This is a genomic window from Streptomyces californicus (assembly GCF_000717645.1).
GTDB classification, from domain to species: domain Bacteria; phylum Actinomycetota; class Actinomycetes; order Streptomycetales; family Streptomycetaceae; genus Streptomyces; species Streptomyces californicus.
Genome location: NZ_JNZZ01000022.1, coordinates 1 through 57,671, shown reverse-complemented (window position 1 = coordinate 57,671; position 57,671 = coordinate 1). Strand labels below are relative to the sequence as shown.

General features: G+C 72.3%; 45 protein-coding genes, 1 tRNA gene and 1 pseudogene (1 of these 47 running past the window's edge). 17 read left to right on the top strand and 30 right to left on the bottom strand.

What is annotated here, in order from left to right:
- Positions 1–296 carry the start of a diaminobutyrate--2-oxoglutarate transaminase family protein gene (locus IF19_RS0126890; RefSeq protein WP_030117474.1) on the bottom strand. Its footprint begins 1,102 nt before the window's first position, so only the first 296 of its 1,398 coding nucleotides appear in the window; the start codon lies at positions 294–296; its stop codon lies beyond the left edge, outside the window.
- Positions 297–598: 302 nt separating this feature from the next.
- Between IF19_RS0126890 and IF19_RS0126885 the strand changes: the two genes are divergently transcribed.
- On the top strand, positions 599–1,834 hold the full coding sequence (locus IF19_RS0126885; RefSeq protein ID WP_030119777.1) for a trypsin-like serine peptidase: 1,236 nt from the start codon (positions 599–601) through the stop codon (positions 1,832–1,834).
- A gap of 256 nt (positions 1,835–2,090) precedes the next feature.
- Here the strand turns inward: IF19_RS0126885 and hflX are convergent, their stop codons facing one another.
- From hflX to miaA, 6 genes are all read right to left on the bottom strand, one after another.
- Positions 2,091–3,611, bottom strand: a complete 1,521-nt coding sequence (gene hflX / locus IF19_RS0126880; RefSeq protein WP_030117476.1) for a GTPase HflX — start codon at positions 3,609–3,611, stop codon at positions 2,091–2,093.
- A 131-nt stretch (positions 3,612–3,742) separates the two neighbouring features.
- Positions 3,743–5,188 carry a M1 family metallopeptidase gene (locus IF19_RS0126875; protein ID WP_030117477.1) on the bottom strand — a complete coding sequence of 482 codons (1,446 nt, stop codon included), beginning with the start codon at positions 5,186–5,188 and terminating at the stop codon, positions 3,743–3,745.
- A gap of 84 nt (positions 5,189–5,272) precedes the next feature.
- Positions 5,273–7,444, bottom strand: a complete 2,172-nt coding sequence (locus tag IF19_RS0126870; RefSeq protein ID WP_030277253.1) for a RelA/SpoT family protein — start codon at positions 7,442–7,444, stop codon at positions 5,273–5,275.
- 171 nt (positions 7,445–7,615) lie between these two features.
- Complete coding sequence (dapF, locus tag IF19_RS0126865; RefSeq protein ID WP_030117480.1) at positions 7,616–8,482, bottom strand: diaminopimelate epimerase; 867 nt, start codon at positions 8,480–8,482, stop codon at positions 7,616–7,618.
- A 237-nt stretch (positions 8,483–8,719) separates the two neighbouring features.
- Entirely contained in the window at positions 8,720–9,172 is a 453-nt protein-coding gene (locus IF19_RS0126860; protein WP_030117481.1) for a hypothetical protein, read from the bottom strand.
- Between the two features lie 107 nt (positions 9,173–9,279).
- On the bottom strand, positions 9,280–10,218 hold the full coding sequence (miaA, locus tag IF19_RS0126855; protein ID WP_030117482.1) for a tRNA (adenosine(37)-N6)-dimethylallyltransferase MiaA: 939 nt from the start codon (positions 10,216–10,218) through the stop codon (positions 9,280–9,282).
- A gap of 207 nt (positions 10,219–10,425) precedes the next feature.
- Between miaA and IF19_RS0126850 the strand changes: the two genes are divergently transcribed.
- Positions 10,426–10,827 carry an antitoxin gene (locus tag IF19_RS0126850; protein ID WP_030117483.1) on the top strand — a complete coding sequence of 134 codons (402 nt, stop codon included), beginning with the start codon at positions 10,426–10,428 and terminating at the stop codon, positions 10,825–10,827.
- A 63-nt stretch (positions 10,828–10,890) separates the two neighbouring features.
- Here IF19_RS0126850 and IF19_RS0126845 read toward each other — a convergent pair whose 3' ends face one another.
- Together IF19_RS0126845 and miaB are read right to left on the bottom strand one after the other, a co-directional pair.
- Positions 10,891–11,631, bottom strand: a complete 741-nt coding sequence (locus IF19_RS0126845) for a class III extradiol dioxygenase subunit B-like domain-containing protein (protein ID WP_030277252.1) — start codon at positions 11,629–11,631, stop codon at positions 10,891–10,893.
- Positions 11,632–11,676: 45 nt separating this feature from the next.
- Entirely contained in the window at positions 11,677–13,197 is a 1,521-nt protein-coding gene (miaB, locus tag IF19_RS0126840; protein ID WP_050493939.1) for a tRNA (N6-isopentenyl adenosine(37)-C2)-methylthiotransferase MiaB, read from the bottom strand.
- Between the two features lie 237 nt (positions 13,198–13,434).
- On the opposite strand from miaB, the gene IF19_RS0126835 reads away from it, so the two are divergent.
- A complete protein-coding gene (locus IF19_RS0126835; protein WP_030117487.1) occupies positions 13,435–14,436 on the top strand; it encodes a TAXI family TRAP transporter solute-binding subunit in 1,002 nt (333 codons plus the stop codon).
- Between the two features lie 206 nt (positions 14,437–14,642).
- Here IF19_RS0126835 and IF19_RS0126830 read toward each other — a convergent pair whose 3' ends face one another.
- Positions 14,643–16,040, bottom strand: coding sequence for a sensor histidine kinase (locus IF19_RS0126830; RefSeq protein WP_030117488.1), 1,398 nt, complete (start codon positions 16,038–16,040; stop codon positions 14,643–14,645).
- Positions 16,041–16,058: 18 nt separating this feature from the next.
- Positions 16,059–16,751, bottom strand: a complete 693-nt coding sequence (locus IF19_RS0126825; RefSeq protein ID WP_030117489.1) for a response regulator transcription factor — start codon at positions 16,749–16,751, stop codon at positions 16,059–16,061.
- A gap of 428 nt (positions 16,752–17,179) precedes the next feature.
- On the opposite strand from IF19_RS0126825, the gene IF19_RS0126820 reads away from it, so the two are divergent.
- The 9 genes from IF19_RS0126820 to IF19_RS0126785 all read left to right on the top strand — a co-directional run bounded on the left by IF19_RS0126820 (position 17,180) and on the right by IF19_RS0126785 (position 24,934).
- The gene (locus IF19_RS0126820) at positions 17,180–17,965 is read left to right on the top strand and encodes an amino acid ABC transporter ATP-binding protein (protein WP_030117490.1); all 786 of its coding nucleotides are present in this window, start codon (positions 17,180–17,182) and stop codon (positions 17,963–17,965) included.
- 33 nt (positions 17,966–17,998) lie between these two features.
- The gene (locus tag IF19_RS0126815; protein ID WP_030117491.1) at positions 17,999–18,922 is read left to right on the top strand and encodes a glutamate ABC transporter substrate-binding protein; all 924 of its coding nucleotides are present in this window, start codon (positions 17,999–18,001) and stop codon (positions 18,920–18,922) included.
- Positions 18,923–19,136: 214 nt separating this feature from the next.
- On the top strand, positions 19,137–19,784 hold the full coding sequence (locus tag IF19_RS0126810; RefSeq protein WP_030117492.1) for an amino acid ABC transporter permease: 648 nt from the start codon (positions 19,137–19,139) through the stop codon (positions 19,782–19,784).
- Complete coding sequence (locus IF19_RS0126805; protein ID WP_030117493.1) at positions 19,781–20,722, top strand: amino acid ABC transporter permease; 942 nt, start codon at positions 19,781–19,783, stop codon at positions 20,720–20,722. The genes IF19_RS0126810 and IF19_RS0126805 overlap by 4 nt, the downstream gene beginning before the upstream one ends.
- Positions 20,723–20,888: 166 nt before the next feature.
- Positions 20,889–22,634 (top strand): FAD-dependent monooxygenase, encoded by a 1,746-nt coding sequence (locus IF19_RS0126800; protein ID WP_030117494.1) that lies wholly within the window; start codon positions 20,889–20,891, stop codon positions 22,632–22,634.
- Between the two features lie 88 nt (positions 22,635–22,722).
- Positions 22,723–22,809: a putative leader peptide gene (locus tag IF19_RS1000000138950; protein ID WP_311605579.1), complete on the top strand. Its 87-nt coding sequence runs from the start codon at positions 22,723–22,725 to the stop codon at positions 22,807–22,809.
- 209 nt (positions 22,810–23,018) lie between these two features.
- Positions 23,019–23,558, top strand: a complete 540-nt coding sequence (locus tag IF19_RS0126795) for a cupin domain-containing protein (protein ID WP_030117495.1) — start codon at positions 23,019–23,021, stop codon at positions 23,556–23,558.
- Positions 23,559–23,764: 206 nt separating this feature from the next.
- Positions 23,765–24,151: a rhodanese-like domain-containing protein gene (locus IF19_RS0126790; RefSeq protein WP_030704568.1), complete on the top strand. Its 387-nt coding sequence runs from the start codon at positions 23,765–23,767 to the stop codon at positions 24,149–24,151.
- Between the two features lie 186 nt (positions 24,152–24,337).
- Positions 24,338–24,934: a DUF6197 family protein gene (locus IF19_RS0126785; protein WP_030277249.1), complete on the top strand. Its 597-nt coding sequence runs from the start codon at positions 24,338–24,340 to the stop codon at positions 24,932–24,934.
- 77 nt (positions 24,935–25,011) lie between these two features.
- Here IF19_RS0126785 and recX read toward each other — a convergent pair whose 3' ends face one another.
- The 4 genes from recX to IF19_RS0126765 all read right to left on the bottom strand — a co-directional run bounded on the left by recX (position 25,012) and on the right by IF19_RS0126765 (position 28,789).
- Complete coding sequence (gene recX / locus IF19_RS0126780) at positions 25,012–25,776, bottom strand: recombination regulator RecX (protein WP_030277247.1); 765 nt, start codon at positions 25,774–25,776, stop codon at positions 25,012–25,014.
- 2 nt (positions 25,777–25,778) lie between these two features.
- On the bottom strand, positions 25,779–26,900 hold the full coding sequence (recA, locus tag IF19_RS0126775; RefSeq protein WP_030197311.1) for a recombinase RecA: 1,122 nt from the start codon (positions 26,898–26,900) through the stop codon (positions 25,779–25,781).
- 242 nt (positions 26,901–27,142) lie between these two features.
- Positions 27,143–28,309 carry an AI-2E family transporter gene (locus tag IF19_RS0126770; RefSeq protein WP_050493938.1) on the bottom strand — a complete coding sequence of 389 codons (1,167 nt, stop codon included), beginning with the start codon at positions 28,307–28,309 and terminating at the stop codon, positions 27,143–27,145.
- Positions 28,310–28,594: 285 nt separating this feature from the next.
- Positions 28,595–28,789, bottom strand: coding sequence for a DUF3046 domain-containing protein (locus tag IF19_RS0126765; protein ID WP_030117500.1), 195 nt, complete (start codon positions 28,787–28,789; stop codon positions 28,595–28,597).
- Between the two features lie 79 nt (positions 28,790–28,868).
- Between IF19_RS0126765 and IF19_RS0126760 the strand changes: the two genes are divergently transcribed.
- Positions 28,869–29,783: a hypothetical protein gene (locus IF19_RS0126760; protein WP_030117501.1), complete on the top strand. Its 915-nt coding sequence runs from the start codon at positions 28,869–28,871 to the stop codon at positions 29,781–29,783.
- A gap of 40 nt (positions 29,784–29,823) precedes the next feature.
- On the opposite strand, the gene IF19_RS0126755 is transcribed toward IF19_RS0126760, so the two are convergent.
- From IF19_RS0126755 to IF19_RS0126745, 3 genes are all read right to left on the bottom strand, one after another.
- A complete protein-coding gene (locus IF19_RS0126755; RefSeq protein WP_030117502.1) occupies positions 29,824–30,129 on the bottom strand; it encodes an AzlD domain-containing protein in 306 nt (101 codons plus the stop codon).
- On the bottom strand, positions 30,126–31,049 hold the full coding sequence (locus tag IF19_RS0126750) for an AzlC family ABC transporter permease (RefSeq protein WP_234310583.1): 924 nt from the start codon (positions 31,047–31,049) through the stop codon (positions 30,126–30,128). Before IF19_RS0126750 ends, IF19_RS0126755 begins: the two co-directional genes overlap by 4 nt.
- A gap of 148 nt (positions 31,050–31,197) precedes the next feature.
- Positions 31,198–32,046 (bottom strand): AraC family transcriptional regulator, encoded by an 849-nt coding sequence (locus IF19_RS0126745; RefSeq protein ID WP_030116208.1) that lies wholly within the window; start codon positions 32,044–32,046, stop codon positions 31,198–31,200.
- 148 nt (positions 32,047–32,194) lie between these two features.
- Between IF19_RS0126745 and IF19_RS0126740 the strand changes: the two genes are divergently transcribed.
- From IF19_RS0126740 to IF19_RS0126730, 3 genes are all read left to right on the top strand, one after another.
- On the top strand, positions 32,195–36,868 hold the full coding sequence (locus IF19_RS0126740; RefSeq protein WP_030277245.1) for an Lhr family ATP-dependent helicase: 4,674 nt from the start codon (positions 32,195–32,197) through the stop codon (positions 36,866–36,868).
- A 151-nt stretch (positions 36,869–37,019) separates the two neighbouring features.
- Complete coding sequence (locus tag IF19_RS0126735) at positions 37,020–37,922, top strand: Fpg/Nei family DNA glycosylase (protein ID WP_030277243.1); 903 nt, start codon at positions 37,020–37,022, stop codon at positions 37,920–37,922.
- Positions 37,923–38,016: 94 nt separating this feature from the next.
- On the top strand, positions 38,017–38,781 hold the full coding sequence (locus IF19_RS0126730) for an SDR family NAD(P)-dependent oxidoreductase (protein WP_030116204.1): 765 nt from the start codon (positions 38,017–38,019) through the stop codon (positions 38,779–38,781).
- On the opposite strand, the gene IF19_RS1000000138470 is transcribed toward IF19_RS0126730, so the two are convergent.
- The 11 genes and pseudogenes from IF19_RS1000000138470 to IF19_RS0126680 all read right to left on the bottom strand — a co-directional run bounded on the left by IF19_RS1000000138470 (position 38,729) and on the right by IF19_RS0126680 (position 54,170).
- Positions 38,729–38,980 carry a hypothetical protein gene (locus IF19_RS1000000138470; protein ID WP_078580922.1) on the bottom strand — a complete coding sequence of 84 codons (252 nt, stop codon included), beginning with the start codon at positions 38,978–38,980 and terminating at the stop codon, positions 38,729–38,731. The two genes, IF19_RS0126730 and IF19_RS1000000138470, sit on opposite strands and share 53 nt — an antisense overlap.
- Before the next feature lie 186 nt (positions 38,981–39,166).
- Positions 39,167–39,358 carry a CsbD family protein gene (locus tag IF19_RS0126725; RefSeq protein WP_030116203.1) on the bottom strand — a complete coding sequence of 64 codons (192 nt, stop codon included), beginning with the start codon at positions 39,356–39,358 and terminating at the stop codon, positions 39,167–39,169.
- Positions 39,359–39,439: 81 nt separating this feature from the next.
- On the bottom strand, positions 39,440–39,910 hold the full coding sequence (locus tag IF19_RS0126720; protein WP_030116202.1) for a Dps family protein: 471 nt from the start codon (positions 39,908–39,910) through the stop codon (positions 39,440–39,442).
- Between the two features lie 242 nt (positions 39,911–40,152).
- Entirely contained in the window at positions 40,153–40,536 is a 384-nt protein-coding gene (locus IF19_RS0126715) for a helix-turn-helix domain-containing protein (RefSeq protein WP_030116201.1), read from the bottom strand.
- 109 nt (positions 40,537–40,645) lie between these two features.
- Positions 40,646–41,155, bottom strand: coding sequence for a CinA family protein (locus tag IF19_RS0126710; protein WP_030116200.1), 510 nt, complete (start codon positions 41,153–41,155; stop codon positions 40,646–40,648).
- Entirely contained in the window at positions 41,152–42,015 is an 864-nt protein-coding gene (pgsA, locus tag IF19_RS0126705; RefSeq protein WP_030197292.1) for a CDP-diacylglycerol--glycerol-3-phosphate 3-phosphatidyltransferase, read from the bottom strand. The genes IF19_RS0126710 and pgsA overlap by 4 nt, the downstream gene beginning before the upstream one ends.
- Positions 42,012–43,493: a 30S ribosomal protein S12 methylthiotransferase RimO gene (gene rimO / locus IF19_RS0126700; protein WP_030116198.1), complete on the bottom strand. Its 1,482-nt coding sequence runs from the start codon at positions 43,491–43,493 to the stop codon at positions 42,012–42,014. Before rimO ends, pgsA begins: the two co-directional genes overlap by 4 nt.
- Before the next feature lie 174 nt (positions 43,494–43,667).
- Positions 43,668–44,471 (bottom strand): helix-turn-helix domain-containing protein, encoded by an 804-nt coding sequence (locus IF19_RS0126695; RefSeq protein WP_030116197.1) that lies wholly within the window; start codon positions 44,469–44,471, stop codon positions 43,668–43,670.
- 320 nt (positions 44,472–44,791) lie between these two features.
- On the bottom strand, positions 44,792–47,563 hold the full coding sequence (locus IF19_RS0126690) for a DNA translocase FtsK (RefSeq protein WP_030116196.1): 2,772 nt from the start codon (positions 47,561–47,563) through the stop codon (positions 44,792–44,794).
- A gap of 228 nt (positions 47,564–47,791) precedes the next feature.
- Positions 47,792–48,475, bottom strand: a pseudogene (locus IF19_RS01000000135010) (response regulator).
- 244 nt (positions 48,476–48,719) lie between these two features.
- On the bottom strand, positions 48,720–54,170 hold the full coding sequence (locus IF19_RS0126680; protein WP_030116195.1) for a HAMP domain-containing protein: 5,451 nt from the start codon (positions 54,168–54,170) through the stop codon (positions 48,720–48,722).
- 400 nt (positions 54,171–54,570) lie between these two features.
- On the opposite strand from IF19_RS0126680, the gene IF19_RS0126675 reads away from it, so the two are divergent.
- Complete coding sequence (locus IF19_RS0126675) at positions 54,571–57,204, top strand: SpoIIE family protein phosphatase (protein ID WP_030277239.1); 2,634 nt, start codon at positions 54,571–54,573, stop codon at positions 57,202–57,204.
- Between the two features lie 76 nt (positions 57,205–57,280).
- Here the strand turns inward: IF19_RS0126675 and IF19_RS0126670 are convergent.
- Positions 57,281–57,353 (bottom strand) — tRNA-Thr (locus tag IF19_RS0126670).
- Positions 57,354–57,671: the final 318 nt, after the last annotated feature.

Below are 57,671 nucleotides of genomic sequence, written 5' to 3'. Positions count from 1 at the left end.
ACCGGGGTGGCCAGGTCGAGCACGTGCAGGGGCGCGCCGGAGTCGATGACCTTGCGGATCGCTTCGAGGACGACCGGGTGGTTGTGGCCGAGGGCCAGGGTGCCGGCGCCGGAGAGGCAGTCGAGGTAGCGCCGTCCGTCGGCGCCCTCGATGGTGAGCCCGCGGGCGCGCACCGGGACGATCGGCAGGGACCGGGCGTAGGTGCGGGCCGCCGACTCGCGCAGGGTCTGGCGGCGGAGGATGCCTTCGTGCGCGGTCGTCGGCGGCGCCACCGGCGCGGGTTCGGTCACGGACACGGCTCTTGATCCTCCTGCGGTAACAGTTGCGTTGCACGTCGGTACGTTTTCGCGCGGACGCACCGCGGCAGTGAACGCTGTCCTGGTGTCCCCCGTCCGTACCAACGACGCCGTCCGCGATGGATCACGGGTGCACCGGAAGATCCTCGCGGCGACGGAACCGCGGACCTGCCGCGCACCGTCACCATCGGCACCGGCATAGTGGGGGCCGCACATCGGCGGCGGAAGCGTCTGCTCCGGCGCCGGTGGCATCCGCAAGGCAGCACGAGTACCGAGTGACGAAGTCCCAGGGGGATCACCAGATGCGACCCATTCGCCCGACCGATACCGCCCGCGGCGGCAGGCGCGTACGCCGCACGCGCTCCTCCGCGCTGGCGGCGACGGCCGTCGCCGCCGTGCTGGCGCTCACCGCCACCGCGTGCGGTCCGGAGGAGGACGACGCGGGCGGTACGACGCCCAGTGCCTCGGCCGACCAGTCGTCCGGTGGCAGCGGTGGCAAGGTCACCATCCCGGACGATCTGAAGAACCGGCTCAAGGAGCGCGGGATCGACCCGGACAAGTGGCGGGACGGCGAGTGGAAGAACTGGGACAGGGACAAGTGGCTGCGCGAGGCCAAGGACTTCGTCAACCCGATCATCGAGGACCTGTGGAACCCGGACCGGATGCGGGAGGCCGACAAGCCCCCGGCGGGCGAGGTCGACAACGACATCTCCGGTGACGACGGCGTGACGGACCCGACCCCGGCGCCGGTCCGGGCCGCGGGTGTCGCGACGCCGTACCACGACAACGCCCCGGAGTCCGGGAAGCTGCTCTTCGACGGCCCGAAGGGCTCGATGGTCTGCTCCGCGACCGTGGTGAAGGACCCGGCGAACCCGGGCAGGTCCAACATGGTGTGGACCGCCGGGCACTGTGTGCACGCGGGCAAGAAGGGCGGCTGGTACCGCAACATCGCCTTCGTCCCGGGCTACAACAACGACGGTCTGTCCATGGCGGAGCTGGAGAACGCGCCCAAGGAGAAGATCGCTCCCTACGGTGTGTGGTGGGGCCAGTGGGCCCAGACCTCGGAGCAGTGGATCGCCGAGGGCGCGGCGGCCGGCGGCCAGGGCGCGCCGTACGACTTCGCCGTGCTGCGCGTGACGCCGGAGAAGGGCTCGGGCGGCAAGTCGCTGGAGGAGACGGTCGGTTCGGCGCTGCCGGTCGAGTTCAACGCCCCGGCGGTGCCGAAGATCGCGGAGATGACGGCGACGGGCTACCCGGCCGCACCGCCGTACGACGGCCAGAAGCTGCTCCAGTGCGAGGACAGGCCGGGCCGGCTGTCCGTCTTCCGGGACCAGCCGACGATGTACCGCATCGGCTGCACGATGACCGGCGGCTCCTCCGGCGGCGGCTGGGTCGCGGCCGGTCAGGACGGCAAGCCCGCGCTGGTGTCGAACACCTCGATCGGCCCGGTCACGGCGGGCTGGCTGGCCGGTCCGCGGCTCGGCAAGGAGGCCGAGGGCGTCTACCGCGCGGTGAGCGAGAAGTACGCGGGCCAGTAGGCGGCGGGTCCGGCGGTGCGGCCTGTCGTCACCGCCGGACCTGGCAGTAGACCTGACCTGGCAGTCGACCTGACCGGGTCGGCGGCCGGGTCGGGTCGAACCGGGTCGGGTCGGGTCGGGTCGGGTCGGGTCGGGCGACTGAACCGGTCCTCGTGCCGATGACCGGCAAGTACGCCCCGGGGCGCGTGCGCGAAGGGCCCGGCCCCGACTCCGTGGAGGAGTCGGGGCCGGGCCCTTCGCTGTCGTCCGGGCGCCGTCAGTGCGCGGCGAGGACGAAGGTCTCCAGCTCGGCGGCCAGCTCCTCGTGGACCTGGGCCTTGAGCAGGGTGCCCTCGGCGGTGTGCTCCTCGGAGAGCACCTCGCCCTCGGCGTGCACCCGGGAGACCAGCGCCCCCTGGATGTACGGCACGAGCGCCTCGATCTCGACGGACGGCCGGGGCAGCTCGGAGTCGATGAGCGCCAGCAGCTCGTCGATGCCCTCGCCGGTCCTCGCCGAGACCACGATGGCGTGCTTCTCGTTGCGCAGGAGCCGCTGGATGACCAGCGGATCCGCCGCGTCCGCCTTGTTGATCACGACGATCTCCGGCACGTCCACCGCGCCGACGTCCCGGATCACCTCGCGCACCGCGGCGAGCTGCTCCTCCGGCACCGGGTGCGAGCCGTCCACCACGTGCAGGATGAGATCGGAGTCGCCGACCTCCTCCATCGTGGAGCGGAACGCCTCGACGAGGTGGTGCGGCAGATGCCGGACGAACCCGACGGTGTCGGCCAGCGTGTAGATGCGGCCGCTCGGCGTCTCGGCCCGGCGGACGGTCGGGTCCAGAGTGGCGAACAGGGCGTTCTCCACCAGGACACCGGCCCCGGTCAGGCGGTTGAGCAGCGAGGACTTGCCCGCGTTGGTGTATCCGGCGATGGCGACGGAGGGCACCTTGTTGCGCTTGCGCTCCTGCCGCTTGATCTCGCGGCCGGTCTTCATCTCCGCGATCTCCCGGCGCATCTTCGCCATCTTCTCGCGGATCCGCCGCCGGTCCGTCTCGATCTTGGTCTCACCGGGACCACGGGTGGCCATGCCGCCACCGCCGCTGGAACCGCCGCCGCCCATCTGGCGGGAGAGCGACTGACCCCAGCCGCGCAGCCGCGGCAGCATGTACTGCATCTGTGCCAGCGACACCTGCGCCTTGCCCTCGCGGGACTTGGCGTGCTGGGCGAAGATGTCGAGGATCAGGGCGGTCCGGTCGACCACCTTCACCTTGACGACGTCTTCCAGGTGGATCAGCTGGCCGGGGCTCAGCTCACCGTCGCAGACGACGGTGTCGGCACCGGATTCGAGCACGATGTCCCGCAGCTCCAGCGCCTTGCCCGAACCGATGTAGGTGGCCGGGTCCGGCTTGTCGCGCCGCTGGTACACCGCGTCCAGCACCTGCGCGCCCGCCGTCTCGGCGAGTGCGGCGAGCTCCGCGAGGGAGATCTCCGCGTCGTGCACCGTCCCCGAGGTCCAGACGCCCACCAGCACGACGCGCTCCAGGCGCAGCTGGCGGTACTCGACCTCGGTGACGTCCTCGAGCTCCGTGGAGAGACCGGCGACGCGCCTCAGGGCCGCGCGCTCGGAGCGGTCGAGCTGGTCGCCGTCCCGGGCTCCGTCGATCTCGTGGCTCCAGGCGACGTCCTCTTCCATCAGGGCGTCGGCCCGGCGGGCCTCGGTGAGGCTCTCGGTGGTGTTCTCCGTGGCGCTCTGCGCGTCCTGCGCGTCCTGGGGAAGGGAAGAAGAGGAGGTCATTGGATCCTTACGTCGAGAGAAGTCTTTACGTACGTCACAACGCGTGACCCTCCCGGAAGATTCCCTGCCGGGAACTCCGGGGCGGTCCGCCGCGCCGACGCGTCGATAGTGGCACGGTCCCACCGGGCCCGTCACGCGGGTTTCGCGCTGCTCCAGTCCGGGTGTCCGGGCATCGGCGGGGTCTTCCTCCCGTACAGCCAGCCGTCGAAGAACGCGGTCAGGTCCCGTCCGGCGACGCGGGAGGCCAGCCGGGTGAAGTCCGCGGTGGTCGCCGCGGTGTCCCGGTGCGCCCGGACCCAGGCACGCTCCAGCCGGCCGAAGGCGGCCTCCCCGATCTCCTGGCGCAGGGCGTAGAGGACGAGCGCGCTGCCGTCGTACACGACCGGGCGGAACAGACTCAGCTTCTGCCCCGGGGACGGGCCGTCGGGGTGCGCCGGAGGGCCGCCGTCCGCGCGCCAGCCGTCGGAGAGCCGGTACGCCTCGCGCATCCGCCGCTCCAGGGCCGGGCCTCCGTGCTCCTCGGCGTACCGGGCCTCGTACCAGCTGGCGTGGCCCTCGTTGAGCCACAGGTCGGACCAGCTCGCGGGCGAGACGCTGTTGCCGAACCACTGGTGGGCGAGCTCGTGGACCATCACCGAGTCGACGTACCACTCCGGGTAGGCGGGCTCGGTGAAGAACGACTTGCCGAACAGCGAGAGCGTCTGGGTCTCCAGGGCGAACCCGATGCGGCTGTCGGCGACGAGCACCCCGTACGCCTCGAAGGGGTAGCGGCCGACCTGCCGCTCCATCCACTCCAGTTGGGCCGGGGTCTTCCTCAGCCAGGGTTCCAGCTTCTTCCGGTCGGCGGCGGGGACGACGTCGCGCACCGGCAGTCCGTGCGGCCCGGTGCGGTGGGCGACGGCGGAGGTCCCGATGGAGACCTGGGCCAGCTCGGTGGCCATGGGGTGCTCGGTGCGGTAGGTCCAGGTGGTGGTGGCTCCGTGCCGGGTCCTCCCCGCGGGCAGGCCGCCCGCGACCGCCGTCAGCTTCTCGGGGGCGGTGATCCGGAAGGTGAAGTACGCCTTGTCGGAGGGGTGGTCGTTGCTCGGGAAGACGCGGTGGGCGGCGTCGGCCTGGTTGGCCATGGCGAGCCCGTCGGCGGTGCGCACCCAGCCGCCGTCGTCCCCGGAGCCGCGCGGGTCGCTGGTGTGCCGGACGGTGATCTCCACCGGTACGCCCGCGGGGAGGCGGCGCGGGGCCCGGACGACCAGGTCCTCGTTCTTGCTGCCGAACTCGGCGGGGCGTCCGTCGACCTCGACGCCCCGGACGGCGCCCCGGGCGAAGTCGAGGTTGATCCGGTCCAGCGGTGCGGTGGTACGGGCCCTGATCTTCGTGACGGCGTCCAGGGGCTTGGTGTTGCTGCCGTGGTAGGTGAGGGCGATGTCGTACGCGAGGACGTCGTAGCCGGGGTTGCCCAGTTCGGGGAAGAGCCGGTCTCCGATGCCCAGGGGCTCGGGGGCGGGCAGGGCGGCGGCGACGAGCGTGGCCGAGGCGGTCGCCAGGAGGGCGGCGCGCAGGCGGCGGGTCAGGAGCGGCATGGACTACGGCTATCAGCGCCGGGCCGCCCGGCCGGGGAGCCGCGCGCCGCACCACTCGAACGAGGAGGGCCGGTGCGCGGCGGCTCAGCCCGCCGGGGCCGGGTGCTGCGCGCGGCTGACGTCGTAGACCCCGGCCACGTCGCGCATGGCGCGCATCAGGGCGGGCAGGCCCGCGGCGTCGGGCAGCCGCAGGGTGTAGGTGTGGCGCACCCGCTGCTCGCTGGGCGGTTCCACGGTGGCGGAGACGATCGCCGCGTCGGCGGTGGCGATGGCCTCGGTCAGGTCGGCGAGGAGGTGGGGGCGGCCGAAGGACTCGGCGACGAGGGTGACCCGGCAGCCGGCTTCGGGCTCCCGGCCCTCGGCGTCCTCCCAGCGGGCCTCGACCGGGGCGCGGCCGATCTCGCGCATGGCGGCGACCGCGCGGCACGCGCGGCGGTGGACGGTGACCGCGCCGCCCCGGACGACGAAGCCGGTCAGCTCGTCGGGGGGCACCGGCGTGCAGCAGCCGGCCAGCCGCACCGACGCCTCCGGGTCCTCGACGACGACGCCCGCGGCGCGGGGCCCGGACCGGGTGCGGGCCGGTGCGGCGGCGCTCGGCGCCCCGCCGTCCGGAGCGGCGGGCGCGGGCCGCTCGGACCCGGGAAGACCGGGTCCCGCCGGGGCCGCGCTCTCCGGACCGGGTTTCGCCTCGTCGGGGTGGTCGGCGAGCCAGCCGGTGATCGCGATCCGGGCGGCGGGGGTGCGGGCGTGGTCGAGCCAGTCGGGCGAAGGTCCGGAGGCGGCGTCGTGGGCGAGCAGCACCTGCACGGTGTCGCCGTCGCCGAGGACGGTGCTCAGGGTGGCGAGGCGGCCGTTGACCCGGGCCCCGATGGCGGTGTGGGCCCGGTCGCCGTACTGCGCGTAGGCGGCGTCCACGCAGCTGGCCCCGGCGGGCAGGCCGAGCGTGCCGCCGTCGGTACGGAAGACCGTGATCTCGCGGTCCTGGGCGAGATCGTCGCGGAGGGTGGTCCAGAAGGTGTCGGAGTCGGTGGCGGACTCCTGCCAGTCCAGCAGCCGCGAGAGCCAGCCGGGCCGGGTCGGGTCGGCGCGCTCGTCGGACGGCTCGGCCGGCGGGGAGGCGGCGTCGTGGGCGTACGGGTTGCCCAGGGCGACGACGCCCGCCTCGGCGACCTTGTGCATCCGGTGCGTACGGATGAGGACCTCCGCGACCGCGCCCTCGGGGCCGACGACGGCGGTGTGCAGCGACTGGTACAGGTTGAACTTCGGGGCGGCGATGAAGTCCTTGAACTCGGAGATCACCGGGGTGAAGCAGGTGTGCAGTTCGCCGAGGACCGCGTAGCAGTCGGCGTCCTCACCGACGAGGACGAGGAGCCGGCCGAAGTCGGTGCCGCGCAGTTCGCCGCGTTTTCCGCGGACCCGGTGCACGGAGACGAAGTGGCGTGGCCTGATGAGGACTTCGCCGCTGATGCCCGCCTCGCGCAGGGTGTGCCGTACGTCGTCGGCGATGGTGTCGAGCGCGGCCTCCCGGTCCGCCGCGGCGATCAGCGCGCGGGTCTCCTCGTACTCCTCGGGGTGCAGGATCGCGAAGACCAGGTCCTCCAGCTCGGTCTTGAGCGCCTGTACGCCGAGCCGCTCCGCGAGCGGGATCAGGACGTCCCGGGTGACCTTGGCGATCCTGGCCTGCTTCTCGGGGCGCATCACGCCGAGGGTGCGCATGTTGTGCAGCCGGTCCGCGAGCTTGATCGACATGACCCGGACGTCGTTGCCGGTGGCGACGAGCATCTTGCGGAAGGTCTCCGGCTCGGCGGCGGCCCCGTAGTCGACCTTCTCCAGCTTGGTGACGCCGTCGACGAGATAGCGGACCTCGTCCCCGAACTGCTGCTCCACCTGGTCGAGCGTCACCTCGGTGTCCTCGACGGTGTCGTGGAGCAGGGACGCGGTGAGGGTGGTCGTCTCCGCGCCGAGCTCGGCGAGGATCAGGGTGACGGCGAGCGGGTGCGTGATGAAGGGCTCGCCGCTCTTGCGCTTCTGGCCCCGGTGCGAGGACTCGGCGAGGAGGTAGGCGCTGCGCAGGACGGCCAGGTCGGCGTCGGGATGGTGGGCGCGGTGCGCCTCCGCGACGTGGCTGATGGCGTCGGGCAGCCGGTCGCGGGAGACCGGGCCGCGCAGCGCCACCCGGCCCAGTCTGCGCAGATCGATCCGGGGGCGGCTCCGCCTGCGAAGGGGGGCGCCCGGATCGGCGGCCTCTGCACTCATGGGCACCTCCGGCGACGTCGACCGGCGCGGGGCGGGGGCGGATGCCCCTCGGGGCCGGTGCTTGATGCTACCGACCCCACCACGCGGGACCCCCCGCCTCTCGCCCAGCGTGAAACGGATCACCCATTCGAGCGAAGCGCCGCGCGGTCATCGTTTCGACTGAGCCAGTCCTCAGAAGGTTTCGAGCCACGCCGGGTCGATGACGCCCTCGGCGACGATCACGGCGGGTCCGGTCATGTCGATCGCGCCGTCGGGGTGCTCGGTGATGACGAGGGTGCCGCCGGGCAGGTCCACCCGGTAGGTGACGGGGAGGCCGGTCCGGGCGGGGTCGGCGCCGTCCCGGCGGGCGGCGGCCACGGCGACGGCGCAGGCGCCGGTGCCGCAGGAGCGGGTCTCGCCGGAGCCCCGCTCGTGGACGCGCATGGCGACGTGGCGCGGGGCCCGGTCGACGACGAACTCGACGTTGACCCCGTCGGGATAGACGGTGTCGGGGCTGACGGGCGGGGCGGCGAGCAGATCGCCCGCGTGGTCCAGGTCGTCGACGAAGGCGACCGCGTGCGGATTGCCCATGTTGACGTTGCGCGTGGGCCAACTGCGGTCGCCCACACGGACGGTGGCGTTCTCCTCGGGCAGCAGGGCGCGCCCCATGGAGACGGTGATGTCGCCGTTCTTGGCGAGGTGGACACGCTTGGCGCCGCCCCGGGTGGCGATGGTGAGGTCGCCCTCCTCGACGAGCCCGGCGCGCTGGAGGTGGTGGGCGAAGACGCGGACGCCGTTGCCGCACATCTCGGCGATCGATCCGTCCGCGTTGCGGTAGTCCATGAACCACTCGGCCTCGTCCGCCAGGTGCCGCGCCTCGGGGTGCGCGGCGGACCGCACGACGTGCAGCAGACCGTCGCCGCCGATGCCGGCCCGGCGGTCGCAGAGCCGGGCGACCACGTCGGCGGGCAGCGTGAGGGCGTTGTCCGGGTCCGGGACGATCACGAAGTCGTTCTCGGTGCCGTGACCCTTGAGGAAGGCGATCTGCGAGGTGCTCACGGATCCACTGTACGAGGCGGCTCCGACAACCGGCGCGAGCGGGCCGGGGGACGGTACGCGGGCGGGCCCGAGGGCCGGTGGTACGGGGCGGGCGCGCATACCGTACGCGCGGGGCGGCATCGGCGGAGCCTCGGCCGTAGGTGCGTGGGGTGGTCGCGGGGCCTCGGTCGTACGCGCCTGGCGCCGCAGCCGGACCGGCGGACACCGGCACCGGGCGGACGTCACCCCGGGACGGCGTCAGCGCAGGCGGGCGACGCGCCAGACGGCGAGGGCCACAAGGGCGACGCCGGTCGCCGCGTACAGGGCGATCACGCGCCAGTCGGGGCGGGCGCCGGAGCTCCGGGAGGGCAGTCCGGGCCAGGTGTGGCCGACGCGGCGGGCCGCCATCATGCCCCAGCCGGCGGCGCAGCAGCTGATCAGGAGACCCAGCATGGCCACGATGGCTCCGCCGTCGCCGAACTCGAAGGCGAGGGGGAAGGCGAACATCAGCGAGCCGACGGCGGCCAGCACCAGGATGGGGGCGAGCTGCCAGATCCGCAGTTTGCGGGTGGGCCGCAGCTCGACCTCGACCTCGGGGGCGACGTCCTGCTCGTCGGGTCCGTCGGAGCTCAGCCGTCCCGCGGTCTCCCGCGGCGGCGGCACATCGTGCTCCGTGTCGCGCTGCTCCGTGTCGCGAGGGCCGGCCTCCATCGCCACGCGCCCTCCCTACTCGGACTCCATCTGTGGATCGATGTTTGATGATGGCACGATCACGGGCGCCGAAATGACGGCCGGGGCTTCCCGATGCCATCACGTGATCAGGCTGTGACCGCCCGTTCGACCAACGCCAGCGCCCGGAGCGGGAGTTCCCGCCGGTCACGGTCTCCTCCGCCGAGCCAGACGACCCGCGTGTCACGGCGGAACCAGGAGTCCTGGCGGCGGGCGAAGCGTTTGGTGGCGCGCACGGTCTCGGCCCGCGCGTCGTCCTCGGTGCACTCCCCCGCGAGCGCCGCGAGCACCTGCTGGTAGCCGAGCGCCCGGGACGCCGTGAGGCCCTCGCGCAGCCCGGACCCCTCCAGGGCGCGGACCTCGTCCACCAGCCCCGCCTCCCACATCCGGTCGACGCGCCGGGCGATGCGGTCGTCGAGTTCGGGGCGGTCCACGTCGACGCCGATCTGCACGGCCTCGTAGACGGGCTTCTCGCCGGGCAGGTTCGCGGTGAAGGGCTTGCCGGTGATCTCGATCACTTCGAGGGCGCGGACGATCCGGCGGCCGTTGCCCGGCAGGATGGCGCGGGCGGCGGCGGGGTCGGCGGCGACGAGCCGGGCGTGCAGGGCGCCGGGGCCGTCCCCGGCCAGTTCGGCTTCGAGGCGGGCGCGGATCGCGGGGTCGGTGCCGGGGAACTCCAGGGCGTCGATGGCGCCCTTCACGTACAGCCCGGAGCCGCCGACCAGGATGGGCGTGCGCCCCTCGGCGAGCAGCCGGTCGATCTCCCGGCGGGCGAGGCGCTGGTACTCGGCGACGCTGGCCGCCTCGGTGACGTCCCAGATGTCCAGCAGGCGGTGCGGCACGCCGTCGCGCTCGGGGAGCGTCAGCTTGGCGGTCCCGATGTCCATGCCCCGGTAGAGCTGCATCGAGTCGGCGTTGATCACCTCGCCGTCGAGCCGCTGGGCGAGGAAGACCCCCAGATCCGACTTTCCGGCGGCCGTGGGGCCGACGACGGTGATGACGCGAGGGGCGGGGGTGCGAGGGGTCACCGGACCAGTCTCCCAAACACCCGTGCGCTCCCGGACACGGCGGGTGCCCGGGGCGTCGCGCGGGCGAGCGTGTGACCGGTGCTTGCCGGGTAGCGCCTGGAAAGCACCGAAGGGGGTGTAAAAACGGCGGGAACGGACAGGTGACGGACAATGGGGGTGGGAGAACGCTCCCGCCGACACAGTCCTCACTGCACGGAAGGTGACCCAATGGGGTTCCTGGACAACCTGAAGGCCAAGCTGGAACCGGCCAAGGAGAAGGTCGGCGACCTCGCGCAGCAGCACGGGGGCAAGATCGAGCAGGGTCTCGACAAGGCCGCGCGCACGGTCGACCAGAAGACCAAGGGCAAGTACAGCGACAAGATCGACTCGGGTACGCGCAAGGCCAAGGAGGCCGTGGACAAGCTGGGCCAGAAGGACGGCGGCGCGGCGGGCGCGTCCGGTACGCAGGGCACTCCCGGCGCCCCGGGCACGTCCGGTACGCAGGCTGGGCCGGGTCCGTCCGGGACGCAGGGTGGGTCGGGCGCCCCGGGTACGCACGGCACTCCCGGTGCTCCGGGTGCGCAGGGCACCTCTGGAAGCACGCCGCCCCCGCCGCCGCCCGCCCCCTGATACGGCGGTCAGATCCCGGAGGCGGGTGCGGAGCCGAGCGCTCCGCACCCGCCTCCGGTCTGTTCAGGACCAGGCGGCGACGGTGTAGCCCACGCCGTACGGGGCGTTCTCGTACAGCAGCCGTCCCGCCAGCCCGGCGTCCCGCGCGGCGCCCGCGAGGAGCTGCCAGGGGGCCCGGCCGGCCACCTTGAGTTCGTGGGCGAGCGCCACGTCGAGAGCGGCGAGGGCGTCGAGGTCCGCCGAGCCGAGCGCCTCGGTGGCACGGGCGTCGAAATCGGCGGCCCGCTCGTCGAGGTAGCCGGGTGCCTTGAGGGTGCGGCAGGCGCTGCCGTCCCCCATCACCAGCAGCGCGACCCGGCTCGCCCGCCGGGCGAGCATGCCGCCGGCCTCGGCGCAGTCCTCCGCTACGGCGGCCTCCGGCAGGGCGAGCCCCTCGACGGGTGAGCACGACCAGCGGGCCCGGCCCAGCAGCCAGGCGCCGACCGTGAGGGACTGCGGCAGCGGCCGGCCCGGCGTGAACGCCTCCTCGGGAACCGGGCCGAGCGTCACGTCCAGGTCCACCCCGACGCCCTGGAAGCTGCCCTGCGTGCCCGGCGGGAAGGGTCCGACGGACGGGGCCCCGTCCCGCCCGGGCAGGGTTTCGCCGGGCCCCACGACGACCAGCAGGTCCGGGCGCGAGGCGGCGAGCACCGCCACGGCGTCGAGGCACGCGTCCCGGGCGGAGTCGAGCTCGGGGGCTGCCCCGGCGGCGACCTCGGGCACCAGGAGCGGCGGACAGGGGCACACGGCGGCGGCGACAAGCATGCCGGTCAGCGTACTTGCCGCTCGCCGTGGACCGCCGGGGAACCGTCAGCCGATGCCGCAGGCCGGGGCCGCGGCGGCCGGGAGCGGGTCGGGGGCGCCGACGCCGGGGAGGCCGAGCATCACGCCGGCCGGCTTGGCGGCGGCCGCGGCGGTGCGCTTCTCCCAGGCGTCGCCCGCGCGGGTGGACCGGACGGCGAGCGGCGTGCCCTCGGCGAGGAGGTGGTGCGGGGCGGCGTAGGTGATCTCGACGGTCACCACGTCACCGGGGCGCACGGCCTGCTCGGGCTGGGTGAAGTGGACCAGCCGGTTGTCGGGGGCGCGGCCGGAGAGGCGCCGGGTGGCGCCGTCCTTGCGGCCCTCGCCCTCGGCGACCATGACGTCCAGGGTGCGGCCGACCTGCTTCTTGTTCTCGTCCCAGGAGATCTGCTCCTGGAGGGCGGACAGCCGCATGTACCGCTCCTGCACGACCTCCTTGGGGATCTGGCCGTCCATGTCGGCGGCCGGGGTCCCGGGGCGCTTGGAGTACTGGAAGGTGAACGCGTTGGCGAACCGGGCCTCCCGGACCGCGTGCATCGTCTGCTCGAAGTCCTCCTCGCTCTCGCCGGGGAAGCCCACGATGATGTCGGTGGAGATGGCGGCGTCCGGCATCGCGGCGCGCACCTTCTCGATGATCCCGAGGAAGCGCTCCTGGCGGTAGGAACGGCGCATCGCCTTCAGGACGGCGTCGGAGCCGGACTGCATCGGCATGTGGAGCTGCGGCATCACGTTGGGCGTCTCGGCCATGGCGGCGATGACGTCGTCGGTGAAGTCGCGGGGGTGGGGCGAGGTGAAGCGGACGCGCTCCAGGCCCTCGATCTTCCCGCAGGCGCGCAGCAGCTTGGAGAACGCCTCGCGGTCGCCGATGTCGGAGCCGTAGGCGTTCACGTTCTGGCCGAGCAGGGTGATCTCGGAGACGCCCTCGGCGACCAGGGCCTCGATCTCGGCCAGGATGTCGCCGGTGCGGCGGTCCTTCTCCTTGCCGCGCAGCGCCGGGACGATGCAGAAGGTGCAGGTGTTGTTGCAGCCGACCGAGATGGAGACCCAGGCCGCGTAGGCGGACTCGCGGCGGGTGGGGAGGGTGGAGGGGAACGCCTCCAGGGACTCCGCGATCTCGATCTGCGCCTCCTCCTGGACGCGGGCGCGCTCCAGGAGGACCGGCAGTTTGCCGATGTTGTGCGTGCCGAAGACGACGTCGACCCAGGGAGCCCGCTTGACGATGGTGTCGCGGTCCTTCTGGGCGAGGCAGCCGCCGACGGCGATCTGCATCCCGGGGCGCTTGGTCTTCATGGGCGCGAGGCGGCCGAGATTGCCGTACAGCTTGTTGTCGGCGTTCTCGCGCACCGCGCAGGTGTTGAAGACGACGACGTCGGCGTCGCCGTCGGAGCCCTCGGGGGCGCGGACGTAACCGGCGTCCTCCAGGAGACCCGACAGCCGTTCGGAGTCGTGGACGTTCATCTGGCACCCGTAGGTGCGCACCTCGTAGCTCTTCTGGACGTCCACTGCTTCGCTCCGGTTGCCGCTGCTCATGGGACAAGGGTAGGCGGTTGCCGCGCGGCGCCCCGCCCGTCCCCGGCAGCGGCCTCCCGCTGTCCCTCCCGCTGACCTCCTCCCGCCCTCCGCGCCGGCCCCCTCCCGTCTCCTCCACCGGCCCTCTCCCGTCCCTTCCGCCGGCCTGCTCGACGGCCGCTCCGGCTCCGGTCGCTGTGGGCCGGACCTCACGGGGAAGCCTGGTCAGGGGGCCGGTGAGCTGGCAGGATCGCGCGCATGCTCAGCGCTCTGTCCCGATTCGACCGCCGCCGTGCCCTGCGGGCGGGCACCGTCCTCGCGGTCGTGCTCGGGCTGCTCGCCTGGTGGTTGTGGCCCGCCCGGGACGAGGGCGCGCCGAACGGTTCCCTCACCTTCTCCACCGGGGTGCCCAGCGGGGTCTACCAGCGGTACGGGGAACGGTTGGAGGGCGCGCTCGCCAAGGACATGCCGGAGGTGGCCATACAGCTGCGGACCAGTGAGGGCTCGCAGCAGAACCTGGCCCGGGTGGCGACCGGCGAGGCGGACTTCACCATCGCCACCGCCGACGCCGTGGCCACGTACCTGCGCGACGGGCGGCCCGGGGCCCAGCGGCTGCGCGGCTGCGTCCGGCTGTACGACGACTACGTGCAGCTCGTCGTCCCCCGCGACTCCGACGTCCGTACGGTGTCCGACCTGCGGGGCAAGCGGGTCGGCGTCGGGCAGGAGGGCTCCGGGGTCCGGCTGGTGGCGGACCGGCTGCTGGCGGCGGCGGGGCTCGACCCGGCCGGCGACATCACTCCGGTGCCGGTGGGCATCGACACCATGCCGGTCCGGCTGACCCACGGCCGGCTCGACGCCTTCTTCTGGTCGGGCGGCCTGCCCACGGCGGCCGTGCAGGAGCTGTCGCGGAGCTTCGAGGTCCGGTTGGTCCCGATGGAGGCCGAACTGGTCGCGAAGCTGCAGTCGGCGACCGGCCCCACCCGGTTCTACCGGTCGGCCATGATGCCCGCCGACGCCTACCCGGAGGCCCAGCAGGGGCAGGCGGTGCCGACGGTCGCCGTGGCCAACCTGCTCGTCACGACGGACCGAACGGACGCGGCCGTGACGGAGGCGTTCACCAGGACGGTGATCAACAGCCGGGACCGGATCGGCCGCGAGGTCCACGCGGCGCAGTTGGTGGACCTGCGGACGGCGATCTACACGGACCCGCTGGACGTGCACGACGGGGCCAAGGACTACTACCGCTCGGTGAAGCCGTGACGGGCGGCCGGTGGAGGACGGCCGGGGCGGCGAGCGGTGAGGACCCCGGGGCGGTCCGCCGCTCCGTGACGCCGTGACGCCGTGACGGCCGGGTCTCCCGCCGGTCCTGAACGCCGGCCCGCCCGCCCGGCTGAGGACGGCCCAACCCGCCCGCCCGGCTGAGGACGGCCCGACCCGCTCGCCCGGGTGGGGACGGCCCGCTCGGCTCAGGACGGGCCCGGCAGGTCGCGGGGGACCGAGAGCGTCACCCGCAGTCCGTGCGGTTCGTGGTGCTCGTACGCGATCGAGCCCCCGCCCGCCGCGAGCAGCACCCGCGAGATGGAGAGGCCGAGACCCGATCCGCTGACGTTCTGGTGGCGGGTGCTGCGCCAGAAGCGGTCGCCGACCCGCTCCAGCTCGGCCTCGGTGAGACCGGGGCCCCGGTCGACGACGACGACGGTCGCCTCGGTGGCCCCGGCGGTGACGGTGACCGTCACGTCCTCGCCGGCCGGGGTGAACTTCACGGCGTTGTCGATGACGGCGTCCAAGGCGCTGGAGAGCGCGATCGGGTCGGCCCACGCGGTGGCCGCCGGGGCCCCCTCGACGGTGAGCCGCACGCCCTCCCGCTCCGCCATCGGCCGCCAGGAGGCGACCCGTTCGGCGGTGAGCGGGACGATGTCGATCAGCTGGAGATCGGCCTCGGCGTGCTCGGCCAGCGCGAGGTCGAGGAGGTCGTCGAGGACCCGGGCCAGCCGTTTGCCCTCGGTGCGGACGGCGGCGATCTCCTCTCTGCCCTCGGGCAGCTCCAGGGCGAGCAGCTCGATGCGCAGCAGCAGGGCGGCGAGCGGGTTGCGCAGTTGGTGCGAGGCGTCCGCGACGAAGGCGCGCTGCTGCTCCAGCACGTCCTCGACGTTGTCCGCCATCTCGTTGAAGGAGCGCGCCAGGCGTCTCAGCTCCGGCGGCCCGGCCGACGCGGCGACCCTGGAGCGCATCCGGCCGCCCGCGATGTCGTGGGTGGCCGCGTCCAGGGTGCGTACGGGGAGCAGGACCCAGCCGGTGAGGCGGACGGCCGCGCCGACGGCCACCAGCAGGGCCAGCGCCTCGCCGAGGGCGATGTAGAGCCAGTTCCGCAGGATGCGCGAGCGCATCTCGCCGGTGGGCGAGTCGATGACGACCACGGCGACCACGTCGCCGTCGCGCACCACGGGCGAGGCGACGACGACGCGCCCGTCGCGCCAGGGCCAGACCTGCGGCGGATCGTGCGAGCGGCGGCCGAGCAGCGCTTCGGCGAACGCCGTGCGCCCCTCCCCCTCGGCGGGCAGGGACCAGGAGCCGGGGGCCTTGGCCAGGGCCCGGTCGTCGCGGAAGAAGACGCCGGCCCGGATGCCGTACACGGAGGCGTAGACCTCCAGGTCGGTCTGGAGGGTGCGGCGGCGCTCCTCGCTGTCCGGGGAGGTGTCGGTGATGGCCTGCGCCAGGCCGGCGAACCGCGCGGTGTCGTCGATCCGGTCGATCACCAGGCGCTGCTGTTCGGCCGCCGCCACGCTCACCGCCAGCGGGAGGCCGAGGGTGAGCAGGACGGCGGCCATCAGGACGATGAGCAGCGGGAGGAGACGGGAGCGCACCGGGAGACGTACCGCCGGTTACGCGGACGGCGCGACGAGCCGGTAGCCGACGCCCCGCACGGTCTCGATGAGGGCGGGCAGCCGCAGCTTGGAGCGCAGGGAGGCGACGTGGACCTCCAGGGTGCGCCCGGTCCCCTCCCAACTGGTGCGCCAGACCTCGCTGATGATCTGTTCGCGGCGGAAGACCACGCCGGGGCGCTGCGCGAGGAGGGCGAGCAGGTCGAACTCCTTGCGGGTGAGCTGCACCTCCTCGCCGTCGACGCTGACGCGGCGGGTCGGCAGTTCGATGGCGACCGGGCCGAGGCGCAGGGCGGCGACGGGGGTCGGCGCGGTGTCCTCGCCGCTGGTGGTGCGCCGGGCGACCGCGTGGATACGGGCGAGCAGTTCGCCGGTGTCGTACGGCTTGGTGACGTAGTCGTCGGCGCCGAGGTTGAGCCCGTGGATGCGCGAGCGCACGTCGGCGCGGGCGGTGACCATGATGACGGGGGTCGCGGTCCGCTTGCGGATCTTCCCGCACACCTCGTAGCCGTCCTGATCGGGCAGGCCGAGGTCGAGGAGGATCACGCCGAAGGGCTCCTTGTCGGCGGGCAGCAGCGCGCGCAGGGCCTCCTCGCCGTTGCGGGCGTGGACGACCTGGAATCCGTGCCGGGCGAGCACGGCGGACAGAGCGGCAGCGACGTGGTCGTCGTCCTCGACGAGCAGCAGTCTCATGGCCCTCCCTCCTCTCCCGGTCTCCCGGGGCCGTACGGCGCCGGGGTTCGTTCACCGCGTCCGCGCGGCGGCCCGGAACGCGGTCGCACCGCGTCACCATCGCACCGCGTCACCGGGTGAAGCCCGACATTAACCCGCCTTTCACGAGCCCGTACGTCGATGGCTTGTTCCGTTCGGCGCCGCTTCATCTCTCCCCGCTCAAGGCATCCACGCCGATGAGCGGCCCACCAGTCAAGACCCCGCCGGTCACAGCAGGGTTTCCGTTATGCACCCGGTACGCCTCCGGAGCGGGGTGCGACGTCCCGTTCACACGGAGTGTCCGGTTGCCGCCGGATCGTTATGCTCAATTTCCGCTCAGATGTAATGACGTTGATCGCACTGCGTCATTACTGTCCTTGTTCAACCGAGGAGGACGGAGCAAAAAGCCGATGAGCGGAGTTTCAGTGACCAAGGCCGCCGAGGATGCCGCGCCCGAGGCGAACGACCTGGTCGTACTGAGCAACGTCAACAAGCACTTCGGCGCGCTGCATGTGCTCCAGGACATCGACCTGACCATCGCCCGTGGCGAGGTCGTGGTCGTCATCGGGCCCTCCGGGTCCGGCAAGTCCACGCTGTGCCGCACGATCAACCGCTTGGAGACGGTCGACTCGGGAGCGATCTCGATCGACGGCAAGCCCCTTCCCCAGGAGGGCAAGGAGCTCGCCAGGCTGCGTGCCGACGTGGGCATGGTCTTCCAGTCGTTCAATCTCTTCGCACACAAGACGGTGCTGGAGAACGTGATGCTGGGCCAGATCAAGGTCCGCAAGGCCGACAAGAAGGCCGCGGAGGAGAAGGCCCGGACCCTGCTCGACCGGGTGGGCGTCGGCGTCCAGGCCGACAAGTACCCCGCGCAGCTCTCCGGCGGTCAGCAGCAACGCGTCGCGATCGCCCGTGCGTTGGCGATGGACCCCAAGGTCATGCTCTTCGACGAGCCCACGTCGGCTCTCGACCCGGAGATGATCAACGAGGTCCTGGAAGTCATGCAGCAGCTGGCCCGGGACGGGATGACGATGATCGTCGTCACCCACGAGATGGGCTTCGCCCGTTCCGCCGCCAACCGCGTCGTGTTCATGGCCGACGGAAAGATCGTCGAAGAGGCCACGCCCGACCAGTTCTTCAGCAACCCGCGCAGCGACCGGGCCAAGGACTTCCTGTCGAAGATCCTGCACCACTGACGACAACGACCTACGAACTCAAGGACTGTTCACATGAAGCTCCGTAAGTCCGCCGCCCTCGCGGCGATCGCCGTCCTCGCCCTGACCGCGACCGCGTGCGGTGGCAAGGAGGGCTCCGCCGGTGACAAGCCGGGCGGCACGAAGCCGGGTTCCTCCGAGGCCCCCGCGCTGCCCACGTACACCGTGGCCAAGGACGTCTCCCTCGACTCCCCGGTCTTCAAGAAGGCCAAGGAGCGCGGCAAGCTGATCCTCGGCGCCAAGGCCGACCAGCCGTACCTCGGCTTCGAGGACCAGTCGACCAAGGAGCGCTCGGGCTTCGACATCGAGATCGCCAAGATGGTCGCGGCCGACCTCGGTTTCTCGGACAAGCAGATCGAGTGGAAGACCGTCGACTCCGGCGTCCGTGAGACGGCCATCTCCAAGGGCCAGGTCGACTACTACGTCGGCACCTACACGATCAACGACGAGCGCAAGAAGCAGGTCGGCTTCGCGGGTCCGTACTACAAGGCCGGCGCGGACCTCCTGGTGCGCAAGGACGACAGCTCCATCACCGGCAAGGACTCGGTGAAGGGCAAGAAGGTCTGCTCGATCGTCGGCTCGACCCCGCTCCAGGAGATCAAGAAGCCCGAGTACGGCGCGAGCGTCGTCGAGCTGGCCAAGTACTCCGACTGCGTGCAGCAGCTGCTCACCAAGCAGATCGACGCCGTCACCACGGACGACTCGATCCTCAAGGGTTACGCGGCCGCCAACTCCGGCAAGCTCCAGGTCGTCGGCAAGCCGTTCACCGAGGAGCCCTACGGCATCGGTCTGAACAAGGACGACAAGGTGCTGCGCGAGGCCATCAGCAAGTCGCTGGAGGAGCGCGTCAAGGACGGCACCTACAAGAAGATCTACGAGGCCACGCTGGGCCTGTCCGGTTCGGACTACGTCGAGCCGCCGGCCATCGAGCGCTACTGACGCTCCCCCTGGCGCCCGGTACCTCCGGGCGCCGGGTGATGCCGGTCGCTCCCGCGTTCACCGAACGCCAGCGCTCCGGAATCCCGTCACGAAGCCCCGCGAGTGACCCCGGCGTTCCGTACGCCACCGCCGTCCCGTCCCTTACCGGGACGGCGGGCGTACGGGGCGCTGCTTCCCCTGCCCCGATGCCGATGACCGCCGACGCGGAGACCTCATGAACGTACTGCTCGACAACTTCCCAGCGTTCCGCGACGGCTTCATAGGAACCGTGTCGATCACCGCCGTCAGCTCGCTCATCGCCCTGGTGCTCGGTGTGGCCGTCGCCGGGTTCCGCGTCTCGCCGGTGCCGCCGCTGCGGTACTTCGGCACCGCGTGGGTGACGCTGATGCGCAACACCCCGCTGACGCTGCTCTTCCTGATCTTCTTCTTCGTGGTGCCGGAGATCCTCTTCCCGGGGATGAGCCCGTTCGTCCTCGGCTCCCTGGCCCTCGGTTTCTACACCTCCTCGTTCGTCTGCGAGGCGGTCCGCTCCGGCATCAACACCGTGCCGCTGGGGCAGGCCGAGGCCGCGCGCTCGATCGGCATGACGTTCGCCCAGACTCTGCAGCTCGTCGTGCTCCCCCAGGCGACGCGGACGGTGGTCCCGCCGCTGAGCAGCATCTTCATCGCGCTGACGAAGAACTCCGCGATCGCCGGCGCCTTCAGCAACGCCGAACTGTTCGGCTGGCAGAAGCTGATGAGCGACAAGGGCTACGACATCGTGCCCGTCTTCATCTGGGTGGCCATCGGCTATCTGATCATCACCTTTACCATCAGCGGCCTCTTCCGGCTGCTGGAGCGTCGCATGGAGGTCGCCCGATGAGCGCCAGCGTTCTTTACGACGCCCCGGGCCCCAAGGCCGTCGTCCGCAACCGGATCTACGCCGTCGTCGGCAGCCTCGCCATCGTGGCGCTGATCGCCGTCAGCATCGTCCGGCTCGCGGACAAGGGGCACCTCGCCCCCGAGATGTGGGACATCTTCAACTACGCGGGCATCCGGCAGAACATCGCCGACGCGATCCTCGCGACCCTCAAGGCGTTCGGACTGGCCGCGGTCGGCTCGCTGGTCCTCGGCGTACTCCTGGCGGTCGGCCGGCTCTCGGACCACAAGCCGGTCCGCTGGGTGGCGACCACGTTCATCGAACTGTTCCGCTCGCTGCCGCTGCTGATCACCATCTACGCGATCTGGGTCGGCTTCCTCACCGACTACTCGATGTGGGCGCTGGCGGCGGGCCTCTCCGTCTACAACGGCTGCGTCCAGGCCGAGGTGCTGCGCGCCGGCATCAACTCGGTGCCCAAGGGGCAGAGCGAGGCGGCCTACGCGATCGGCATGAGCAAGACGCAGGTCATGACGACCGTCCTGATGCCGCAGGCCGTCCGGTCGATGCTGCCGACGATCATCAGCCAGCTCGTGGTGACCCTCAAGGACACCTCGCTCGGCTTCATCATCCTGTACCCGGAGCTGCTGCAGACCGCGCGTCTGATCGCCTCCAACACCCAGGTGAACGGCCAGTACCCGTACGTCTCGACGATCGCCGTCATCGGCACGATCTACATCGCCATGTGTCTGCTGCTCTCGGCCCTGGCCACGTGGATCGAGAAGCGCGGCCGCCGCGCCAAGACCGGCATCAAGGTGGCGCCCGGCGTACAGACCGCCAGCATCCCCACCGTGGACGCCCTTCCCGGCGTCGACGCGGGGGGCGCAGGGGGCGCAGGCGGGACCGACGGCGGTGCCGGTGGGGCAGGCGGGACGGGCAACTGACCCCGTCGGGGTCTTCCCGGCAGAAGCATTCGAGGCAGCGGCGCACGCGTCGCTGCCTCGGTCACTTGACGCAAACACCACCAGTGGGTTGCATACGTTCTGTGATCACGCACCCGGCTACCTCCGCCATGTTCCGCATGACCGCACAGGCCGGAGGGTACGCGCCGTGGACCCGGTGATCGTCGTCGGCGCCGGGCCCGTCGGCCTGACGCTGTCGCTCGCCCTGGCCGCCCAGGGCGTCCCCTCGGTGGTCCTCGACGAGGGCTCCGGCCCTCAGGAGCCGCGTCCCGCCCGTACGGTCGTGCTGCGCGAGGACACCGCCGACATGGTGGGCCGGCTCGGCTGCCGGGAGCTGGACCGGGTCGGGCTGCGCTGGACCGGCTGGCGTTCGATGCGCCGGAAGCAGCTCGTCCGGAACGTCCCGCTGAGCGGGGGCCCCCACGGCGAGGACGCCGCGCCGCTGCCCGCCCCCCTCCACCTTCCCCAGCACGAACTGAGCGCGGCCCTGCGCGCGGCGGCCGACAAGGAACCGCTGATCAGGCTGGTGCCGATGAGCCGGATCGACACGCTGGAGCAGGACCGCGACGGCATCACGGTCCACACCAGGGAGCCGGGCTCCACCTGGTGGCGCGGAAGCTATCTGGTCGGCTGCGACGGCGCCCGGTCCACCGTCCGCAAGCTGCTCGACATCCGCTTCCCCGGCCGTACGGCGGTGGAGCGGCACGCCGTCGCCGCCCTCAGGGCCGAACTCCCGTGGCCGGGCGAGGCCGTTCTGCACCGGCAGCCGCCCTGGCGGAACGCGGGCGCGGAGGTCTCCGCGCGCCCGTTGCCCGGCGGCGTGTGGCGGCTGGACTGGCTGCTGCCGGCCGATGCCGACCTGGTCACCCCCGAAGCCCTGATCAGCCGCGTCCGCGACACCTTGGCCGGCTGGTGCGGCGAGACCCCGGCGTACGAACTGCTGGACACCGGCGTCCACACGCTCCACCACCGGCTCGCCCGGCGCTGGCGCAAGCGGCGCGCCTTCCTCGCGGGGGACGCGGCGCACCTGCTGGGCGCGCTCGGCACCCAGGGCCTGGACGAGGGCGTCCGGGACGCGGAGAACCTGGCCTGGAAGCTCGCCCACGCCTGGCACCACGGCCCGGCCGAGCAACTGCTCGACAGCTACCAGGCGGAGCGCCGGGCCGCGGTCGCCGCGCGGCTGCGCGCCGCCGACCAGTCCCTGCCGATACTGCGCGGCGGGGGCGGGCTGCGGACCCTGGTCCCGGGCGCGGCACGCGGCCACGACACGCTGGTAGTCGACGGTCATCTGGGCCGCGGAGCGCTGGGCGCGCCCCCCTCGTACTCCCACTCGCCCCTCGCACCGCCGCACTCGGAGGCGCACACGGCCGTCGGTACGCCCCCCGGTGCGCCGGTCACCGATGTGACGGTGACGACGCCGGACGGGACGACGGCGCGGCTGCGGGAACGGCTCGGGCGGGGCAACGTGCTGGTGGTCCTGGTCGCGCCGGGGACCGGCGTCTGGGACCGGCGGCACTGGCGGACGGCGGGCGTCATGCCCCGTCTCACGGACGCGGTGGGGGCGCTCCCGGGGGCGACGGAGCTGCTGGTCACCGAGAGTTACCCGGGGGCCTCCGCCCACACCGTGCTGCTGGTCCGCCCGGACGGCCACCTGGTGGCGGCGTTCGGCGGCGTTCGGCCGAGGGAACTGTTCACCGCGGCACTGACCGCCCTGGGCCGTGCTCACCGCGACGAGCCGGAACCGGGGGACACGGAGCCCGGCTCCCCCGGACCCGAAGGCGGTGCACCCGGCCCCGAGCAGGAAGAGGCGGACGACCGGGCCGAAGCGAAGGGCCGGCGGGCACAGCGCCCCGGAACGCGGATCCACGCGGACGGGGCCGCCGGACGCCCCTGACCGGCCCGTCCCGCCCCACGCGCCTCCGCACCCCCACCGGTACGGAGGCGCGTTGACCGCCACCGGCGCGCATGGTTCACTCCAGATCATGACCGACACCGATGTGCGCCTGTGGCGGAGGGTCCATATGGACCTCGTCCGCTACGCGGGCTGCGTGTGTCGTCCGTCCTGCTGAATCGCCTCCCTCCACCGGTCCGTGCCGTCTCTCCGCACGGCCGGTTCACCGCGCGAACTCCCAGGACGGTCCTCGTGTCTTCCCTTTCTTCCGCCGTGCCCACGGCTGCCCCCGTCACCCCTCCCGTGCCTGCGAGCGCCTCCGGCCCGGCGGGCGTCCCCGCGACGCCGGGTACGCCCGTACTCGGGGAGGCCCCCGTACCGGCAGGCGTGCCCGCTCCCTCCGGTGAGCCGGCTGCCGCCCCCGCTTCCTCCGTGGCGCCGACGCTCGCGGAGCTGATGGACTACGTCCGCGGCGCGGCCCGCGACGAGGCGCTCATCGCCTCGCTCCCCCTCGACCCGGAAGAGCGCACCTGGATCCGGCTCGACGGGCCGGGCGGCAGTGAGGCGTGGCTGATCGGCTGGCCGCCGGGCACCGGCACGGGTTGGCACGACCACGCGGACTCGTTCGGCGCGTTCACCACCGCCGCCGGGGCCCTCACGGAGCACTCGCTCGCCGTGCGGCTGCCCACCGACGGCTGGCGGACGCTGGAACTGAAGGACGGCGTGGACCGGACGAGGGAGCTGGCGACCGGCCAGGGCCGGGCCTTCGGACAGAACCACGTCCACGAGGTGCTCAACGAGTCGGGCACCGCCCACGCCGTCTCCGTCCACGCCTACTACCCGCCTCTGCCGCGCATCCGCCGGTTCAGCCGGACCGGCCCGGTGCTCCGTCTGGAGCAGACCGAGCGCCCGGAGGACTGGCAGTGAGCGGGGTACCGGAGAAGGCCGTGGCATACGCTCCGGAGGCGGACGCGTCGGGGGTCGGTTCGCCGGAGGCGGGCGTACCGGTACGGGGTCCGTCGGCACCCGCCGTTCCGGGGGCCGCCGTTCCGGAGCACGACGCTCCGGAGCCCGCCGCTCCGGAACACGGCACTCCGGAGCGCGCCGCTCCGGAACCTCCGGTCCCGGGACCGGTGGGCATCGACGAGCTGCTGGAGCGGGTCAGGGCCGGCTACGAGCGGATCGGGCCGGCCGAGGCCGCCGAAGCGGCGGCGGCGGGGGCGCTGCTCGTGGACATCCGGTACGCGGCGCTGCGCGAGCGCGACGGGCTGATCCCGGGCGCGCTCGTCGTGGAGCGCAACGAACTGGAGTGGCGCCTGGATCCCCGGGGCAGTCACCGTGCCGCCGAGGCGGTCGGCCACGATCTGCGGATCGTCGTCGTCTGCAACGAGGGCTACGCCTCCAGTCTCGCGGTCGCCTCGCTACGGCAGCTGGGGCTGCACCGGGCCACCGATCTGACCGGCGGCTTCCAGGCGTGGCGCGCCGCCGGGCTCCCGGTCGCCTCTCCGCCCCCCGCCTGAACCACGGCCGCCCTGCCCGCCCCGCCCTGTCCGCTCCGTCCGCCCTGCCCGACCGAGGGACGTTGCCACCGGTCGGGCGGGGCCCCGCTCGCCCCACACCCGAACGCCACGCTCCAGTGGTACAAGTACCGCGCGTGACCGACATTCGCCTCACACAGAGGTCGATATGTACGGAGATGACACGCCATGGCGATCGCGGCTCTCACCCCCGACCGGCTGGACGACCAAGCGTCCCGGCTGCACGACACCCGGGCATGGCAGCGGATCGTCACCGGCTGGGAGCGCACGGCCGCCGAGCCGGCACGGCCTTCGGACTGGCGGGACCTGCTGTCCGTCCCCGTCGAGCAGCTGATCGACGACGCCCTGCGGGAACTTCCCGCGGCGTCCCCGCAGGAACGCCCGCTGCCCGGCAGGCTGGGTGCGATGCTTCCCGACCGCGTCCACCTCTGGCGGCGGCTCGGGCAGAGCGACATCCGGCCCTCGGTCCACCTCGGCCACGCACGGCAGATCCTGGCCGAGTGGGGCTGGCAGAACGCCCCGTACCGACTGCGGAACGCCCGGGGCGCACGCTGCATCTGCGGCGCGCTGATCTCCGCGCACCGCCTCGGCCACGGCTCTCTCGCCACCGTGGACCGGGCCGGCGCCTGGCTGATCACGGAGCTGCGCGCACAGGGGTGGCAAGGGCTGATCGGCCCCTGGAACCGCCACCCCGACCGCACCGCTGACGACGCTCTGGCGCTCGTGGACGCCACCATGCGCCGCGCGGCCCTGGCCGGAGAGTGACCGCCGGGCTCCGCGTCGGGACAGCCGGTCCCGGAAGGCTCGCCCTCCGCACGCATCGCGTTCAGGAGGGCGCGTCCTCAGAAGGGCTCGTCCAAGCTCTCGGTGTCCTCGCCCTCCTCCTCCAGCGCCTGGCGCACCACCCGTAGGGCCATGCCTTCCCCGTACCCCTTGCGGGCGAGCATCCCCGCCAGCCGGCGCAGCCGCTTGTCGCGGTCCAGGCCCCGTGTGGAGCGGAGCTTGCGAGCCACGAGCTCGCGCGCCGTCTCCTCCTCCTGGTCCGCGTCGAGCTGTCCGACCGCCTCGTCGATCACCGCGGAGTCCACGCCCTTCGTCCGCAGCTCCCGGACCAGGGCACGCCGCGCCAGCCCCCGGCCGTGGTGCCGGGACTCCACCCACGCCCCGGCGAAGGCCGCGTCGTCGATCAGCCCGACGTCCTCGAAGCGCGAGAGCACTTCCTCGGCCGCCTCGTCCGGGATCTCCCGCTTGCGCAGGGCGTCGGCGAGCTGCTTGCGGGTGCGCGGCGTCCCGGTGAGCAGCCGCAGGCAGATGCCGCGCGCCTGCTCGACCGGGTCGCGCGGTTCCGCCGAACCGCGCGGCTCCCCTTCCCCGGCCCTCGACGAGGAGGGGGAACCGCTGCCTCTGGTACCGGAGCGGCCGCGGCGGCCCGCTCCCTCGCCGAATCCGCCCCTGGCGCCCGGTCCGCCGAGTGAGCGGGGCCCGGACCGCGCCCCGTCCTCGTCCGCCGCCGCCCCCCGCTCGGCGGCGAACCCGTCGGCGGCCCCGTACCCGGACGCGGGACCGCCGGGCTCGGGGCTGTCCGGCCACTCCGTACGACGTGTCACGCCTAGCTCTTGGCCGCCGCGGTCTTGGCCGTCTTGGCCTTGGCGGCCGCAGCGGTCGCCGGCTTCGCAGCGCCCTCGGCCGCCGGTGCCGCCGCGTCCGCGGCGGGCTCACCCGCCGCGGCGTCCGGACGGACTCCGACACCCAGCTTCTCCAGGATCTTCTTCTCGATCTCGTTGGCGAGATCGGGGTTGTCCTTGAGGAAGTTGCGGGCGTTCTCCTTGCCCTGGCCGAGCTGGTCGCCCTCGTACGTGTACCAGGCGCCGGCCTTGCGGACGAAGCCGTGCTCCACGCCCATGTCGATCAGGCCGCCCTCGCGGCTGATGCCCTGGCCGTAGAGGATGTCGAACTCCGCCTGCTTGAACGGCGGCGCGACCTTGTTCTTGACGACCTTGACGCGGGTGCGGTTGCCGACCGCGTCGGTGCCGTCCTTGAGCGTCTCGATCCGGCGGATGTCGAGGCGCACCGAGGCGTAGAACTTCAGCGCCCGGCCACCGGTGGTGGTCTCCGGGGAGCCGAACATGACGCCGATCTTCTCGCGGAGCTGGTTGATGAAGATCGCGGTGGTCTTGGACTGGTTGAGCGCACTGGTGATCTTGCGGAGCGCCTGGCTCATCAGACGGGCCTGGAGACCCACGTGCGAGTCGCCCATCTCGCCCTCGATCTCCGCACGGGGCACCAGGGCCGCCACGGAGTCGATGACGATCAGGTCCAGCGCGCCGGAGCGCACCAGCATGTCGGTGATCTCCAACGCCTGCTCACCGTTGTCCGGCTGGGACAGGATGAGGTTGTCGATGTCGACGCCGAGCTTCTTCGCGTACTCCGGGTCCAGCGCGTGCTCGGCGTCGATGAACGCCACCGAGCCGCCCAGCCGCTGCGCGTTCGCCACCGCGTGCAGCGTCAGCGTGGTCTTGCCGGAGGACTCCGGCCCGTACACCTCCACCACGCGGCCGCGCGGCAGACCGCCGACGCCGAGGGCGACGTCGAGGGCGGTCGATCCCGTGGGGATGACCTCGACGGGCTCGTTCGGCCGCTCGCCCAGGCGCATCACCGCGCCCTTGCCGAACTGCCGTTCAATCTGTGCGAGTGCGGCGTCCAGCGCCTTCTCGCGGTCGGTTCCTGCCATGGGTTCCACCCGATTTGCTTGAGTCGATCGCTTCACGTCTCAGACGCTAACCCCTGCCACTGACAATGGGCCTCGACGTCCGCCCGGCCTGTGGAAAACTCCACGGCCGAACCCGGGAAAACCCGGCCCGGACTTCCATCAGAATGGATGTTCGATTTTCGTGTCAAGCGCACCACGCGGGGCCCGCGGAGCCGGCCACCGCGCCGTCGCGCCCCTCGGCGCCCGGCCGCCTCGGTACCGCCCTACCGGCGGGACGCCCCGCCCTGCGGGCGCTCCCCGTCCCCCGCGTCGGCGGCCGGGGGGCCGGTCACCAGACGGCGGAGCCGTGCCGACAGCGGTCTTCCCGGCCTGCGGCTGCTCCCCCCGTGCACGCGGGGATCGTCGGTAACGTCGTACCGCTTCACGTAGGCGCCGAGGAACGCCTGGAGCGTGGCCACGGCGGGGATGGCGACCAGCGCGCCCACCGCGCCGAGCAGGGCCGTGCCGGCGATGACCGAACCGAAGGCGACGGCCGGGTGGATGTCGACCGTCTTCGCGGTCAGCTTGGGCTGGAGCACGTAGTTCTCGAACTGCTGGTAGATCACGACGAAGCCCAGCACCCACAGGGCGTACCAGGGGTCGACCGTGAAGGCGAGCAGCATCGGCAGGGCGCCCGCCAGATACGTGCCGATCGTGGGGATGAACTGGGAGACGAGCCCGACCCAGACCGCGAGCGCCGGGGCGTACGGCACTTCCAGGATCATCAGCAGGATGTAGTGCGCGACACCGGAGATCAGCGCCATCAGACCGCGCGAGTAGATGTAGCCGCCGGTCTTGTCGACCGCGATCTCCCAGGCGCGCAGCACCTCCGTCTGCCGGGCCGGCGGCAGGACGGAGCACAGGGCGCGGCGCAGCCGGGGGCCGTCGGCCGCGAAGTAGAAGGAGAACAGGAAGATCGTCAGCAGCCGGAACAGCCCGCCGAGGACGGTGGTGGAGACGTCGAGGACTCCGGTGGCGCTGTTCTGGACGTACTTCTGCAACCAGTCCGAGTGCAGCAGGCTGTCCTGGACCTCGACCCGGGACAGTTCGGTGCGGAACGTCTGGTTGACCCAGTTGATCACCGAGTCGATGTACTTGGGGAACTCGTCGACCATGTCGACGATCTGGCCCGCGAGCATCGAGCCCAGGAGTACGACGAACCCGATGCCGAAGATCATCAGGCCGAGGAAGACGAGGAAGGTGGCGAGGCCGCGCCGCATGCCGTACGCCGCCATCCGGCTGACCGCCGGTTCGATGGCGAGCGCGAGGAAGAACGCGATCAGCACGTTCGTCAGCAACCCGATGAGCTGGTCGAACGCCCAGCTGCCCAGCATGAAGCACGCGTAGAGCGCGAGGGCGAGCACCATGGCCCGCGGCAGCCAGCGCGGCATGCGGGCATCGCCGGAGCCGGACGGCGGCGCGGCCGGCGGAAGGGGCGGGGCGGACGACTGGTCGGGGGCGGTCTCGTCTGTCGATGGCACCCGACAAGTCTCGCCTACGTCACGGACAACCGGCCCCTCGCCCGGAACCGGGCGCCCCGGCTCCGCCCCCACCGGGTCCTGGCCCCGCAGGCCCGCCGTACGCTCCAGGGGAACGCGGGTTCCCTCCGGTGCGACGCTTGTCCGCCGGAAACAGGTCCAGCCGTCAGCGTCCGGCCGTCGGAAACAGGACTCTCTTCAGCGCTTGTCCGCCGGGATGTCCATGGCGGCGCAGACGGCGCGCCAGACGTCCTTGGTTTCCCAACCCGCGTCCAGGGCTTGGTGGACCGTGCGGCCGCCGAGTTCGGCCATCACGTGGTCACGGGCGAAGGAGTCCGCGTACGCCGCGCCGAAGTGGTCGGCCATTCGCTCCCAGAAAATCGTCAACCGCATACCACCAGTATCCCGCCCCTGAGAGTGCAGCATGCCCACGCGGCATGTGCCGGGCCCCGTTCCCCTCTACCGTCGGTCCATGGCTGGAATCGGAGCAAACATCCTCGCCCGTGCCGAGCAGTTCATCTGGCTCACGGCCCGGGTGCTCGAACAGCGCAGGTTCGCCCACGACTTCCTGGGCGGAGATCCCGACGCCGTGGAAACGGCACTCGCCGCCTACCGCAACGAGGACGGAGGGTACGGTCACGCGCTGGAGCCCGATCTCCGGGGCCCGGTCAGCCAACCGCTGCACACCGCCCACGCGCTGAGCGTCCTCGACTCGATCGGCCGCTGCGAGGGACAGCGCGTCGAGCGGATCTGCCGCTATCTGACCGACGTGTCGACCAGAGAAGGCGCTCTGCCCGCGCTCCTGCCCACTCAGCGCGGCTATCCCGCCGCGCCCTTCATCCCGATCGTGGACGCCCCGCCCGCGGAGCTGCTCGCGACCGGGCCGATCGTCGGACTGCTGCACGCCAACCAGGTCTGGCACGCCTGGCTGTTCCGGGCGACGGACTTCTGCTGGAGCGCCGTCGAGGCCCTGGAGCAGTCCCACCCCTACGAGGTCGAGGCCGCGGTCGCCTTCCTGGACGGCGCACCGGACCGGGCCCGCGCGGAGGCGGCGGCGTCCCGGCTCGGTCGCCTGGTGCGCGATCAGCGGCTCGCGGTGCTCGACCCCTCCCGCCGCGGGGAGTACCCGGTGTCGCCGGGCTACGCACCGGGCGAGCACCACTACCCGTACGACTTCGCCCGCACACCCCGCTCGCTGGCCCGCCGCTGGTTCACCGACGAGGAGCTGGAACGTTCGCTCGACCATCTGGCCGCCGAGCAGCAGGACGACGGCGGCTGGCCCGTGACCTGGCGGCAGTGGGCTCCGGGGACCGCGCTGGAGGGGCGCCCCCTGGTGACGCTCAGAGCCCTGGGGACGCTCCGCGCGTACGACCGTCCGCTCGACTGACGATCGTCGGATCATCCGCCCCTGTCGGCCTTCCCCGGCCTCAGGCCAGGGCGCGTACGCCCGCCGTGACCAGCACGCCCGCGCCGACGACCACCAGGAAGGGCGCGCGCAGGACCAGGGCGAGCGCCGCCGCACCGAGCCCGACGGCACGGGCGTCGAGCACGAGCTGCCGGCCGTCCCCGAAGGTCTGCTGCGCGGTGAGCGCCGCCAAGAGCGCCACGGGCAGCAGGGCGGCCATCCGCTGGACGAGCGGTCGCTCCAGCACCCCGGCGGGCACGAGCAGCCCCACGAGCTTGGCGAGGTAGCACCCCACCACGGTCAGTCCGATGGCTGTCCAGATGTTCATACGGACCGCTCGCCCCTCTTCTTCCGCTCCGCCACGTTCCCGCGGTCTTCGTCGGCCCCGTAGTCCTCGCGGTCATCGTCGGCCCCGCGGCTCTCTCGGTTCCCGTGGCCACCGCTGTCTCCGCGGCCCTGGTCGCCCCCGGCCCCGGCGGAGGATCCCTTCGCCCGCCCCATCAGGAAGAGCACGACGGGCGCCGCCAGCGCCGACAGCAGCACCGGCACGCCCGCCGGAAGCACGGGCAGCAGCGTCAGGGCGAGCATCACCGCGAGGGCGGCCGTGACACGCTCGACCGTGCTCCTGAGCATCGGCGCGAGCAGCGCGAGGAACACCGCGGGGCTCGCCGCGTCCAGGCCCCACGCGTCGGTGTCGCCCAGCGCCTCCGCGCCCAGGGCGCCCACCAGGGTGGTGAGGTTCCACAGGACGTACAGGGTGAGGCCGGTGACCGTGAAGCCGATGCGCGCGGCCCGGCGGGTGGGCTGCGGCAGGGTGACCGCCGTCGACTCGTCGATGACCCAGTGGGCGGCGAAGGGCCGTACGGCCCGGGGCAGGTCGAGGAGCTGGGAGAGGCGCAGCCCGTAGAACGCGTTCCGGATGCCGAGGAAGAAGGCCCCGGCCGCGGCCGTGTAGGGGTTGCCGCCCGCCGCCAACGCGCCGACCAGGGCGAACTGGGAGGCGCCGGTGAAGACGAGCAGGCTGAGGACGCAGGTCTGCAGCAGGCTCAGGCCGGAGCCCGCCGAGGTGACGCCGAAGGCGAAGCCGGAGAGCCCGACGGCGACACCGACGCCGAGCGCGTCGCGGACGACGGCCGAGTCCGGCTTGTCCGGCCGCTCCTCCGCCGCCGGGCCGGGTCCGCCGGGCGGTCCGGCCGGGAGAGCACCGGGTGTGCCCGTGCTCTCGGGGAATGTTGTCTGTTCTGCCACGTCCGGCACGCTACGGGGACTGTTCACGACCGGTCTTGTACGTTCTTGCGCCTTCCGTCATCCCCGAACGCGCCTCGCCGCCGATCCGCACCCGGGGCGCTCTGTGCCGGAGCCACCCACGCGGAGGTCCGCGCGTACGCCCCGTCGCTCACCTGCCGGACCGGGGCACTCCGCGTTCGCGCTGGTACGCGCCGGGCGGCACCCCCACGATCCGGGTGAAGTGACGGTTGAGGTGCGGCTGGTCGGTGAAGCCCACGGCGGTCGCGGCCTCGGCGGGGGCGACACCGGCGTCGAGCAGGCGGCGCGCCCGGCGCACCCGGGCGTCGGTGAGCCACGTGTGGGGCGGCATCCCGTACTCCTTCTTGAACGCCCGCAGCAGTGCGAACGGGCCGGTGCCCAGCTCGGTGGCGAGCGCCTCCAGCGTGGGCGGAGCGGCCATGCGCTCCTCCAGCACGGCGCGGGCGCGTACGGCGTTCCGCGCACCCCCGGCGCGCACGGCCGGCCCGGGCAGCGGGCCGCCGTAGTGGCCGAGGAGCCGGGTGACCACGATGCGCAGCAGGCTGTCGGCCGCCAGCGCGTTGCCCTCCTCCGCCGCCCGGTGCACCTCGGTGATCAGCCGGGACGCGTGCGGGTCGGTCACCCGGCTCTCGGCGAAACCGACCGTGCCGCGCAGGGACGTCACCTCGGCGGCGATGTCGTTGACCACCTGGTACGACGGGTAGAGCGTGGAGTACGTCCAGCCCTCGGGAGCCCCGGAGCGGGCGGTGTGCGGCACCTCCGGGTTGATCAGGACCACGGTCCCGGGCACCGCCCGGACCGTTCCGCCCGGCAGCCCCACGTCCTCCACCCCACCGGTGATCGCCCCGATGACGTACCCCTCGTGGCTGTGGCGGGGGAAGGAGTGGCGGACGTAGCGGGCGCGCAGCAGATCGAGGTCGGGCAGTTCGGCGTACTGCCAGTGCCGCGCCCACTCCCCGGTGCCGTCCGCTCCCGCCATGGGGACATTCTCGCAGGTCCCGGCCGTGCGGCGGCGGCCGAGCCGACCACCGCGGACCGGGACGGGGCCCGGTGTCGCCGATCGGGGCACGACCACCGGAACCCGCGTATCGGCGTCGATGTCAGTGCCGGGGTGCAGGATGGTGGCCATGACCGGTTCCGCGCTCGACACGTTCTCGCCCGCGACCCGCAGTTGGTTCACCGGCGCCTTCAGCGCGCCCACCCCGGCGCAGGAGGGCGCCTGGCGTGCCATCGGCGAGGGCAGTGACGTGCTGGTGGTCGCCCCGACCGGTTCCGGCAAGACGCTGGCCGCGTTCCTCGCCTCGCTGGACCGGCTGGCCGCCGAGCCGCCGCCCGCCGACGCCAAGAAGCGCTGCCGCGTGCTGTACGTGTCCCCGCTCAAGGCCCTCGCCGTGGACGTCGAACGCAACCTCCGCTCACCGCTGACCGGCATCCGCCAGGAGTCGGTGCGCCAGGGCCTGCCGGAGCCCGAGGTGCGGGTCGGCATCCGGTCCGGGGACACCCCGCCCGCCGAGCGGCGGTCGATGGTGACCAGGCCGCCGGACATCCTGATCACCACGCCCGAATCGCTGTTCCTCATGCTGACGTCCTCCGCCCGGGAGGCGCTGGCCGGCGTCGAGACCGTGATCCTCGACGAGGTGCACGCGGTCGCCGGGACCAAGCGGGGCGCCCATCTCGCCCTGACGCTGGAGCGGCTCGACGAGCTGCTGGCCCGCCCGGCCCGGCGCATCGGCCTGTCCGCGACGGTCCGGCCGGTCGACGAGGTGGCCCGCTTCCTTTCCCCGCAGCGCAAGGTGGAGATCGTCCAGCCGCGGTCCACGAAGGAGTTCGACCTCTCGGTCGTCGTCCCCGTCGAGGACCTGGGCGAGCTGGGCGGCTCCCCCGCCACGGACGGCGACTCCGGGCAGGCGGACAAGCCCTCGATCTGGCCGCACGTGGAGGAGCGCATCGCCGATCTCGTCCAGGCCCACCGCTCCACCATCGTCTTCGCCAACTCCCGGCGGCTGGCCGAGCGGCTGTGCAACCGGCTGAACGAGATCGCCTACGAGCGGGCGACCGGCACCGCGTTCGACCCCGACGATCCGGCGCCCGCCCTCCCGGAGGCCCACGCCCCGTCCGAGATCATGGCCCAGTCCGGTGCGGCCAGGGGCGCCCCCGCCCTGCTGGCCCGCGCCCACCACGGTTCGGTCTCCAAGGAGCAGCGGGCACAGGTCGAGGAAGACCTCAAGGCGGGCCGGCTGCCCGCCGTGGTCGCCACCTCCAGCCTGGAGCTGGGCATCGACATGGGCGCGGTCGATCTGGTGGTCCAGGTCGAGTCCCCGCCCTCCGTCGCCTCCGGCCTCCAGCGGGTGGGGCGGGCCGGACACCAGGTGGGCGCGGTCTCCACCGGAGTGGTCTTCCCGAAGTACCGGGGCGATCTGGTGCAGGCCGCCGTCGTCACCGAGCGGATGCGCGAAGGGGCCATCGAGGCGCTGCGCATCCCGTCGAATCCGCTGGACGTCCTGGCGCAGCAGCTGGTCGCCATGGTGGCCCTGGACAGCTGGCAGGCCGACGATCTGCTGGCGCTGGTCCGGCGGGCCGCCCCGTTCGCCTCGCTCCCCGAGTCGGCGTTCACGGGCGTGCTCGACATGCTCGCCGGACGCTATCCCTCCGACGCCTTCGCGGAGCTGCGCCCCCGGGTGGTGTGGGACCGGGTGGCGGGCACGGTCACGGGCCGCCCCGGCGCGCAGCGGCTCGCGGTCACATCGGGCGGCACCATCCCCGACCGGGGCCTCTTCGGGGTCTTCCTCGCCGGCGCCGACCCGAAGAAGGGCGGCGGCCGGGTCGGCGAGCTGGACGAGGAGATGGTCTACGAGTCCCGCGTCGGGGACGTGTTCACCCTGGGCACCACGTCCTGGCGGATCGAGGACATCACCCGGGACCGTGTCCTGGTCTCGCCCGCTCCGGGCGTGCCGGGGCGGCTGCCGTTCTGGAAGGGCGACCAGCTGGGCCGCCCGCTGGAGCTCGGCCGCGCGCTCGGCGCCTTCCTCCGGGAGATCGGCGGCCTGTCCGAGGAGGACGCCCGGCTGCGCCTGCTCGCCGCGGGACTCGACGCCTGGGCCGCGGACAACGTCCTCGCCTACCTCGACGAGCAGCGCCGGGCCTGCGGCCATGTGCCGGACGACCGCACGATCCTGGTCGAGCGGTTCCGGGACGAGCTGGGCGACTGGCGGGTCGTCGTGCACTCCCCCTTCGGCGCGCAGGTGCACGCCCCCTGGGCGCTGGCGCTCTCCGCCCGCCTCGGTGAGCGGTACGGGATGGACGCCCAGGTCATGCACGCCGACGACGGGATCGTGCTGCGGCTGCCCGAAGCGGACATGATGGGCCTGGACCTGCTCGACTTCGACGCCCCGGACGGCGGGGGCGACGCGCCCGCGCCGGGGGCCGCGTACGACAGCGACCAGCCCCCGGTGGCCGCCGCCGACGTCGTCTTCGACAAGGGCGAGGTCGAACAGCTCGTCACCGAACAGGTGGGCGGCTCGGCGCTGTTCGCCTCCCGCTTCCGCGAGTGCGCCGCGCGCGCCCTGCTGCTGCCCCGGCGCTCCCCCGGCAAGCGCACCCCGCTGTGGCAGCAGCGCCAGCGGGCGTCCCAGCTGCTCCAGGTGGCCTCGGAGTTCGGCTCGTTCCCGATCGTCCTGGAGGCCGTCCGCGAATGCCTCCAGGACGTGTTCGACGTCCCCGGGCTCACGGAGCTGATGGGCGATCTGGAGGCGCGCCGGGTCCGGCTGGTCGAGGTGACCACCCAGGAGCCCTCGCCGTTCGCCCGCTCCCTCCTCTTCGGCTACGTCGCGCAGTTCCTGTACGAAGGGGACTCGCCACTCGCCGAGCGCCGCGCCGCCGCCCTCTCGCTGGACTCCCATCTCCTGGCCGAGCTGCTGGGCCGGGCGGAGCTGCGCGAGCTGCTCGACGCCGAGGTCCTGACCGAGCTGGAGCGGGAGCTGCAGTGGCTCACGGACGATCGGCGGATCAAGGACGTCGAGGGCGTGGCCGACCTGCTGCGGGTGCTCGGCCCGCTCACCGACGCCGAGCTGGCCGAGCGGGGGGCCGAGCCGTCGTGGGCCCCGGAGCTGGCCGCGGCCCGCCGGGCGATCCAGGTCCGGATCGCCGGCGCCGACCACTGGGCGGCGATCGAGGACGCGGGCCGCCTCCGGGACGCCCTGGGCACCGCGCTCCCGGTCGGCGTCCCGGAGGCGTTCACCGAGCCGGTGAAGGACCCCCTCGGCGACCTCCTGGCCCGGTACGCGCGAACGCACGGCCCGTTCACCGCCGCACGGGCCGCCGAACGGTTCGGGCTCGGCACCGCCGTCACCGACGGCGCGCTGCAGCGGCTCTCGGCCGCCGGCCGGACCGTCCAGGGGGAGTTCCACCCGGCGGGCATCGGCCAGGAGTGGTGCGACGCCACGGTGCTGCGCCGGCTCCGCCGCCGCTCGCTCGCGGCGCTGCGCCAGGAGCTGGAGCCGGTGCCGCCCGCCGCCCTCGCCTCCTTCCTCCCCCAGTGGCAGCACTTCGGATCCCACCGGCTGCGCGGCATCGACGGACTGGCGCGCGCCGTCGAACAGCTCCAAGGCGCACCCGTTCCCGCGTCGGCGCTGGAGAAGCTGATCCTGCCGAGCCGGGTCACGGGCTACACCCCGGCGATGCTCGACGAACTCACGACCACCGGCGAGGTCGTCTGGGCGGGAGCGGGGGCGCTGCCCGGCAAGGACGGCTGGATCTCCCTCTTCCTCGCAGACAGCGCCCCGCTGCTCCTCCCGCCGCCGCATCCGCTGGAGCTGTCGGCGCTCCACGAGTCCGTGCTCACCACGCTCTCCGGCGGATACGGCCTCTTCTTCCGGCAGATCGCCGACCAGGTCCGGGCCACCACCCACCCGGAGTGCACGGACCAGCAACTCGCCGACGCCGTGTGGGACCTGGCCTGGTCCGGGCGACTCACCAACGACACCCTGGCGCCGCTGCGCTCGCTGCTGGGCTCGGGGCGGACGGCGGGGGCCACCGCGCACCGCTCCCGGCGCGGTGTTCCGCGCGGGCGCTACGGGTCGCTCACCGCCGCCGCCCGAACCGCCTCGCGCACCGGCCCGCCGACGGTCTCGGGCCGCTGGTCCCTGCTCCCCCCGGTCGAACCGGAACGGACCCACCGCGCCCACGCGTTGGCCCGCACCCTCCTCGACCGGCACGGCGTGGTGACCCGCGGCGCGGTGCAGGCCGAGGGGGTGGAGGGCGGCTTCTCCGCGACGTACCGGGTGCTGGCCGCGTTCGAGGACAACGGGCAGGCGCGGCGCGGCTATGTGGTCGAGGGGCTGGGCGCCGCCCAGTTCGCGATGGACGGGGCGGTGGACCGGCTGCGGGCGGTCTCCACGGCACGGGACCGCCGCGACCCGGAGACGGTGCCCGAGGCCGTGGTGCTCGCCGCCGCCGACCCCGCCAACGCCTACGGCGCGGCGCTGCCGTGGCCGGAGTCCCCGGACGGCGCGGGGCACAAGCCGGGCCGGAAGGCGGGGGCGCTGGTGGTCCTCGTCGACGGCGAGCTGACGCTCTACATGGAGCGCGGCGGCAAGACCCTCCTGGCCTGGCCGTCCGATCCCGAGTCACCAGCCCTGCGCGCGGCGGCCGAGGCGCTGGCCGCCTCCGCGCGCGCCGGGGCCCTGGGCACGGTGACCGTCGAGCGGATGAACGGCGTCTCCTCCCTGACCTCGCCGCTGGGCCGCACCCTGGAGGCCGCCGGATTCCTCGCCACCCCGAAGGGTCTGCGGCTGCGCGCCTGACCGGAACCACGTCCCGGGGCAGCCCTCCCGGCACGTCCGGCGGATCTCGACCGGGCCCATGACACCTGGCGCGGCCTCCGATCCTGATCCGCCGGACGCATCCCGGGGCGGTTCGGCACACGAACGCGCCCGGCGCGCCCATGATGGAGTCATGCCCGAAGGAGACACCGTCCTGCAGACCGCCGCCCGGCTCCACACGGCGCTGGCCGGGCGGGAGCTGACCCGGTCGGACCTGCGCGTCCCCCGCTTCGCCACCGCCGACCTCACCGGCCGTACCATCCTGGACGTCGTCGCGCGCGGGAAACACCTGCTGACCCGGGTCGAGGGCGGGCTGACCCTCCACAGCCATCTGCGGATGGACGGCGCCTGGCGGGTGTACGCGCCGGGCGAGCGGTGGCGGGGCGGTCCGGGACACCAGATCCGCGCGATCCTCGGCAACAGCGAGCACACGGCTGTCGGCTACCGGCTCCCGGTGCTGGAACTGCTGCGGACCGACGAGGAGAGCCGGGCGGTGGGCCACCTCGGGCCGGACCTGCTGGGCCCCGACTGGGACGCGGACCTCGCCCTGGAGCGGCTGCTCGCCGCGCCGGAGCGGCCCATCGGCGAGGCCCTGCTGGACCAGCGCAATCTGGCGGGCATCGGCAACGTCTACAAGTGCGAGCTGTGCTTCCTGGCCCGCGTCACCCCGTGGCTCCCCGTGGGCGACCTCCCCGAAGGGGTGCTCCCCCGGCTCGTCACCGCGGCCGAGCGTCTGCTGTACGCCAACCGCGACCGCCCCACCCGCACCACGACGATCGCCGCCGAACTCCGCACCCCACCGCTCCGGCCCCGGGAACCGGACCCCACCGCGGCCGAGGTGCCGGCTCCCGGCCGCGCGCGCACGCTCCCGCCCGTCCGCGTACGGGAGCCGCTGTACGTCTACGGCCGGGGCCGCCGCCCCTGCCTGCGCTGCGGCACCCCGATCCGCCGCGCCGACCAGGACGACCGCCCCACGTACTGGTGCCCCGCCTGCCAGTCGGGCCCGACACCCCAGGGCGCGTCCGGCGGATCGTGACCGGGTCCACGACGCCTGGCCCGGCTGGCCCGGTCCTGACGCTCCGGACGCACCCTGGTTGACGCACCGTCAGATCCGGTCGTACGGTCCCGTCATGCCTCTGTCCGCGTACGACCTCACGGGCCGCGCCGCGTTCGTCACGGGCGCGGCGAGCGGCATCGGCCGGGCGAGCGCGCTCCTGCTCGCGGCGGCCGGGGCCACCGTGCACTGCGCCGATCGCGACGAGACGGGCCTGCGCGGGACGTGCGACCTCGTCGCGGAGGCGGGCGGGGACGCCCGGATCCACCCCCTCGACGTCACCGACCGCACGCAGGTCCGGGCGGCCGTCGACGCGGCCGGGGCCATCGACGTCCTGGTCGCCGCGGCCGGGATCATGCACACCAGCAGCGTGCTGGAGACGGCGGACGAGGACCTGGAACGGGTGCTGAGAGTCAATTTCGCCGGGGTGCTGTACGCCTGCCAGGAGGTGGCCCGCTCCCTGACGGACCGCTCCGCACCCGGCTCGCTGATCACCATGGCGTCCGGCGCCGTGGACTCCGCGAGCGCGGGCCTGCTCTGCTACAGCGTCGCGAAGGCCGCCGTGGTGCAGCTGACCAAGACGCTGGCCACGGAGCTCGGACCGCACGCCATACGGGTGAACGCCGTCGCCCCCGGCTGGATCCGTACGCCGATGACCGACCGGCACGACGCGGCCGGGCAGCTCCGGACGGAGACCGCGATGGCCCGGCTCTCGCCGCTGGGGCGGGTCGGCGCACCCGAGGACGTCGCCCACACCGTGCTGCACCTGGCCTCGGACGCCTCGGCCTTCACGACCGGCCAGATCCTCCGCCCGAACGGCGGCGTCGCCATGCCCTGGTGAGCCACCGCCCGCGCCCAGGCGGTCCCACGGGCACCGGCACCACCGACGCGACGTGGACCGGCAGCAGGCTCAGCCCCCAGCCACCCGCCGCCACCGCCCCCTCGACCAGCCCCGCCTGCTCCGGGCGCAGGATCAGCCGGAGCACCGCCCACCACCACACCCCGCCGAGAACCAGCGCCGGCACCCGTCGCCGTATCATCGCCGCCTCCCGCCGCCGAGACCCTTTCCGGCAGTTTCCCCTGGCCGCGGCGGCGGTGCATCCAGAACGGCCCGCCGAGGGGGCCGCCCCCGGCCCCACCGGGGGCACCCACGCGGAAGCGCCCGCGCCACGATGGCGGGGGCGCTCACACCCTGAGGGCGTCGGCTCCGGGAGGCGCGGGTACGCCTACTTGTCGTCGTCCCGGCGAAGGGAGTCCGTGACGCCCTTGGCGCGATCGCCGAGCCCCTCGGCGGTCTCCTTGGCGCCACCCTTGGCCTGGTCGGCCTTGCCCTCGGCCTCCTTGCGCTGGTCGCCGGTCAGCTTGCCGACCGCTTCCTTGCCCTTGCCCTTCAGCTTGTCCATGGCTCCGTCGCTCATGATCCGCTCCCTCTCACTCGTCCGATGTGTCCCGGGCGCCGACCGCGGCGTTCGCACGCCGCCGGCCGACGGGTCGTACGGTCAGGCGCTCTCCGCCTGGAACATCCAGGCGTGCTTCTCGAGCTCGGCCGTCAGCGCGATCAGCAGGTCCTGGGTGACCGGGTCCGGCTCGTCGGTCACCTCGATGCGCTCCCGCATCCGGCCGATGACCACGCCCAGCGCGTCCACCAGGATCCGCACCGCGTCGGTGTCCTTGATCCAGCCCTCGGGCACGGACGCGATCGCGGTCTCCTTGGAGACCGTGCCGGCGCGGCCGTCCGGGTTGACGCCGACCGCCGACGCGCGCTCGGCGACGGTGTCGGAGTGCTGGCGGGCCGTGACGACGACGTCGTCGAGCTGAAGGTGCACGGAGCGGAAGCGCGGACCGACCACGTTCCAGTGGACCTGCTTGGCCACCAGGGAGAGGTCGACCAGGTCGACCAGGGCGCCTTGCAGCGCCGCTCCCACGACCTTCAGGTCGCTCTCGGACAACGTGCTCTTGACGACAGTCATGTGCGCTACTCCCATCCGTCAGCCGCTTGACCGACCGTTTCGGTGCATCACCCACGATGGCACATATGAAGCAAAACGGTCATGTGGGCCTCGTCCTTCGTGTGCCCGCCGGACGAGCTCTCACACCCGTCCTCCACGGATGAAGCACAGGTCACAGAGAAATCGGGCCCCACGCCGAAGAGCCCCGGCCGGCCCCGGTGGGGGCCGACCGGGACTCCGGTCGAGCAATGGTGCCGCAGGGATCAGGCGGCGACGACGTCCACCGCTTCCGCGGGCGCCTTGATGGTGACGCGCCCCGACGGCACACCTGCGACCGACGAGACGGAGACGGAATTGAGCATGGGGCGAACCGGCACTGGCACCGGATCGCTGGCAGCCGCCGACGCGGCGAGCTCGGCGAGCGAGAGCTCGTCACTCACCTCACGCATGAGCTCGGACATCCGTACGTCAAGCGCGTCGCAAATCGCGGAGAGCAGCTCGGAGGATGCCTCCTTCTGCCCCCGCTCCACCTCGGAGAGATAACCGAGCGAGACCCGGGCGGACGAGGAGACTTCGCGCAGAGTACGGCCTTGGCGCTGGCGCTGCCGACGCAGCACGTCACCCAGCAGGCGACGGAGCAGAATCATCGGTGGCTCCCTCCTCGGACCGCGTAGCCGCATCCTTCACGCCCTACCGTACCGCCTTGAGGCGCGGCCGTGCGGGGAGCGATGTTGTGTTCACTCAGGGCTGCAAACATCAAATCCCCCCGTGTTGTTCCGTATCCTGTGCCCGCGCATTCTCACCGAGTTCGCTCGCGAGCAGTTCGAGGACGCTTCGCACGCTCTCATGACGGATCTCCGCCCTCCCACCATTCAACCGCAGAGCGACGACTTTCTCGACGCCGGAGGGTCCGGCCACGGCCGCGTAGACCGTGCCGACCGGCTGCCCGTCCTGCGGTTCCGGCCCGGCGACCCCCGTGGTGGAGACGCCCCAGTCCGCGTCGAGGACCCGGCGCACCCCGGCCGCCATCTGCGCCGCGACCTCGGGGTCCACCGCACCGCGCTCTGCCAGGAGAGGCGCGTCGACGCCGAGGAGGTCCCGCTTGACCGGGGTGGCGTACGCCGTCACCGAGCCCCGGAAGGACCGGGAGGCGCCGGGTACGGCGGTCAGCTCGGCGGCGACCAGGCCGCCCGTCAGCGATTCGGCGACGGCCAGCGTCTCGCCGCGCGCGCCGAGGAGCCGGAGCACCCGGGCGGCGGCTGTCACCGCTCGGCCTCCGCGCCGCCTCGCGCCTCGGCGGCGCCGGACCGTACGTCGAAGGCCCCCGCCGGGATGTCCGCCGTTCCGGACCGCGGTTCCGCCGCATCGGGCCGGGCGTCCGTGACGGCCGTCACCGCACCGGCCGGCGCGGCGCCCACCGCGGAACCCGCGGCCGCCCGCAGCGCCTCCGTGGCGTCCGCCGAGCGGGCCGCCGCGGCGGCCCGCTCGGCGGCGAGGCCCTGACGGCGCAGGACGACGGCCTGACGTACGTAGTCGAGCCCGGTGACCACCGTCAGCACGACGGCGACCATCATCACCCAGAACCGCAGGGTCGCCAGGGGCCCCGTGAGGGCCAGGACGTACATGCCGGCCGCCGTCCCCTGCGCGAGCGTCTTCAGCTTGCCGCCTCTGCTGGCCGGGATCACCGCGTGGCGGATCACCCAGAACCGCATGAGCGTGATGCCGAGCTCACGCGCGATGATCACGCCGGTGATCCACCACGGCAGATCGCCCAGGATGGAGAGCGAGACCAGCGCGGCTCCCATGATCGCCTTGTCGGCGATGGGGTCGGCGATCTTCCCGAAATCCGTGACCAGGTTGTACGTCCGCGCCAGATGGCCGTCGAACAGGTCGGTGATCATCGCGATGGCGAAGGCCGCCCAGGCGAAGGAGCGCCAGGCCGGGTCGTACCCGCCGTTGTGGAACAGCAGGAGGACGAAGCCGGGCACGAGCAGCAGCCGGACCATGGTGAGGATGTTGGCGATGTTCCACAGGCTGGCCTGGTTGACGGCCGCAGTGCCCAGCTTGCCGCCGCGGACCGGCTTCGCGCCGGAGCCGCCTGCCGCGGATGCCGGGACTCCCGTCATCTGGCTACCTCCGCAAGGTCGTGGTGTTCGGCCACCAGGTCGACGCCCTCGGTGCCCACTGCCTTCGCCTCGACCATACGGCCCGGCACCAGTCCCTCGCGTGTGGTGAAGACCACCTGGCCGTCCGTTTCGGGCGCCTGGTGCGCCGCGCGCCCGACCACGACCTCGCCGTCCTCGTCCGACTCCACGGACTCCACCAGCACCTGGAGGGTCTCCCCCACGCGCTCCTCGGCACGCTGCGAGGTCAGCTCCTCGGCCAGCTGGGAGATGTGGGCGAGGCGCTCCGCGATGGTGTCGGCGTCGAGCTTGTTCTCGTAGCCCACCGCTTCGGTGCCCTCCTCGTCGGAGTAGCCGAAGACGCCGATCGCGTCGAGGCGGGCGCCGGTGAGGAAGCGTTCCAGCTCCGCGAGGTCGGCCTCGGTCTCACCGGGGAAGCCGACGATGAAGTTCGAGCGGGCGCCGGCCTCGGGGGCCTTGCTCCGGATGGTGTCCAGCAGCTCCAGGAAGCGGTCGGTGTCGCCGAAGCGGCGCATCGCGCGCAGCACGCCGGGGGCGGAGTGCTGGAAGGAGAGGTCGAAGTACGGGGCGACCTTCGGCGTCGAGGTGAGGACGTCGATGAGACCGGGGCGCATCTCGGCGGGCTGGAGGTAGCTGACCCGGATCCGCTCGATGCCGTCCACGTCGGCCAGCTCGGGCAGCAGGGTCTCCAGCAGCCGGATGTCGCCGAGGTCCTTGCCGTAGGAGGTGTTGTTCTCGGAGACGAGCATGACCTCCTTGACGCCCTGCTCGGCCAGCCAGCGGGTCTCCTGGAGCACGTCCGAGGGCCGCCGCGAGATGAACGAACCGCGGAAGGAGGGGATCGCGCAGAAGGAGCAGCGGCGGTCGCAGCCCGAGGCGAGCTTCACCGAGGCGACGGGGCTGGTGCCGAGGCGGCGGCGCAGCGGCGCCCGGGGCCCGGAGACCGGAGCGACCCCCTCCGGCAGGTCCTCGGGGACCGGGGCGGGCGCCTCCTGGGCGTGGCCGGGCAGCGCCACGGCGGCGTCCTGCCGCTCGGCGGGACTGATCGGCAGCAGCTTGCGGCGGTCGCGCGGGGTGTGCGAGGCGTGGATGCCGCCGTTGAGGATGGTCTGGAGCCGGTCGGAGATGTCGGCGTAGTCGTCGAATCCGAGGACGCCGTCCGCCTCCGGCAGGGCCTCGGCGAGGTCCTTGCCGTAGCGCTCGGCCATGCAGCCGACGGCGACGACGGCCTGGGTGCGGCCGTGGTCCTTCAGATCGTTCGCTTCGAGCAGGGCGTCGACGGAGTCCTTCTTGGCGGCTTCGACGAACCCACAGGTGTTGACGACTGCGACATCCGCGTCCGAGGCGTCCTCGACGAGGTCCCAGCCGTCCGCTGCCAAGCGGCCTGCAAGCTCCTCCGAGTCCACCTCGTTACGGGCGCAGCCAAGAGTGACAAGGGCGACGGTACGGCGTTCGGGCATGGACTCAAGACTACTTCGTCCCCGCGCACCTCCTGCCGTCCAGGGTTGCCGAGCCCACTCACGAGCGCCCCGCGGCTACGAGGAGTGACGCCGGGCCGCCCCGGGAACGCCGAAGGGCGCCCGGCGCGAGGCCGGACGCCCGTCGTGGCGTTCACAGGGGGTGAGGACGGCGGGTCAGCCGGCCTCGGGGTCGCCCTTGGTGTAGGAGAGACGTTCGACCTGGCCGGGGCCGAAGCGGTCCTGGACCTGCTTGCCGTTGACGAAGAGCTCGATCGCCCCGGCGTCGCCGAGGACGAGGTCGATGCGCTCGCTGTCCTGGAAGGTCTTGGACTCGCCCTGGAGCAGCAGCCCGTCGAAGAGCAGCCGTCCGTTGTGGTCCTTGGCCGAGATCCAGCTCTTGCCCCGGTCGGCGCTGAGCTTGACCGTCACCTTGTCCCGGGGGGCCGCGGCGATGGCGCTCTCGGAGGGCACGGGCTCCTTGTCGGCGGGCTTGGTCGCGGTGGGCTTGGCCGCCGTCTTGTCGGGCTTGGAGCCCTCGGCGACCTGGGCGGTGGTGGAGGGTTCGTCCTCGCCCCCGTTGAAGAGGGTGAAGCCGACGAACCCGATGACGGCGACGATGGCCGCGACCATGGCGGCGGTCCAGTTGGGCCGCCGGGGTTCGGAGCGGATGCGTTCCGCTTCGAACAGCGGGACCGCCGGAGTCGGCGCCGGACGCCCGCCGTGGTCGGCGTCGTACTCCTCGACCAGCGGTTCCGGATCGAGGCCGACGGCGCGGGCGAGCGTGCGGATGTGGCCGCGGGCGTAGACGTCGCCGCCGCAGCGGGAGAAGTCGTCCTGCTCGATCGCCTGCACGATGGGCATGCGCACCCGGGTCGAGGCGCTGACTTCCTCGACCGTCAGACCTGCGGCGATACGAGCCTGCTGGAGGGCGCGACCGACCGAAGGCCGGTCGTCTTCGGGAGAGTTGCCGATGGACACGGGGGCGCCTTTCGAGCGTGAGCCACCTGCTGGGTGTTCAGTCTAGGGGGGGTACGAAAGGGAGGGGCAACCGGGCGGGACGACTTTGTACGCCATCGGGTTCGCCGGTCGGCCCCGCCTCCGGCTCCGGGGTGGAGCGGCTGCGGAGCACGGCCCCGATCGAGGACTGGGCAACCGGTAGTGGGCCGAACGGGGGTGGGGGACGAGCGGGGTGGGAACGGTGTGGACTGCGGGGAGGGGCACGGTGGTGTCCCTCCCTTCAACTGGACGTACGGCCGTACGAAACGGTTGCCCACAAAACCTTTACGGAGCGGATTGCGTTACGGGGCGGATTCCCCGCGGATGACGGCCAACACCCCGTCGAGCTCGTCGGGTTTCACGAGGACGTCGCGGGCTTTGGAGCCCTCGCTCGGTCCGACGATGGAGCGGGACTCCATGAGGTCCATCAGCCGCCCGGCCTTCGCGAAACCGACCCGGAGCTTGCGCTGGAGCATCGAGGTCGATCCGAACTGGGTGGAGACGACCAGTTCGGCGGCCTGGCAGAGCAGGTCCAGGTCGTCGCCGATGTCCTCGTCGATCTCCTTCTTCTGCTTCGTGCCGACGACGACGTCGTCCCGGAAGACCGGGGCCATCTGGTCCTTGCAGTGCTGGACGACGGCTGCGACCTCGTCCTCGGTGACGAACGCTCCCTGCATACGGGTCGGCTTGTTGGCGCCCATCGGGAGGAACAGCCCGTCGCCCTTGCCGATGAGCTTCTCCGCGCCGGGCTGGTCGAGGATGACGCGGCTGTCGGCGAGGGAGGAGGTGGCGAAGGCGAGCCGGGAGGGCACGTTGGCCTTGATCAGGCCGGTCACCACGTCGACCGAGGGGCGCTGGGTGGCGAGCACCAGGTGGATGCCGGCCGCACGGGCCAGCTGGGTGATGCGGACGATGGAGTCCTCGACGTCACGCGGGGCCACCATCATCAGGTCGGCCAGCTCGTCGACGATCACCAGCAGGTACGGGTACGGGGACAGCTCGCGCTCGCTGCCCTCGGGCAGTTTGAGCTTGCCCTCGCGCACCGCCTTGTTGAAGTCGTCGATGTGCCGGTAGCCGAAGTTGGCCAGGTCGTCGTAGCGCAGGTCCATCTCGCGGACCACCCACTGGAGCGCTTCGGCGGCCTTCTTGGGGTTGGTGATGATCGGGGTGATGAGGTGAGGGATGCCCTCGTACGCGGTCAGCTCGACGCGCTTGGGGTCGACGAGGACCATCCGCACGTCCTCGGGGGTGGCCCGCACCATGACCGAGGTGATCAGGCAGTTGATGCAGGACGATTTTCCGGAGCCGGTGGCGCCGGCCACCAGCATGTGGGGCATCTTGGCCAGGCTGTGCATGACGTAGCCGCCCTCGACGTCCTTGCCGAAGGCCACCATCATCGGGTCGTCGTCCTCGGCCAGGCGCAGCACATCGCCGAGGTTGACCATCTCCCGGTCGCTGTTGGGGATCTCGATGCCGACCGCCGACTTGCCGGGGATCGGGGAGATGATCCGCACGTCGGGACTGGCCACCGCGTAGGCGATGTTCTTGGTCAGCGCGGTGATCTTCTCGACCTTGACGGCGGGGCCGAGCTCCACCTCGTACCGGGTGACCGTCGGCCCCCGGGTGAAGCCGGTGACGGCGGCGTCCACCTTGAACTCGGTGAAGACGGTGGTCAGCGACTCGACCACCAGGTCGTTGGCGGCGCTGCGGGTCTTGCCGGGGCCGCCGCGCTCCAGCAGGTCGAGCGAGGGCAGGGAGTAGGTGATGTCGCCGGAGAGCTGGAGCTGTTCGGCGCGGGCGGGCAGCCCGGGTGAGGATTCGGGGGCGGGCTTGGTCAGGTCGGGCACACCGCCGGACCGCTCCTCGGCGCCCTCGGCGGCGGGGGCGGTCCTGCGGACGCCGGGCTTCGGGCGCTCCTCCCGCTGCTCGGCCCCGCGGGCTCCGGGAACAGGCGTACCGGTGCGTTCCCGGTCCGGCGAGACTCCCTGCGTCAGATCCGCGACGACCGGCGAGGGCGGCATGCCGTTGAGCACGGCCCCGTCGAGCGCGGCAGCGGCGGCGGCCGCGACGTCCACCGCGTCCAGCGGCCGGTTCATCGCGGGCTGGGCGGAGGGACGGCGGGGCCGGCGGCGCTTGGTGAGCGCCTCCTCCTCGGCCCGGTCGTGGTCGGGTCCGGCGTCGGTGCGCCGGGTCCCGCGCCGGCGGGGGCCCTCGGGCAGGGCGTCGCGCCACTGCTCGTCGTAGCGCTCGTCGTCGCCCTCGTACCCCTCGACGTCCTCGGGGGACGGTTCGACGATTCCGAGACGGACGCCGAGTTGGCGGAGCCGCTGCGGGATGGCGTTGACCGGGGTGGCGGTGACGACCAGGAGCCCGAACACGGTCAGCAGCACCAGCAGCGGTACGGCGAGGACCTCGCCCATCATGAAGATCAGCGGCTTCGAGGTGGCCCACCCGATCAGACCGCCCGCATCCTGCATCGCCTCGGTGCCGGCGTCGCGGCCCGGCGAGCCGCAGGCGATGTGCACCTGGCCGAGGACGCCGATGACGAGGGCGGACAGCCCGATGACGATACGGCCGTTGGCGTCCGGCCGCTCCGGATAGAGGATCAGACGGACCGCCATCGCGCCCAGCAGTATCGGCGCGAGCAGATCGAGCCGCCCGAAGGCCCCGGTGACCAGCATCTCGACCAGGTCGCCGACCGGGCCCTGGAGGTTGGACCAGGTGCCGGCGGCGACGACCAGCGCCAGGCCGAGCAGCAGCAGCGCGAGGCCGTCCTTGCGGTGGGCTGGGTCAAGCCCCTTGGCTCCACGCCCTATCGAACGGAACACCGCGCCGACGCCGTGCGCCGTCCCGAGCCAGACCGCCCGCACCAGGCGGTAGAGGCCGCCGGTGGGCGAGGGCGCGGGTTTGGGCGCGGGCTTCCTGGCCGCCGCCTTCTTCGCGGGGGCCACCGCCTTCTTGGCTGCGACCTTCTTCGCGGGCGCGGCTTTCTTCGCCGGCCCCGTGGTACGGCCGACGCGCTTTGTGGTGCCCGCCGTGCCCTGGGAACCCTTGCCGGACGTACGTGAGGCCATGGTGCCGAGGTTACCGCTGTCGCCCCTCGTGAACACGTTCGGCCGCTGGTTCACCCGTCCGTGTCGCCTTCACGGGGCGGGGAACTGACGTCGGCTCACGCGGAAGGCCCCACGCGTCACCGGGAGTCGGGGTGCGTGAGGCCCTGCGCCGGGCCCGTGCGGGCGTCGCGGACTCGGAAACCGACGCTGCCGGGAGGCTCGGGGCCGGTCCTGCCGGATCGCTGCGACTCAGCTCGGGGCGGGCAGCACGCTCGCGCCTCCGCCGGTCCCCGGCTCCAACGCGTCGAGCGCGCGGCGCAGCCCGGTCAGCTTGCGCTCCAGATGGGCGGCGGTGGCGACGGCCGCGGCGTCCGCGGACTCGTCGTCGAGCTGTTTGGAGAGCGCCTCGGCCTGTTCCTCGACGGCGGCCAGCCGCGCCGAGAGCTCGGCCAGCAGACCGGCCGGCTCCCGCTCGTGCCGGCTTCCCGCCTGGCCGTCGCCCTCCAACTGCAGCCGCAGCAGCGCGGCCTACTCGCGGAGCTTGCAGTTCTTCATGTACAGCTCGACGAAGACCGAGACCTTGGCGCGGAGCACCCACGGGTCGAACGGCTTCGAGATGTAGTCCACCGCTCCCGCCGCGTATCCGCGGAAGGTGTGGTGCGGACCGTGGTTGATCGCGGTGAGGAAGATGATCGGGATGTCCCGGGTCCGCTCCCGCCGCTTGATGTGCGCGGCGGTCTCGAAACCGTCCATGCCCGGCATCTGGACGTCCAGCAGAATGACCGCGAAATCGTCCGTGAGCAGCGCTTTGAGCGCCTCCTCCCCTGACGATGCCCGGACCAGTGTCTGATCGAGCGCAGAGAGGATGGCCTCCAGCGCCAGCAGATTCTCCGGCCGGTCATCGACCAGGAGGATCTTGGCCTTCTGCACCATGGCCCGTCCTCCTCGCCCCGGAAATACGCCGGGTGCCGCCCCGGGGGACGACTCCCTTACGCCGTCCGCCCTTGTGCCGGTCATGGTAGCCGCACCCCGCCCGTCACCACACCCTGTCACCGCGATGTCACCGTGCACATACCGCAAACGCGGTGGGAGACCAGAAGGTTCCCCGAATGCAGCGGGTTCACACCCGTTCGCGCACGGTCGATCATCAACTCACGCCAACTCGTTCAACCTTCGATCACTCTCCGTGCATCCACTGCTCCATCACCGCGAGCAGATGATCAGGATCGACCGGCTTCGTCACATAGTCGGAAGCTCCACACTCGATGGCCTTCTCCCGGTCGCCCTTCATCGCCTTCGCGGTGAGCGCCACGATCGGAAGTCCGGCGAACTGCGGCATCCGCCGGATCGCGGTCGTCGTCGCGTAACCGTCCATCTCGGGCATCATGATGTCCATCAGTACGACCGTCACGTCGTCGTGCTGCTCCAGGACTTCGATCCCCTCGCGGCCGTTCTCGGCGTACAGCACCGCCAGTCCGTGCTGCTCCAGCACGCTGGTGAGCGCGAAGACGTTGCGGATGTCGTCGTCGACGATGAGCACCTTCTCCCCGCGGAAACGGAACGTCCGCCGGGGCGCCTGCTCCTCCGCGCCCTGGTCCTGCGCCCGGTCCGGGCCGCCCTGCACCCATTCCTCCTGCTGAGGCGCGCTGTCGGGCGCGGTGCGACCGGCCGGGAGGGCGGGCCTGGCGGCCGCTTCCCCCAAGGCCTTGCGCCGACGACGGAACACTCCCGCGGAGTTGGCCGGATCGCCGAGCGGAGCCTGCTGGCCCTGCGGCGGCTGGGCCTGCCCCGGCCCGTCGGCGCCACCCAGCACCTCGGCGGAACCGGAACCCGCCGACGGGTAGCCCTGGGGCGGCAGTTCCGCGCGGTGCAGCGGCAGGTACAGCGTGAAGGTCGAACCCCGGCCCGGTTCGCTGGCCGCGTGGATCTCACCGCCGAGCAGCCGGGCGATCTCCCGGCTGATGGAGAGGCCGAGACCGGTGCCTCCGTACTTGCGGCTCGTCGTGCCGTCCGCCTGCTTGAACGCCTCGAAGATCACCAGCATCTTGCTGGACGCGATCCCGATGCCGGTGTCGGTCACCGAGAAGGCGATCAGACCGGCGTCCGGGTCGCGCAGCGAACCGGCCTCCAGCAGATGTTCCCGGATCGCGTTGGGAACGTCGGCTCCGGCCGGCCGGATCACCAGCTCGACCGCACCGCTGTCGGTGAACTTCACCGCGTTGGAGAGCAGGTTGCGCAGCACCTGGAGCAGGCGCTGCTCGTCCGTGTGCAGGGTGGCGGGAAGCTCCGGCGAGACCCGTACGGAGAAGTCGAGCCCCTTCTCCGCGGTGAGCGGGCGGAAGGTGGCCTCCACGTAGTCGACCAACTGGACCAGCGCGATCCGCGTCGGGCTGACGTCCATCTTGCCCGCCTCGACCTTGGAGAGGTCGAGGATGTCGTTGATCAGCTGGAGCAGGTCGGAGCCGGCGCCGTGGATCGTCTCGGCGAACTCCACCTGCTTCGGCGAGAGGTTGCCCTCGGCGTTGTCGGCCAGCAACTTGGCGAGGATCAGCAGCGAGTTGAGCGGCGTGCGCAGCTCGTGCGACATGTTCGCCAGGAACTCGGACTTGTAGCGCATCGAGACCGCGAGCTGCTCGGCGCGCTCCTCCAGCACCTGGCGCGCCTCCTCGATCTCGGTGTTCTTCACCTCGATGTCGCGGTTCTGCTGGGCCAGCAGCTCGGCCTTCTCCTCCAGTTCGGCGTTGGACGCCTGGAGTGCCTTCTGGCGGTTCTCCAACTCCTGCGAGCGGTCGCGCAGTTGCTCGGTCAGCTCCTGCGACTGCTCCAGCAGCTTCTCCGTCTTGGTGTTGACGCTGATCGTGTTGACGCTGGTGGCGATCATCTCGGCGAGCTGGTTGAGGAAGTCCCGCTGGATGTGCGTGAACGGCTGGAAGGAGGCCAGCTCGATCACGCCGAGGACCTTGCCCTCGAAGAGGACCGGCAGCACGATCACATGCGCCGGAGGGGCCTCCCCGAGCCCGGACGAGATCTTCAGGTACCCCGGCGGCACGTTGTCCACCTGGATCGTCCGCTTCTCCTCGGCCGCCGTCCCGATGAGCGTCTCCCCGGGCCGGAAGGAGGTCGGCATCGAGCCCGCGGAGTAGCCGTAACTCCCCCGCATCCGCAGCTCGTACGAGCCGTCCTCGCCGTTGTCGGGACCGACCTCATCCGAATCGCCCGGCGCCATCGCCAGGAAGAACGCGCCGTGCTGAGCCGAGACCACCGGCGTCAGCTCGCTCATGATCAGCGAGGCCACGTCGTCCAGATCGCGGCGGCCCTGCATCAGTCCGGAGATCCGGGCGAGGTTGCCCTTCAGCCAGTCCTGCTCCTTGTTGGCGAGCGTAGTGTCGCGCAGGTTCGCGATCATCGTGTTGATGTTGTCCTGGAGGACCTGGATCTCACCAGCCGCGTCCACGTCGATCTTGAGGTTCAGATCGCCGCGCGTCACCGCCGTGGCGACCGCCGCGATGGCCCGTACCTGACGGGTCAGGTTCCCGGCCATCTCGTTCACCGACTCGGTCAGGTCGCGCCAGGTACCGTCCACGTCCCGCACGCGCGCCTGGCCGCCCAGCTGCCCCTCGGTACCCACCTCGCGGGCGACCCGCGTCACCTGCTCGGCGAACGAGGACAACTGGTCGACCATCGTGTTGATGGTGTTCTTCAGCTCCTGGATCTCACCGCGCGCGTCGATGTCGATCTTCTTGGTCAGGTCGCCCTTGGCGATGGCGGTGGTGACCGTGGCGATCTGCCGCACCTGACCGGTCAGGTTGGAGGCCATCGAGTTCACGGACTCCGTGAGGTCCTTCCACGTGCCGGCGACCCCCGGCACCCGGGCCTGACCGCCCAGCTCGCCCTCGGTGCCCACCTCGCGGGCCACCCGCGTCACCTCGTCGGCGAACGAGGAGAGCGTCGTCACCATCGTGTTGACGGTGTCGGCCAGCTCCGCGACCTCGCCCCGTGCCTCCACGGTGACCTTCTTCGTCAGATCGCCGTTGGCGACCGCGGAGGAGACCCGGGAGATGTTGCGCACCTGGCTGGTCAGGTTGTTGGCCATCAGGTTGACGTTCTCGCTGAGGTCCTTCCAGATGCCGGTCGCCCCGCGCACCCGCGCCTGACCGCCGAGGATCCCCTCGGTGCCCACCTCGCGGGCCACCCTGGACACCTCGTCGGCGAAGTTCAGCAGCTGGTCGACCATCGTGTTGACGGTCGTGACCAGTTCGAGGATCTCGCCCTTGGCGTCGACGGTGATCTTCTTGGAGAGGTCGCCCTTGGCGACCGCGGTGGTGACCTCGGCGATGTTGCGGACCTGGAGCGTCAGGTTGTTCGCCATGCCGTTGACGGACTGGGTCAGGTCCTTCCACGTACCGGAGACGCCCTGGACCTCGGCCTGACCGCCGAGGATGCCCTCCGTACCCACCTCACGGGCGACCCGCGTCACCTGCTCCGCGAAGTTGGACAGCTGGTCCACCATCGTGTTGAGCGTGTTCTTGAGCTCCAGGATCTCGCCCCGGGCGTCCACGTCGATCTTCTGCGACAGGTCACCGCGCGCCACCGCCGTGGCGACCTGCGCGATGTTGCGGACCTGAGCGGTCAGGTTGCCTGCCATGCCGTTCACCGAATCGGTGAGATCACGCCACACTCCGGCCACGCCGGGCACCTGCGCCTGACCGCCGAGCCGCCCGTCCGTACCCACCTCGCGGGCCACCCTGGTGACCTGGTCGGCGAAGGCCGAGAGCTGGTCGACCATGGTGTTGATGGTGTTCTTGAGCTCCAGGATCTCGCCCCGGGCGTCCACGTCGATCTTCTGCGACAGGTCGCCCCGCGCCACCGCCGTCGTCACCTGAGCGATCTGCCTCACCTGCGAGGTGAGGTTCCCGGCCATGAAGTTGACGGAGTCCGTCAGCTCCTTCCACGTACCCGATACGCCGTCCACGCGCGCCTGCCCGCCGAGACGGCCCTCGGTGCCCACGTCCCGGGCCATCCGCGTCACCTGGTCGGCGAAGCTGGACAGCTGCGCCACCATCGTGTTGACGGTGTTCTTCAGCTCCAGCATCTCCCCGGCCACGTCCACGGTGACCTTCTGGGAGAGGTCTCCGTTGGCGACGGCCGTGGTCACCTGGGCGATGTCCCGGACCTGTCCGGTCAGGTTGCGGAACGCGGTGTTCACCGAGTCGGTGAGGTCCTTCCACGTCCCCGCCGCGCCCGGCACCTCGGCCTGGCCGCCGAGCCGGCCCTCGACGCCGACCTCCCGGGCGACCCGGGTCACCTCGGAACCGAACGACTGGAGCTGGTCCACCATCGTGTTGACGGTGTTCTTCAGCTCCAGCATCTCCCCGGCCACGTCGACCGTGACCTTCTGCGTCATGTCGCCGCTGGCCACCGCCGTGGTCACCTGGGCGATGTCGCGCACCTGCGTGGTCAGGTTCCGGAAGACCGTGTTCACCGAATCGGTGAGGTCCTTCCACGTCCCCGCGGCCCCCGGAACCTGCGCCTGGCCCCCGAGCAGCCCTTCGCCGCCGACCTCGCTCGCCACGCGGGTCACCTCGTCCGCGAAGGTGCGCAGCGTCTCGGTCATCTGGTTGATCGTCTCGGCGAGCTGGGCGACCTCGCCGCGCGCGCTCACCGTGACCTTCTGCGTCAGGTCGCCGTTGGCGACCGCCGTCGTCACCTCCGCGATGCCGCGCACCTGGGAGGTGAGGTTGCCCGCCATCGTGTTGACGGAGTCGGTGAGGTCCTTCCACACGCCGGCGACGCCCGGCACGGTCGCCTGACCGCCGAGCTCGCCCTCCGTACCCACCTCGCGGGCGACGCGCGTCACCTCGGACGAGAACGACGACAGCTGGTCCACCATCGTGTTCACGGTGTTCTTGAGCTGGAGCATCTCGCCGGCCACGTGGACGGTGACCTTGCGGGACAGATCGCCCTTGGCGACCGCCGTGGTCACCAGCGCGATGTCCCTCACCTGTGCGGTGAGCCGGTACGCCATGGTGTTGACGGAGTCCGTGAGGTCCTTCCAGGACCCCGACATCCCGCGCACCTGCGCCTGGCCGCCGAGCTTGCCCTCGGTGCCCACCTCGACCGCGACCCGGGTGACCTGTTCGGTGAAGACCGACAACTGGTCGACGAGGTTGTTGACCGTACGGGCGACCTTCAGGAACTCCCCGCGCAGCGGGCGCACCGTCTCGTCCTGCGTGTGCGAACGCAGCTCCATCCGCTGCTCCAGGTCACCGTCGGCGACCGCCGACAGGACCCGGCCCACCTCGGAGACGGGCCGCGCGAGATCGTCGACGAGCTCGTTGGAGGCGTCGATCGCGGCGGCCCAAGAGCCCTCGCAGGCGCCCGTCTCCAGCCGCTCGGTGAGCTTCCCCTCGCGCCCGACCACCCGGCGTACGCGTGCCAGCTCACCCGTGAGGTGGAGATTGCGGTCCGCGACCTCGTTGAAGACCGCCGCGATCTCCGACAGCACTCCGTCGCCGGAGACGGTGAGCCGCCGGCGGAAATTGCCGTCGCGCATCGCCACCAGGGCCCCGAGCACTCTGTTCAGAGCCGCCGCGTCCACTTCGACGGTGCCATTGCGCTGCTTCTTCACGGACTGCCCGCCTTTTGTACGCGCCTTCGGACCCCGCGCCGCCACGCCAGACTCCACCGTGTCCCTCCCGCAGGGGTTGACCGTTTCACCCGGGCCTTTTCACAAGCCTGCCCAGTTCCACTTTGGCTCACCGCCACCGCACACCGTCAACGGGCAGCCGGGCGGACGTCAAATCATTGCAACGTACCAGGCCGGAACCGGTCGCCGGACCAACTGTCCCTGTTGAGCCCCATCCCCTGCGCCGGGGGTCCATACTTGTGCGCCCGCGCACCACCGCCGGGGCGACTTGTCCCGAACTCAGCCCTCGCGTGTCCGGCGCCTTTGCCGAAGGTCTAGCCTGGCAGGCGAGTCGAAGCGGCGAGAAACGGGCACAGGACTCGGGGAAGCGACGAGACACCATATGGGGAGTGCTGTGATCACCGCGCGCGCGGCCGCCACGTTCGAACCGGTCGGGCGCTCTGTCGCGACCGCCCGCGCCTTTGTCCGGGACACGCTCCAGGGGTGGGGGTACAACGATGTCGTCGACGACGCCGTCGTTCTCACCAGTGAGCTCGTGACCAACGCCGTCATCCACGCCGGCACCGCGGCCGACGTGCTGTGCCTGCGCAGCGCGGAGGGCGTCCGCGTCGAGGTCGCCGACCACTATCCGGAACGCGAGGTGCCGCTCCAGAGCAGCGGCATCGACTTCGGCAGCCCCGACCGTGAGAACGGCCGCGGGCTGCTCCTCTGTGCGGCCCTGGCCTCCCGCTGGGGTGTCGAGTACAGCCCCACCCGCAAGCACGTCTGGTTCCAGCTGGACCTGCCCGACCGTCCGGTGGGGATCCGCTCGGCGGGCCCGGTCCTGCCGACCTCGCTGCTCCCCGTGACCGACCAGCGGGTCCGGGTCGCCGTCGTCCAGATCGACAGCACGGGCGCGATCAGCGCCTGGAACGAAGACGCGGCGCACGTGTTCGGGCACACCGCGGAGCAGGTCGCCGGCAAGCAGTTCACCGACTTCGTGGCCTGGCCGCACACCCCGGGCACCAGTACGGGCATCGCCGACGCCCTCCAGCTCTCCCGCTGGGAGGGCAGCTACGGGATCCGCGGCGCCGACGGCCGGACCATCCCCGTGTACGCCTCGCACCTGCGGGTCCGCGACAACGACGGCGACCCGTCGACGGTCTGCCTGCTCGTCCGCGACGACGAGCGCGCCGTCCTCCAGAGCCCGGTCCGCGCGCCGGTCTCCGACGTCTCCTCCGACAACCGCACGGCGGACCCGTTCGAGGTCTTCATCGGCTCTCCCGCCCCCGACGACCTGGACGGCCTCCTGCAGCGGACGGTGGAGCGGGCCCGGGACATGCTCGACGCGGACGCCGCCTTCCTCCTGCTCGCCACGGACGACGAGACGGAGCTGGAGGTCCGCGCGACGACGGGCCTCCCCTCGGCCCGCCAGCGGTTCGCCCGGGTCCCCGTGGAGGCCGGCACGGGGCGCTACGGCTCCGCCCGGATGCCCGCGGTGCACGAGGACCTGACCGCCGTTCCCGGCGCCGTCCCGCTGCTCACCGACACGGGGATGCGCTCGGTCGTCACGGTCCCGCTGAAGGTCGAGGGAAGGCTCACGGGCTCGCTCGGCGTCGCGGCGGAGAACGCCGGCCGCTACTCCAACGAGGAGGCCCTGCGTCTCCAGTTCGCCGCGGACCGCATCGCGCTCGCGGTGGAGTCCGCCCGCCTCGGCGAGCTGGAACGGCTGCGCCGCGGTTCCCTGTCCTTCCTCGTCGAGGCGTCCGACCTGCTGGCCGGCACGCTCGACCGGGACCAGACACTGGCCCTCATGGCACAGATGACGGTCCCGACCCTGGCCACCTGGTGCGCCGTGTACACGATCGCGGACCAGTCCTCGGACCCGTACCTCTCGTACGTGCTCCACGAGGACGAGGACCTCATCGACGGGCTCAAGGCCCTCCTGTCGAAGATCTCCCCGCCGGATCCGGTGCCGACCCCGGGCGCTCGTGTCTGGTCCGCGCCGGCGGAGGCGGGGCACCGCGCGGCGGTGTCCACGTCGACGCGTGCTCTGGCCGCCGACGCCCCGCTCAGCATGAGCACGGCGACCCGGACCACGCTCGCCACGGCTCAGGCGGTCGGCGGTGAGACCGTGGTCCTGCCGCTGGTCGCCCGCAACCGCGTGATCGGCATGCTGACGCTCGGGAAGCCCTCGGACGACCACTTCCGCCAGGAGATCCTGGAGCTGGCCGAGGACCTGTCCCGCCGGGCCGCTCTGGCCCTGGACAACGCCCGCCTGTACTCGGAGCGCACGGCGATCAGCCAGTCCCTCCAGCGCAGCCTCCTGCCGCCGGGTCTCCCCGATGTGCCGAACGTCGAGATCGAGGTCATCTACCGCGCGGCGGGCGAGGGCAACGAGGTCGGCGGCGACTTCTACGACGTCTTCCCGATCAGCGACGGCGCGTACGGCTTCGCCATCGGCGACGTCTGCGGTACGGGTCCCGAGGCGGCGGCCGTCACCGGGCTGGCCCGCCACGCGCTGCGCCTCCTGGCCCGCGAGGGGTTCGGCGGCCCCGCCGTCCTGGAGCGGCTGAACGCGGCGATCCTCGACGAGGGCGCCCGCAGCCGCTTCCTGACCCTGCTGTACGGCGAGCTGTGGCCCCGGGAGGACGGCAGCGCCCTCCTGAAGGTCGTCTGCGCCGGCCATCCGCTGCCACTGCGGCTGCGCCAGGACGGCTCGGTCGTACCGGCCGCCGAGCCGCAGCCGCTCCTCGGCGTCATCGACGACCTGGAGCTGTACGCGGAGGAGGTCGTCCTCGATCCGGGCGACGTCCTCCTCTGCGTCACGGACGGCATCACCGAACGCCGTGAGGGAAGCCGCATGCTGGGCGACGACGGCCTCGCCGAGGTGCTGTCGACCTGTACGGGCCTGACAGCCGGAGCGGTCGCCGCACGCATCCTGCGGGCCGTGGAGCGCTTCGCCGCCGAGCCCGCTTCGGACGACATGGCGATCCTGGCCATGCGCATTCCCGAGCCCCAGCCCCAGCAGTCCTGACCCGCGCCGGCCGGGCATCCGGCCGCACAGAACGCGAAAGGCCCCCGCCGTGTGGCGGGGACCTTTCGTTTCTCTGAGCCCCAATGCGGAATCGAACCGCAGACCTTCTCCTTACCATGGAGACGCTCTACCGACTGAGCTATTGGGGCCTCGTTGCCCTGCGGCAACGAGGTAAACCATACACGGGATCCGGGATTGCTCCTAATCCGTGTCCTGCCAGGTCGGGCGGCCTGCGAGCGGCTCCGCACCGGCCCTCTGCGGAGCCGGTTCACCGCCTGGATCGCCGGTGCACGTCCTGCGAACGATGGAGGCTGGAGCCGCCTTCCGCGGAGGCCGCCCGCCCCACCGGGCCGGCTACGGACGAATCTGGCGGTGAACGCAGAAAAGCCCCGTGCCACAAGGCACGGGGCTTTCCCGGAAAAATTGTTCGGCGGCGTCCTACTCTCCCACAGGGTCCCCCCTGCAGT

What these genes read in the sequence shown, in the direction of transcription:
- IF19_RS0126885 (WP_030119777.1), top strand. Translation starts at nt 599, where the DNA reads ATGCGACCCATTCGCCCGACCGATACCGCCCGCGGCGGCAGGCGCGTA.
- hflX (WP_030117476.1), bottom strand. Translation starts at nt 3,611, where the DNA reads ATGACCTCCTCTTCTTCCCTTCCCCAGGACGCGCAGGACGCGCAGAGC.
- IF19_RS0126875 (WP_030117477.1), bottom strand. Translation starts at nt 5,188, where the DNA reads ATGCCGCTCCTGACCCGCCGCCTGCGCGCCGCCCTCCTGGCGACCGCC.
- IF19_RS0126870 (WP_030277253.1), bottom strand. Translation starts at nt 7,444, where the DNA reads ATGAGTGCAGAGGCCGCCGATCCGGGCGCCCCCCTTCGCAGGCGGAGC.
- IF19_RS0126860 (WP_030117481.1), bottom strand. Translation starts at nt 9,172, where the DNA reads ATGGAGGCCGGCCCTCGCGACACGGAGCAGCGCGACACGGAGCACGAT.
- IF19_RS0126850 (WP_030117483.1), top strand. Translation starts at nt 10,426, where the DNA reads ATGGGGTTCCTGGACAACCTGAAGGCCAAGCTGGAACCGGCCAAGGAG.
- IF19_RS0126845 (WP_030277252.1), bottom strand. Translation starts at nt 11,631, where the DNA reads ATGCTTGTCGCCGCCGCCGTGTGCCCCTGTCCGCCGCTCCTGGTGCCC.
- miaB (WP_050493939.1), bottom strand. Translation starts at nt 13,197, where the DNA reads ATGAGCAGCGGCAACCGGAGCGAAGCAGTGGACGTCCAGAAGAGCTAC.
- IF19_RS0126835 (WP_030117487.1), top strand. Translation starts at nt 13,435, where the DNA reads ATGCTCAGCGCTCTGTCCCGATTCGACCGCCGCCGTGCCCTGCGGGCG.
- IF19_RS0126825 (WP_030117489.1), bottom strand. Translation starts at nt 16,751, where the DNA reads ATGAGACTGCTGCTCGTCGAGGACGACGACCACGTCGCTGCCGCTCTG.
- IF19_RS0126820 (WP_030117490.1), top strand. Translation starts at nt 17,180, where the DNA reads ATGAGCGGAGTTTCAGTGACCAAGGCCGCCGAGGATGCCGCGCCCGAG.
- IF19_RS0126815 (WP_030117491.1), top strand. Translation starts at nt 17,999, where the DNA reads ATGAAGCTCCGTAAGTCCGCCGCCCTCGCGGCGATCGCCGTCCTCGCC.
- IF19_RS0126810 (WP_030117492.1), top strand. Translation starts at nt 19,137, where the DNA reads ATGAACGTACTGCTCGACAACTTCCCAGCGTTCCGCGACGGCTTCATA.
- IF19_RS0126805 (WP_030117493.1), top strand. Translation starts at nt 19,781, where the DNA reads ATGAGCGCCAGCGTTCTTTACGACGCCCCGGGCCCCAAGGCCGTCGTC.
- IF19_RS1000000138950 (WP_311605579.1), top strand. Translation starts at nt 22,723, where the DNA reads ATGACCGACACCGATGTGCGCCTGTGGCGGAGGGTCCATATGGACCTC.
- IF19_RS0126785 (WP_030277249.1), top strand. Translation starts at nt 24,338, where the DNA reads ATGGCGATCGCGGCTCTCACCCCCGACCGGCTGGACGACCAAGCGTCC.
- recA (WP_030197311.1), bottom strand. Translation starts at nt 26,900, where the DNA reads ATGGCAGGAACCGACCGCGAGAAGGCGCTGGACGCCGCACTCGCACAG.
- IF19_RS0126770 (WP_050493938.1), bottom strand. Translation starts at nt 28,309, where the DNA reads ATGCCGCGCTGGCTGCCGCGGGCCATGGTGCTCGCCCTCGCGCTCTAC.
- IF19_RS0126765 (WP_030117500.1), bottom strand. Translation starts at nt 28,789, where the DNA reads ATGCGGTTGACGATTTTCTGGGAGCGAATGGCCGACCACTTCGGCGCG.
- IF19_RS0126760 (WP_030117501.1), top strand. Translation starts at nt 28,869, where the DNA reads ATGGCTGGAATCGGAGCAAACATCCTCGCCCGTGCCGAGCAGTTCATC.
- IF19_RS0126755 (WP_030117502.1), bottom strand. Translation starts at nt 30,129, where the DNA reads ATGAACATCTGGACAGCCATCGGACTGACCGTGGTGGGGTGCTACCTC.
- IF19_RS0126745 (WP_030116208.1), bottom strand. Translation starts at nt 32,046, where the DNA reads ATGGCGGGAGCGGACGGCACCGGGGAGTGGGCGCGGCACTGGCAGTAC.
- IF19_RS0126740 (WP_030277245.1), top strand. Translation starts at nt 32,195, where the DNA reads ATGACCGGTTCCGCGCTCGACACGTTCTCGCCCGCGACCCGCAGTTGG.
- IF19_RS0126735 (WP_030277243.1), top strand. Translation starts at nt 37,020, where the DNA reads ATGCCCGAAGGAGACACCGTCCTGCAGACCGCCGCCCGGCTCCACACG.
- IF19_RS0126730 (WP_030116204.1), top strand. Translation starts at nt 38,017, where the DNA reads ATGCCTCTGTCCGCGTACGACCTCACGGGCCGCGCCGCGTTCGTCACG.
- IF19_RS1000000138470 (WP_078580922.1), bottom strand. Translation starts at nt 38,980, where the DNA reads ATGATACGGCGACGGGTGCCGGCGCTGGTTCTCGGCGGGGTGTGGTGG.
- IF19_RS0126725 (WP_030116203.1), bottom strand. Translation starts at nt 39,358, where the DNA reads ATGAGCGACGGAGCCATGGACAAGCTGAAGGGCAAGGGCAAGGAAGCG.
- IF19_RS0126720 (WP_030116202.1), bottom strand. Translation starts at nt 39,910, where the DNA reads ATGACTGTCGTCAAGAGCACGTTGTCCGAGAGCGACCTGAAGGTCGTG.
- IF19_RS0126715 (WP_030116201.1), bottom strand. Translation starts at nt 40,536, where the DNA reads ATGATTCTGCTCCGTCGCCTGCTGGGTGACGTGCTGCGTCGGCAGCGC.
- pgsA (WP_030197292.1), bottom strand. Translation starts at nt 42,015, where the DNA reads ATGACGGGAGTCCCGGCATCCGCGGCAGGCGGCTCCGGCGCGAAGCCG.
- rimO (WP_030116198.1), bottom strand. Translation starts at nt 43,493, where the DNA reads ATGCCCGAACGCCGTACCGTCGCCCTTGTCACTCTTGGCTGCGCCCGT.
- IF19_RS0126690 (WP_030116196.1), bottom strand. Translation starts at nt 47,563, where the DNA reads ATGGCCTCACGTACGTCCGGCAAGGGTTCCCAGGGCACGGCGGGCACC.
- IF19_RS0126675 (WP_030277239.1), top strand. Translation starts at nt 54,571, where the DNA reads ATGGGGAGTGCTGTGATCACCGCGCGCGCGGCCGCCACGTTCGAACCG.